This is a genomic window from Planococcus sp. APC 3900 (assembly GCF_030407735.1).
GTDB classification, from domain to species: Bacteria; Bacillota; Bacilli; order Bacillales_A; family Planococcaceae; genus Planococcus; species Planococcus notacanthi.
In genome coordinates this window covers 1-57,671 of the sequence record NZ_JASDCT010000011.1, presented here as the reverse complement: position 1 = coordinate 57,671, position 57,671 = coordinate 1, and the positions used below count along the sequence as shown (strand labels likewise).

The 57,671-nt window shown below is 45.4% G+C and carries 36 protein-coding genes; 29 read left to right on the top strand and 7 right to left on the bottom strand.

The window, feature by feature from the left end; all coding sequences use genetic code 11:
- Positions 1–46: 46 nt before the first annotated feature.
- Complete coding sequence (locus tag QMA04_RS17010) at positions 47–1,438, bottom strand: N-acetylmuramoyl-L-alanine amidase (protein WP_290187191.1); 1,392 nt, start codon at positions 1,436–1,438, stop codon at positions 47–49.
- Positions 1,439–1,866: 428 nt separating this feature from the next.
- On the opposite strand from QMA04_RS17010, the gene QMA04_RS17005 reads away from it, so the two are divergent.
- The 5 genes from QMA04_RS17005 to csaB all read left to right on the top strand — a co-directional run bounded on the left by QMA04_RS17005 (position 1,867) and on the right by csaB (position 9,283).
- The gene (locus tag QMA04_RS17005) at positions 1,867–3,840 is read left to right on the top strand and encodes an S-layer homology domain-containing protein (protein ID WP_290187190.1); all 1,974 of its coding nucleotides are present in this window, start codon (positions 1,867–1,869) and stop codon (positions 3,838–3,840) included.
- A 115-nt stretch (positions 3,841–3,955) separates the two neighbouring features.
- Positions 3,956–4,693 (top strand): WecB/TagA/CpsF family glycosyltransferase, encoded by a 738-nt coding sequence (locus tag QMA04_RS17000; RefSeq protein ID WP_290187189.1) that lies wholly within the window; start codon positions 3,956–3,958, stop codon positions 4,691–4,693.
- Positions 4,690–6,249: a putative polysaccharide biosynthesis protein gene (locus QMA04_RS16995; RefSeq protein ID WP_290187188.1), complete on the top strand. Its 1,560-nt coding sequence runs from the start codon at positions 4,690–4,692 to the stop codon at positions 6,247–6,249. The genes QMA04_RS17000 and QMA04_RS16995 overlap by 4 nt, the downstream gene beginning before the upstream one ends.
- 35 nt (positions 6,250–6,284) lie before the next feature.
- Positions 6,285–8,165, top strand: coding sequence for a DUF5693 family protein (locus QMA04_RS16990; protein ID WP_483313725.1), 1,881 nt, complete (start codon positions 6,285–6,287; stop codon positions 8,163–8,165).
- On the top strand, positions 8,162–9,283 hold the full coding sequence (csaB, locus tag QMA04_RS16985) for a polysaccharide pyruvyl transferase CsaB (protein ID WP_203339085.1): 1,122 nt from the start codon (positions 8,162–8,164) through the stop codon (positions 9,281–9,283). The genes QMA04_RS16990 and csaB overlap by 4 nt, the downstream gene beginning before the upstream one ends.
- Before the next feature lie 757 nt (positions 9,284–10,040).
- On the opposite strand, the gene QMA04_RS16980 is transcribed toward csaB, so the two are convergent.
- Positions 10,041–11,171: an acyltransferase gene (locus QMA04_RS16980; RefSeq protein ID WP_290187186.1), complete on the bottom strand. Its 1,131-nt coding sequence runs from the start codon at positions 11,169–11,171 to the stop codon at positions 10,041–10,043.
- A gap of 314 nt (positions 11,172–11,485) precedes the next feature.
- Here QMA04_RS16980 and QMA04_RS16975 point away from each other — a divergent pair, with 314 nt between their 5' ends.
- Positions 11,486–13,657, top strand: coding sequence for a 5'-nucleotidase C-terminal domain-containing protein (locus QMA04_RS16975; RefSeq protein WP_290187185.1), 2,172 nt, complete (start codon positions 11,486–11,488; stop codon positions 13,655–13,657).
- 105 nt (positions 13,658–13,762) lie between these two features.
- Here QMA04_RS16975 and QMA04_RS16970 read toward each other — a convergent pair whose 3' ends face one another.
- The gene (locus QMA04_RS16970; protein WP_290187184.1) at positions 13,763–15,643 is read right to left on the bottom strand and encodes an LTA synthase family protein; all 1,881 of its coding nucleotides are present in this window, start codon (positions 15,641–15,643) and stop codon (positions 13,763–13,765) included.
- Positions 15,644–16,195: 552 nt separating this feature from the next.
- On the opposite strand from QMA04_RS16970, the gene QMA04_RS16965 reads away from it, so the two are divergent.
- The 7 genes from QMA04_RS16965 to QMA04_RS16935 all read left to right on the top strand — a co-directional run bounded on the left by QMA04_RS16965 (position 16,196) and on the right by QMA04_RS16935 (position 34,970).
- On the top strand, positions 16,196–18,016 hold the full coding sequence (locus QMA04_RS16965; protein WP_290187183.1) for an FAD-dependent oxidoreductase: 1,821 nt from the start codon (positions 16,196–16,198) through the stop codon (positions 18,014–18,016).
- Between the two features lie 194 nt (positions 18,017–18,210).
- Positions 18,211–21,771 carry a DUF6359 domain-containing protein gene (locus QMA04_RS16960; RefSeq protein WP_483313724.1) on the top strand — a complete coding sequence of 1,187 codons (3,561 nt, stop codon included), beginning with the start codon at positions 18,211–18,213 and terminating at the stop codon, positions 21,769–21,771.
- 1,057 nt (positions 21,772–22,828) lie between these two features.
- Positions 22,829–27,106: a S8 family serine peptidase gene (locus QMA04_RS16955; protein ID WP_290187181.1), complete on the top strand. Its 4,278-nt coding sequence runs from the start codon at positions 22,829–22,831 to the stop codon at positions 27,104–27,106.
- An 875-nt stretch (positions 27,107–27,981) separates the two neighbouring features.
- The gene (locus QMA04_RS16950; protein WP_290187180.1) at positions 27,982–31,641 is read left to right on the top strand and encodes a S8 family serine peptidase; all 3,660 of its coding nucleotides are present in this window, start codon (positions 27,982–27,984) and stop codon (positions 31,639–31,641) included.
- Positions 31,642–31,881: 240 nt separating this feature from the next.
- Positions 31,882–32,487, top strand: a complete 606-nt coding sequence (locus QMA04_RS16945; RefSeq protein ID WP_290187179.1) for a transposase — start codon at positions 31,882–31,884, stop codon at positions 32,485–32,487.
- Positions 32,488–32,512: 25 nt separating this feature from the next.
- Complete coding sequence (locus QMA04_RS16940; RefSeq protein WP_290187178.1) at positions 32,513–33,580, top strand: hypothetical protein; 1,068 nt, start codon at positions 32,513–32,515, stop codon at positions 33,578–33,580.
- Positions 33,581–33,803: 223 nt separating this feature from the next.
- Complete coding sequence (locus tag QMA04_RS16935) at positions 33,804–34,970, top strand: trypsin-like peptidase domain-containing protein (RefSeq protein WP_290187177.1); 1,167 nt, start codon at positions 33,804–33,806, stop codon at positions 34,968–34,970.
- A 566-nt stretch (positions 34,971–35,536) separates the two neighbouring features.
- On the opposite strand, the gene QMA04_RS16930 is transcribed toward QMA04_RS16935, so the two are convergent.
- Complete coding sequence (locus tag QMA04_RS16930) at positions 35,537–36,283, bottom strand: C40 family peptidase (RefSeq protein WP_290187176.1); 747 nt, start codon at positions 36,281–36,283, stop codon at positions 35,537–35,539.
- A gap of 520 nt (positions 36,284–36,803) precedes the next feature.
- Between QMA04_RS16930 and QMA04_RS16925 the strand changes: the two genes are divergently transcribed.
- Both QMA04_RS16925 and QMA04_RS16920 read left to right on the top strand, forming a co-directional pair.
- Entirely contained in the window at positions 36,804–37,763 is a 960-nt protein-coding gene (locus tag QMA04_RS16925; RefSeq protein ID WP_290187175.1) for a patatin-like phospholipase family protein, read from the top strand.
- A gap of 145 nt (positions 37,764–37,908) precedes the next feature.
- A complete protein-coding gene (locus QMA04_RS16920; RefSeq protein ID WP_290187174.1) occupies positions 37,909–38,934 on the top strand; it encodes an acyltransferase in 1,026 nt (341 codons plus the stop codon).
- 77 nt (positions 38,935–39,011) lie between these two features.
- Here QMA04_RS16920 and QMA04_RS16915 read toward each other — a convergent pair whose 3' ends face one another.
- Entirely contained in the window at positions 39,012–39,173 is a 162-nt protein-coding gene (locus QMA04_RS16915; protein ID WP_290187173.1) for a hypothetical protein, read from the bottom strand.
- Positions 39,174–40,084: 911 nt separating this feature from the next.
- Here QMA04_RS16915 and QMA04_RS16910 point away from each other — a divergent pair.
- The 4 genes from QMA04_RS16910 to QMA04_RS16895 all read left to right on the top strand — a co-directional run bounded on the left by QMA04_RS16910 (position 40,085) and on the right by QMA04_RS16895 (position 45,759).
- On the top strand, positions 40,085–42,070 hold the full coding sequence (locus QMA04_RS16910; RefSeq protein ID WP_290187172.1) for a bifunctional 2',3'-cyclic-nucleotide 2'-phosphodiesterase/3'-nucleotidase: 1,986 nt from the start codon (positions 40,085–40,087) through the stop codon (positions 42,068–42,070).
- Positions 42,071–43,166: 1,096 nt separating this feature from the next.
- Positions 43,167–44,129, top strand: a complete 963-nt coding sequence (locus QMA04_RS16905; protein ID WP_290187171.1) for a GDP-mannose 4,6-dehydratase — start codon at positions 43,167–43,169, stop codon at positions 44,127–44,129.
- A gap of 28 nt (positions 44,130–44,157) precedes the next feature.
- Complete coding sequence (locus tag QMA04_RS16900) at positions 44,158–45,318, top strand: glycosyltransferase (RefSeq protein ID WP_290187170.1); 1,161 nt, start codon at positions 44,158–44,160, stop codon at positions 45,316–45,318.
- Between the two features lie 201 nt (positions 45,319–45,519).
- A complete protein-coding gene (locus tag QMA04_RS16895) occupies positions 45,520–45,759 on the top strand; it encodes a hypothetical protein (RefSeq protein WP_290187169.1) in 240 nt (79 codons plus the stop codon).
- Between the two features lie 951 nt (positions 45,760–46,710).
- Here QMA04_RS16895 and QMA04_RS16890 read toward each other — a convergent pair.
- Both QMA04_RS16890 and QMA04_RS16885 read right to left on the bottom strand, forming a co-directional pair.
- On the bottom strand, positions 46,711–47,634 hold the full coding sequence (locus QMA04_RS16890) for an LCP family glycopolymer transferase (RefSeq protein WP_290187168.1): 924 nt from the start codon (positions 47,632–47,634) through the stop codon (positions 46,711–46,713).
- Positions 47,635–47,649: 15 nt separating this feature from the next.
- Entirely contained in the window at positions 47,650–48,444 is a 795-nt protein-coding gene (locus QMA04_RS16885; protein ID WP_290187166.1) for an SGNH/GDSL hydrolase family protein, read from the bottom strand.
- Between the two features lie 180 nt (positions 48,445–48,624).
- Here QMA04_RS16885 and QMA04_RS16880 point away from each other — a divergent pair, with 180 nt between their 5' ends.
- The 10 genes from QMA04_RS16880 to QMA04_RS16835 all read left to right on the top strand — a co-directional run.
- Entirely contained in the window at positions 48,625–49,350 is a 726-nt protein-coding gene (locus QMA04_RS16880; protein WP_290187164.1) for a YveK family protein, read from the top strand.
- Positions 49,351–49,354: 4 nt separating this feature from the next.
- On the top strand, positions 49,355–50,056 hold the full coding sequence (locus tag QMA04_RS16875; RefSeq protein ID WP_290187162.1) for a CpsD/CapB family tyrosine-protein kinase: 702 nt from the start codon (positions 49,355–49,357) through the stop codon (positions 50,054–50,056).
- A 49-nt stretch (positions 50,057–50,105) separates the two neighbouring features.
- A complete protein-coding gene (locus tag QMA04_RS16870; protein WP_290187160.1) occupies positions 50,106–50,873 on the top strand; it encodes a tyrosine-protein phosphatase in 768 nt (255 codons plus the stop codon).
- A 126-nt stretch (positions 50,874–50,999) separates the two neighbouring features.
- Entirely contained in the window at positions 51,000–52,835 is a 1,836-nt protein-coding gene (locus QMA04_RS16865) for a polysaccharide biosynthesis protein (RefSeq protein WP_290187159.1), read from the top strand.
- A 41-nt stretch (positions 52,836–52,876) separates the two neighbouring features.
- A complete protein-coding gene (locus tag QMA04_RS16860) occupies positions 52,877–53,479 on the top strand; it encodes a sugar transferase (protein ID WP_290187158.1) in 603 nt (200 codons plus the stop codon).
- A gap of 19 nt (positions 53,480–53,498) precedes the next feature.
- A complete protein-coding gene (locus tag QMA04_RS16855; RefSeq protein WP_290187156.1) occupies positions 53,499–54,359 on the top strand; it encodes an NAD-dependent epimerase/dehydratase family protein in 861 nt (286 codons plus the stop codon).
- 18 nt (positions 54,360–54,377) lie between these two features.
- Entirely contained in the window at positions 54,378–55,442 is a 1,065-nt protein-coding gene (locus QMA04_RS16850) for a glycosyltransferase family 4 protein (protein ID WP_290187154.1), read from the top strand.
- A 57-nt stretch (positions 55,443–55,499) separates the two neighbouring features.
- The gene (locus tag QMA04_RS16845) at positions 55,500–56,603 is read left to right on the top strand and encodes a glycosyltransferase (protein WP_290187152.1); all 1,104 of its coding nucleotides are present in this window, start codon (positions 55,500–55,502) and stop codon (positions 56,601–56,603) included.
- Positions 56,604–56,635: 32 nt separating this feature from the next.
- Positions 56,636–57,268, top strand: coding sequence for a CatB-related O-acetyltransferase (locus tag QMA04_RS16840; protein WP_290187150.1), 633 nt, complete (start codon positions 56,636–56,638; stop codon positions 57,266–57,268).
- Between the two features lie 52 nt (positions 57,269–57,320).
- Positions 57,321–57,671, top strand: a 351-nt coding sequence (locus QMA04_RS16835) for a glycosyltransferase family 2 protein (protein WP_290187149.1), incomplete at its 3' end; no start/stop codon positions are given.

The window sequence follows — 57,671 nt, the reverse complement described above, 5'->3', positions numbered from 1 at the left end:
TGTAGTATACAACAAAAAAACGGACTAAAAAGTCCGTTTGGGAAAATTAATTTTTTGCTTTCCAATTGTAATAATCTTCGATTCCTAAAGCAATTGCCGTAGCGGCACGATCTTTGTAAGTAGCAGTAGCTAATTTAGAAGCGTCGGATTTGTTGGTGATAAATCCTAATTCCACTAAAGCAGCTGGCAGCGGGTTCGTGCGGATGACCTGGAAGCCGTAGTTTTTAACGCCGCGGTTCTGGTGGTCCATCGCTTTATACAAGCGGTTTTGAACAAATGTCGCTAATTGCTTGCTGTCGTTGCCGACTGAAGCAGAATAGAAAGTTTCAGATCCGCTTGCTGCTGGAGTGGCTGCATTGGTATGGATGCTGAGGAAAGCATTCGATCCGCTGACAACCCCTTTATCAACACGAGCACTCAATGAATGGAACACATCGGTAGTGCGGGTCATATAGACCTTGATGCCTTTTGCTTTCAATTTCGCTTCTATGCGTTTGGAAACATCCAAGTTGATATCGGATTCGCGTAAGCCGTTGCCAACTGCGCCCGGATCGTTGCCCCCATGGCCGGGATCAAGTGTGATAAAGCGGTTGTTCGCTGAGACTGGAACTGCTTTTCCGAGATAGGCGGTGCTGACGTAACCTGTCATGTTGCCGCTGATGCCGTATGCCCATGAACCGTTGTAGCCATAGACACGGAACGGTGCACCGGTATTCAATTTTCCGATGGATGCAAACCCGGTGCCAGCTCCTTTGCGGACGTTCAAGTTGTTGACAGTGACGTTCAAATCAGCGAACGCTACGTTTTTATATGTAACTCTAAAGCTTGAATTCAATGCACGAGCCAGGAAAATAGCGAACTCTTCACGGATCAATTTGCTGCTCGGTGAATAGGTGCCTTTTCCAGTACCATTCGAAACACCTGCCGTAGCGATTTTATTGACTGCCGTGTACAGGCTGCCACTATTGTTGTTAGTTTTAATATCGGTAAAGTAAACATGGCCGGTCTTTTGGTAATTAAAAGCTCGGCTAAGTAAGAAGGCCATTTCGCCACGGGTCATCGTATCCTGGGGACGGAATTTCCCGTCTGAACCGCCAGTAATAATACCTTTTTCGTAAGCTGTTTGAATATAACCTGAGCTATAACGATCTGAATTGACATCTGGAAAAAAAGTTTTCCGTTTGTCGGCATCCAAATTCAAGGCACGGCCAATCAATGTAGCAGCTTGCTCGCGTGTTACAGCTTGTTTTGGACCAAACATGGTATCAGAGATGCCTTTAATGGTACCTCTATTGTATAAATACAGTATTTCCTCGTCTGAAGACGACACATCTTTAAACGGATTGCCTGCAGCGGATGCAGTATTTATACCTAGACTGGAAATCACAAGAACGGCAGCAATAAGAAACAGGGTAACTTTCGATAAAACAGTTTTCATTTAATTTTCATTTCCTCCTATTAATTTCTTTCTCTATGTTAGATATATTAGCAGAAATTTATTCAAATTAATGGGTATTTTTGATAAATGAGAAAATAGTATGGTTTAAAAGTATTATTTCTGTTCGGTGATTTTCAACCTAATACTAAATACCTATAAAGTTGATAAAGATATGAGAAATTTTAGAATATTATTGCGCAATTAAAAAAATAATAAAAATATGTCTTTCGTGAAGAATAAAGTTGATGATACAATTGAACCTGTTCATTGAATATTTATCCATAAATAAATGGTTAAATATAGATAATTAGCATTATAGTTTACCCGGTCAAAATGCTTTAAGGTAAGAGCTGATTTATAAGGAGCACATGAGTTGCCTTATAAATAGTAAAATATTGCCGTAATTTACAAGAGGGGGATTTATCAAAATGAGAAAATTGCTGATGTGCTTCTTGGCTATGCTTATCGTACTTTCGGCTCTATCATCAGAGACTGCAAAAGCAGCAGGTGATTTGTCGGGACATGCATACGAAGCCGAAATGAAGGAATTAATGAAATTAGGGATTATCCAAGGCTATGACGACGGCTCGATTCGCCCTAATAAAGAAGTAACACGAGCAGAGTTCGCTAAAATGGTTGTGCAATCGTTCGAACTTGGCACACCCGTAAACAGCGCTTCTGCTGAAAATGGAGGGTTTTCGGCAGCGGCTGTTGCAGCCACTGTCAACTTCAAAGATGTATTGCCTGGAGAATGGTATTACAACTCGATCGCTGAAGCGGTGGAGGCTGGAATCATTAAAGGCCATTCAAATAATACGTTCAAACCGAATGATTTGATCACTCGGGAACAGATGGCTTCCATGGTGGCACGTGCCTTGAAAGCGAAAGGCATCAATATCAATGTTTCAGAGACCAAGGCGATGGATTTTACGGATGTTTCATCAATCAGAGATGATCATAAAGATGATGTCCGCATTCTTACCCATTTGGGAATCATCACAGGGAATGAAAACAAGACCTTCAAACCGAAAGACAGTTCAAAAAGATGGATGGTGGCTTTGGTTATGCTGAGAGGCAGAGATGAAGTGTTCCCGCCGAAAAATCTGGAGTTTCAGGCATCAACAGTCACAGCAGACAAAACGACGGTCGTGAAGCACTTTGAGACATTTGACCAAGCAAAAGACTATGCACAAAAGAATTCAAAAGTTCAGGCCGTTGAACGCAGCAATCAAATCGTCTGGATGAAGCAGGGGATTGCTGCAACGAACGCTTTTACCGAGATTTATCCAACGGAAAAGCTAAGTGCGGATACGAAAAGCACATTCCGCCCGTACGTACCGGCAAATACCGAATTGAAATTCCTGGACGCTACAGCGACGACCGTCAAAGTGGAACTGGCCGGAAAAACCGGTTACGTCAGTTCGAAAGTGGTCCGTTTGATTCCGCAGCCGATGTTGAAAGGGCAATCTTATTATGAAGTGGACAAAGGCAACTTGGTCCATAAACTTTTCAATCATTCGACTGGAAGCTACGTATCGACGGGAATCATCGGCAAAGCGCCGAAAGAATTCGTCAGCGGCATGAAGTATTACAGCTGGGACGGCGCAACATTCACAACGTCGGCTGGAGCGAAAGTTGTGGAAAGCCATCAGTATTTCAACAAGCTTCCGCTTCATTCAGCAAGCAGCTATACAGCAGAGGAGTTGGATAAATTCCTCAAAGATAAATTCCCTTACTACAATAAAACCCAGCAAGGCAAAGTCTGGACAAGCAGTCCGCTTGTCGGTTCAGGCAAGTTCTTTAAAGAAATGGAACAGAAACACAAAATCAATGCACTTTACCTGTTGTCCCACGCTATCCATGAAAGCGGCTGGGGAACCAGCAAAATTGCACAGGACAAACGGAATCTTTTCGGCTATGGAGCAGTAGATGGAGACGCTTATAACAAGGCGTATTCTTACGCCACATTCAGAGAGTCGATTGAAGATGCAGCCAAACGGATCAATTCAGGCTATTTGTCACCGACTGGCGGCTATTACAATGGACCCGTCCTCGGCCATAAAGGCATCGGCATGAACGTACGTTATGCATCTGACGCATTCTGGGGAGAGAAAATCGCGGGGCATATGTACCGGATCGATTCGTATCTTGGCAATAAAGATTTGAATCACTACGAGCTCGGCTATACGACAACAAGCCCGTTGAATTTCCGGAAAGATGCAAGCACAAACTTTGCTTCTATTTATACGTTGAAAACAACAGGAGTTCCTGTTATTCTCAATCAGCAAGTGAAGGCTGCCAATGGTGCAATGTGGCATGAAGTCGCTTCTGAAAACAATTCCTATGCGAAGGCTTACGTACACGGCGATTACATCAAATTGCTGCCGCTCGCTCAGAAATAAAATTTACACAATCTTAACGGAAGAACCCTGTATTCAAGCGGACATAGCTTGAACACAGGGTTCTTCTTTATGTTATACTAGCCTAAGATATTTTGCCTTGAAGAGGAGATTACCGATGACTTCGAAATTTGTTCATATACTGGGAGTGCCATTTATCAACACAACCCAGACAGCTTTTATCAACACTTTGCAAAGCCATATTGAAAGACAGGAAAAAACGTTTGTAGTGACAGCCAATCCGGAAATCGTCATGCATTCCCTGGAAGACAATCAATACAAACAAACTTTAGCGAAAGCCCAATACATAACAGCAGACGGCATCGGCATCGTCAAAGCTGCCGCAATCGTCGGCGAACCGCTGCCGGAACGCGTCAGCGGCTATGATTTAATGCTTGATTTGCTCGAGGCGGCAGACAAAAACCACTCCAGTATCTTTTTCCTGGGAGCTGCAGAAGAAGTGCTGCAGGCAACGGTCAAAAAAGCGAAAGAGAATTATCCGGGCATCCGGATCGCCGGCAGCCATAACGGCTTTTTTGATTGGAACGATCATGTTTTGCCGCAGCAGATCAAGAACGCGGCGCCGGACATCGTCTTTGTAGCGCTCGGTTTCCCGAGGCAGGAACAATGGATCGGTGCGCATATCGATGAATTCGACAAAGGTGTTTTCATTGGCATCGGCGGCAGTTTTGATGTCTTTTCCGGAACCGTCAAACGTGCGCCGGAACTATGGCAGAAAATGAACCTGGAATGGTTCTACCGGTTGGTCAAACAGCCTTCCCGTTGGAAACGCATGCTGGTGCTGCCGAAATTCGCAGCGACGGTGATCGGGCGAAAGGCTTTACGTAAAGAATGAAGAATACTTTGCTGAAAAGTACCTTAATCTTATCTATCGCAGCTTTGCTGTCTAAAATACTGGGCAGTTTATTTCGGATTCCGCTCCAGAACATCGCCGGAGATGAAGTGCTCGGAATTTTCACTTTGGTGTATCCGGTCTATATGGTCGCTTTGACCTTGTCGGTCGCCGGAATTCCCATCGCCATCTCCAAACTGATTGCGGAAGCCCGTGCAAAAGACGATCAACAGCAAATCAAGAACGTCTTTTTCACTTCCGGCATTCTGGCCTTGCTGTTCGGAGTTACCAGTTTCCTGATCCTCTACGGATTTTCCCATCAAATCGCTGGTGTCCTTGGAGGCGAAACGACGCGTCTTGCGCTGATCACCGTTTCCTGTACCTTGCTTGTGGCGCCTTATATGGCGGTTTACCGCGGTTATTTCCAGGGGCATCAGGACATGACGCCGACTGCGGTATCGCAGGTCATCGAACAATTCATCCGCGTCGGCCTGATTTTGCTGGTCGCCATTTATATGGTGGACCGTCTTTACAGCGACGAGCAGATTGCGGGCGGCATCATGATCGGCTCCATCATCGGAGCGATCGGTTCGTTCATTTATCTCCGTATTCTGTACAACCGTTCATCTGTCAGAGTTGTAAAAGGGCTGCCTTATAAACTGGCGAACTTCCAATCCACCGCCAAAACGATCCTGAAGATTTCCATTCCGATCTGCATCGGTGCCATTACGATGGCTTTATTGAACCTGGTGGACTCCATCACCATTCCGACCGCATTGAAAATGCACGGAGAAGCTGCAGAAGACATCAATTCGCTGTACGGAATATACGGCAGGGGGCTGGCATTGGTCCAAATCGTTACGGTTTTTGCCAGTTCCGTCATCCTGCCATTGATTCCATCCATTTCAACCAAATTGGCGCAGAACGACAAAATCGGCTCAGCTAAGCTGATCGACAACACGTTTTTCCTGACTTATTTATTATCCGTTCCAGCCGCTGTCGGTTTGGTCGTCCTGACATTGCCGATCAACTTAGGCTTGTTCACGGACCTGCAAGGCAGCACCGTACTCGCAATCGTTTCATTCAGTTCCTTGTTCACTTCGCTGACTGTCCTCGGTACAGGCGTATTGCAGGGAATCAATAAAGCGCGGCTCGGCGCTTGGATCATCATCATCGGTGTCCTCATCAAATTGGTGCTGAATCTGGTGCTGGTCAATCGTTACGGATTGGAAGGAGCTGCGGTTTCCACAGCAGCGATTTACTTGATTTTATTCGTTTTAAACGCTCTAGCCATCCGCAAATACACGGGTTTCAGCTTTTTCCCGAAAAAAACAGGCCTCATCGTCTTTGTCTCACTTGTCATGGGAGCAGCCATTTGGCTGCCAAGTTACCTATTGGATTTTGAACAGCTGACTCGACTTTCAGCTTTATTGTATGTAGGAGCGGCAGTAGCAGCCGGCGGCGTCATCTACTTTGTCTTGCTGCTGGTGACAAAAGCAGTGGACCAAAGCGTATTGCAGCGCATTCCTGTCATAAATAAATTCATCGCCAAGAAATAACGCCTGTTATCCGGGCCAACCAAGAAAAGTTAAGGGTGTGTACTTACGTGAAGAAAGTTTTAATCGGAATCCTCCTTGCGGCATTGCTATTGACCATTCCTTCAGCATTTCAGCGCATTCAAATAGAAGAATCAAATAAAAAAATCGAGACCATCGTTCCTTTCAAGCTGACCACTAACTGGCTGATCGATGATCCGTCATTGACGTTGGACGGTATCCTGTCCGACTTCAAAAATACGGGCATCCAAAGCGTCAGCCTTGAACCGGATACGATCAGCTCCTTGGAAAGAAAAGGGCTGATCACTGCTGTCAGCACGTCCCGTATGCGGGAACATTTGCTGTTGACTCAGCAGGATCCACTCGAAGCGCCTTTCGATAAAACGGGATTGTTTATCCATTCGAATGGCTCGTTTGATTTTGAAGAAACCACAGCTGGTTTTTTTGAAGAGAAATTTACGTTCACTGTAAATGATGAAGCGTACACCTATATCCCGGGCGCTGCTGATAAGATCCTTTCCGTACCGGTCGGCTATGACCCGGAAGTGATTGCTTCGATACAAGAAGCAGGGCTTATGGTTGTGCCGCGTCTGGGCGACTATTCAGATGAGGAACAGACTGAGCGGATGATCGAAGAACTTCTGTCGATTAAAGAACCCGGCGTTGAAAAAATCCTGTTCAGTGGGAATTACGCTCCAGCATATTCAAATCCTGAGCGCCTGAAGGAATTCGGCGAGCAGTTGAAAGAGGCTGGTTACGGCTTGATGAGCATTGAATTCGCCGGCCAAAAAGGCTTGAACCAGCTCGCTTATATCAATGACTTGAACCTCGTGCGTCTTCACAGTCTGGCTTTAGAAGATGGCAATGTCGCGGAAAGCGCGGATAAAATTGTCCGCGCAGCAAAAGAACGCAATATGCGCGCTTTTTTCATCAACATGACTCAGCCGGAATACAATCTGGCATTGACGGCATTGCAAGAGCTGCAGGCGGATGTCAATAACAACATGCCGGACAGCTTTGTGCGCGGTGAATCGCGTTCATTCGAAACGTATAGCGTACCGCTTTGGCAAACCGCCATGGCTCTGCTTGGTGCCATTGCGTTCCTGACACTGGCAGCTCAGTCTGTCTTTAAAAACAACCGACTGACTTTATTGGCATTGATCGGCTCTGCACTGGCTGCTGTTATTTACTTGGTGACCGGCCAAAGCATGGTCTTGAAGGCATTCGCTTTAGCGGTTGCCGTGACGGCGCCGATCTGGGCAGTGCTGTTGAAAAAAGAACCACAGAAAAAATGGTACCTAATCCGCTCTTACGCACAGGCGCTGGGCATTGCGGCCATCGGCATCTGGCTGATTGTCGTGTTGCTGAACGGCAATCAATACTTGCTGGGCATTGATTTGTTCAGAGGGGTGTCGTTGATTTACATTATTCCGATTGCCTTTATTGCCATCTATGCCGTGTGGGGGAATATCAGAAAGCTCCTGACAATGAATGTGATTTACTGGCATATGGCGATCATTGCCATTGTAGCGGGGGTTATTTTGTATTACATGAGCCGTACAGGCAATGCCGGACAAGTTTCTGCAATTGAACTGCAGGTTCGCCTGATGCTGGAGCAGCTTCTTTACGTCAGACCACGTACAAAAGAATTCCTTATTGGCTTCCCGTTGTTCATCCTGGCACTCCATATGGTGAAGAGTTACCCGAAAGCCTATTATTTCCTGCTTATTCCAGGAGTCATCGGTTTCCTGTCCTTAGTGAATACATTTACTCATCTTCATATCCCGTTATTGATTTCTTTGCTCAGAAGTGGTTATAGTATAGTTTTCGGGTTTATAATAGGACTTGTCCTGATCTGGCTATATGAAACTGTGTGGAAGAAAATGATCACTATGATAAGAATGAGGTGGCAGGCGTGAGAATAGTGTTATCTGGATACTATGGTTTTGACAATGTGGGAGACGAAGCTATTCTCTATGCCATTATCCATTCATTGAAAGAGTACTATCCAAGAATTGAAATTATCGTACTATCCAATAAGCCGGAAAAAACGGCTGAAACCTATCGCGTCAAGGCCGTCAATAGATGGAGCCTGAAAGATGTGCGCGCAGCGATCAAATCTTCCGACGGGTTGATCAGCGGAGGCGGGAGCCTGTTGCAGGACGAAACCGGCCGCAAAAGCATCCCGTATTACGCGGGTGTCATGAAAATCGCACAACAGCTGAAAAAACCGGTATTCGTCTATGCACAAGGCATGGGCCCAATCAGCAGCCGGCTCAACCAGATGATCGTCAAGCATGTGTTGAATTCAGTGAAGCTGCTGACGGTCCGCGACGAGCAGTCCCGACAGCTGCTGGAAAAAATAGGCGTCACTACGGAAATCCATCTGGTGCCCGATCCGGTTATGGGGCTCGAGGCAGACAACTTCGAAAGCATCTGGCTGCGCCAACAGAACTTCGAAAATAAAGTCATCAGCGTCTCGGTCCGCGACTGGAACAATGAAGCGTATGCTTTCGGTGAAATCGCAAAAGGGCTCGACGAGTTGGCGGCTAAAGGATACGAAGTTGTGTTTGTTCCGATGCACGGCAAACACGATTTCAAGACTTCCCAGCAAGTCCAAGACCTAATGAAAAACAAGGCGCATATCGCACCTCATGACAGCACGATTCAAGAGAAGATGGCCATCATTAAAGAGTCAGATGTGCTGTTCGGCATGCGCCTTCATGCCTTGATTTTCGCGGCTGTCAGCTATACGCCGTTTGTCGCTTTATCGTACGATCCGAAAATCGACTCATTCGCCAACATCGTCAGCCAGCCGGTCCTCGGCCACGTAGAAGCCAAGGACTGGAACCACGCTGACCTTGTCCAGGCAATCGAGCGCATTTTCACAAACTACCCGGACGAGCTGCAGAAAATCACCCAAGCAGCCGCACCGCTCCAAAAAAGTGCCAACCAAACCGCACGCACAGTCCTCGACGCCATCGAGGCACCAATCGCGAGCGCCGCACCATTGGCATACACTGAAAAACAAAAGTAAAGAACCGGTAAATAATAAGTAGGCTGTCCTCGAGGTTGTGACCTTGAGGATGGCTTTTTTTTGAAAGAGAAAAGGAACTTGGAATAAGGTGAAGAAATCGCTCCAGGCGGACGCTTTCCAGGGGGCTTGTGCCGAACTAACTCGGGCTAGGCGCCCGAGTGGATTTCGGCACTTCGCTAATCCCCAAGGAGTCGCCGCCTTCCGCTATTTCTTTAGGTTTCTTTTTATTAATATGAAGTTAGAGCCCGGTATGGCTGTGAATTGTTTGCGTGCCTGGCACGCAAACAATTCAAAGCGATATCTCATTCACTAAACACATAATTTCATGACTTTCATGTAGAAACCAAGAAACTTCATGTAGAGAAACAACTGGTTAAGGTAGCAGCATCATATAACTCCGGTAGAACCCTGAATAGCTCATGTAGAACCCCAGTTCATCCTCTACAACCCCAAAACCACATGTAACCTCCTCACCTCCAAGCGAAGTCGCGTGCACCACCGCTGCCGAGTGTTTTCAAAACCTCACACCCTCAATCTACCTCAACAAAACACAGAGATTTAGCTATCAGCTCCCACCCAGCTGAGCCGCGCCCACGGAGTGGGTGGAGCAATAAGACTGGCAGCGTCCTTCAGCTGACTGGCTTATTGTGGGAACCCACTCCAGAGCGGCTGAAGCGACTTGTAGAACCACACAAAATTTCACTCAACAACATCAAAAAAAGACACCCCCTAAAAAGAGAATGCCTCCTTACTCCATTTACACTTTCCGCGGTTTATTCAACACGCGGTTGCCTTGTCCGAAAAAGACCCAGCAATATGGGACGAAATCATAGAACAGGCGGACAATCAGCCAGCTGCTGAAGAATGTGATCAGCAGGGAAATCAGCTGCCAAGAATGGAAGACCAGCGGTTCGCCGCCGGAAATATACATACGCAGCATCATCAGGATAAATGGATGAATCAAGTACATGCCGAACGACACGGCACCGATTTCCATCATGAACTTTTTGACGCGGGGCACATTCCAGGTTTCCAGGAAATGCACAAAAATGAAAATCACAGCTGCCGCCAAGAACGCGTGTGTGCTCCAGCCGAACTCAAGCCACTTGTTGTTGCCCACCCACTGATCGGTTCGCAGGTCGTAATAGGCGCCGACATAGAAATAAATCATGTAGCAGTAACCGCCCACAATCAAAGCGATACCTGGCCACACCTTGCGCCAATTGGCGATCCAAGCGGCCACTTTTTCATAATAAACGCCGAGGAACGCACCGAAAAAGTAGAACATAAAATACGATAACGCGATCGATCCTTTAGCAGGAACCTGGAAATATGCTGAATTTAACAGGACCCAAGTCCATTGGATAAGGATGCCGATGGGAATAGCGTATCTTCGGACAAACGCGAACTTCTTGAACAAGTAGAGAAGAACCGGAAACATCAAGTAGAACTGGACACTGACAAAGACGAAATACAGATGGTAATGGGCCTTGCCGGTTGCCAAATCCACCAGGAACTCCTCCAGAAGCAAAGGGATGTCCGCGAAATTCTGATTCAAGTAAACCTTGAACCAAAAGTAGAAAGCGGAAAAGACCACATAGGGAACCAGAATATACAATAAGCGCTTCTTGTAGAATTTCTGGAACAGCTGCACCGTCAATTCGCGATGATAATAGGTATAGAAAAGAATAAAGCTGCTTAGGAAAATAAAGACAGGCGTACCGATTTTCCCAGCCATATTAAAGAAATTATAAATCATAAAGGAAGAAGACTCCGGATTGCTTCCGGCGATCCCGCTGGAAGACGCATGCACTGCAAAGACCCCGAACAAGGCTAGAACCCGTGCATATTGGACTTCATTCAGGTGCTTTCTCGCAATTGGTTTCATAGTTCACCGTTCTTTCTGCATAACAATAGCTATATTTAATAACTCACCATGACCATGTTAACATGGTTAACTATGCCATGTACCAAAGAACAACGGACATTATTTTTCTGTAAAGATTGTAACGGCAATGTGATGAAATTGATTTAGTTATAATCTTGCTATTGTTGAAAAAATTCCATCATGCTACACTGAAAATGAATAAACTCGCTCGGTAAATGGATGTATTCCTAAATTTTTCATTCCATTTGGCTTAGGTCAGAATATCCATACAATTTGGGAGCGAACGGTTCAAAAAAATTAAAGGATGGTGTCAAATGAAGGGGAAAATGTTTAAATCAGCAATTGCAGTAGCGTTGACGGCAAGTGTAGTTGGGGTTCAGTCACCTGGAACAGCACAAGCGGCAGAAGGGGATTTTGAACTGACGATCATGCACACGAACGATACGCACGCGAACTTGGATAAAGTGGCGAACCGTGTCACGCTGGTGAACCAGATTCGTGCAGAAAAACCGAATAATCTATTGCTGGATGCAGGGGACGTTTTTTCTGGAACATTGTACTTTAATACCTTTGAAGGGCAGGCAGATTTGCCGTTCATGAATTTGATGAAATACGACGCCATGACTTTCGGTAACCATGAATTCGATTTAGGCTCAGGCGAAGAAGGCCATAAATCGCTTGGTGAGTTTGTAGGCGGCGCTGATTTCCCATTTGTTGCAGCGAACGTAGACTTTTCAGGTGATGACATCATGGCTGGATACCAAAATAAAGTATATACAGCTGAAGCTGAAAACGGCCAGATTTACAACGGCATCATCAAAGAAATTGACGGCGAAGAAGTCGGGATTTTTGGTTTGACGACTGCTGAAACCGCGTCCATTTCCAGCCCGGGAGAAATTACATTCTCCGATTACATCGAAGCAGCTCAAGGAGCGGTTGATGCATTTGAAGCAGAAGGCGTCAATAAAATCGTTGCTTTGACACATATCGGCTTTGACGATTCTGCTGAATTCGATAACGATCAATTGTTATCTGAAGCAGTTGAAGGCATCGATGTCATCGTCGGCGGCCACACACATGTTAAGTTGGATGCGCCCTTCGTCTTCGAAGGAAACACAGACCCGACAGTCATCGTACAAGCAAATGAATACAATAAATTCCTAGGCCAATTGGATGTAACCTTCAATGAAGAAGGCGTGATTACAGATCATGCCGGCCAATTACATGACGTCAACGCTGAAGGCATCACTCCAGATGCAGAAGCAGTTAAACTTCTTGCACCATATGCAGAAGAAGTGGAAGCAGTGAAAAATGAGTCGACAGGTGCTACTGCTGAAGTCTTCCTTAATGGTGGACGCAATGAAGGCGGTGTCCGCGCTTCTGAAACAAATCTGGGCAACTTGATTACAGACGGCATGCTCGCTACAGCGAAGAAAATTGATCCGGATACGGTTATCGCACTTCAAAATGGCGGTGGTATCCGTGCATCCATCAACGTGGGCGATATCACAGTTGGAGAAGTATTAACGACAATGCCATTCGGCAATGCTTTGGCGATCATGAACTTAAAAGGTTCAGAATTGAAAACAGCGCTTGAGCACAGTGTCCGTTCATTCCCGGCTGAAAATGGCGGATTCTTGCATGTAGCAGGAATGGAATTCTCATTCGATCCGTCAAAAGCTGCAGGATCACGTGTAACGAACGTCAATATTGTAAACGGCAATGTCCGCACACCACTTGATGTCAACAAATCGTACAAAGTGGCAACCAACACGTTCACAGCTAAAGGCGGCGACGGCTTTGAATCATTCGATGCAGCTTATAAAGATGGCCGCGTCAGCGAGCCAGGAAACGTCGACTATGAAATGTTTATTGAGTATATCGCTGGTTTGAAAACGGTTGAACCAAAACTTGAAAACCGCATCAACCCGACTGTTCCCTTCAAAGATATGTCCATGAACCAATGGTCGTATCCATATGTGAAAGATGTTTTCTACAGAAAATTGATCAATGGTACAGAATTGGATACATTCTCACCAAAACGTGAATTGACACGCTGGGAAGCGGCGACCATCATCTCTCGTATGATGAAGCTGGATCCTGCAAAAGCGCCAAAATCACCATTCACAGACATCACGGATCTGCCGAAAGAGCGTCAAGCTGAAATTAATGCTGTATTTGCTGAAGGTTATGTAACCGGAAAAACAGCAACGAAGTTCAACCCGAGAGATAAAATCTCTCGTGCGCATTTCGCTTTGATGCTGAACCGCGTCTATGAGAAAGTGAACGGCGACCAGAAGATCGACAAGTATGCTCCGTATTCCGATTACGGACAGCATACAGCTGAAACCAAAGAAGCAATCACGCTATTGGACAATTTAGGGATTGTTGAAGGCTACAACGGCAAATTCAATCCATCTAAATTCACATCACGTGAAGAAACAGCGAAAATGATTTCATTGGTTGCACCGCATTCAGTTAAATAAGTAGATGGACACTTCCTTCTCTAGCAGATTATTGCTGAGAGAAGGGGGTGTTTTATTGTGAAAACCAAAAAGAAGCGGGGCGCATAGGCGCTCCGCTTCTTCCTTTTACTGCTCAGGCAGGTTTTCAATGTAATCATCCGACAGTTTTTCAAGCTGCAGGACACGGTTGTAATCTTCACGGTATGCTTCGTAATCATCGACGATTTGGTCGGTTTCCAGATCATACGCCGTGCCGTCGTCAAAGTCTTTTTCAGGCATGAACAGGATGTCGTTGTTCCAGAACGAGCCGATTGGCAAGTAATAGCGCGCACCCAGCAAGTTGTCGTCGTTGTTCAACAGGTCCTGGCCGAAAACGATATGTTCGTCCAACGAGACGCCGAGCAAGTTAGCAAGTGTCGGCATCATATCCAGCTGTCCGCTGGTTTTCTCGAATGTCTGTCCGTCATCTGAAATGCCCGGTGCATGGACGATGAACGGAACGTTCAAGCGATCAAGCGTCCCATATTCGCGCCCCAGCAACTCACTGACCAAATCGACATCGTTTTCACTGATGGCGCTTTGCTGTAGGCCGAAATGGTCGCCGTAGATGGCAATGACTGAGTTTTCGTAGATGCCCTCTTCTTTCAGTTCTTCAATAAATTCATGGATGGCCGTGTCCATATAATTCATGGACACCAGGTAATTTCCGGTCAATGAATCATTAAAACGTTCAGGAAGCGTCAACTTTCGGTCCGCTTCCGGCAATGTGAATGGGTGGTGACTGGTTAATCCAATCAGCTGCGCGTAAAACGGTTTGTCTTTCATATGCTGTTCGCGCAGGATCGGCAACGCTTTTTCGAACATGACACGGTCGGAAGGGCCGATGCCGATGACGTCTTCTTCACCGAAAAACTCACCATAATAATACTGGTCGATTCCAAGCGCCGGATACAATTCATCACGGTTCCAAAAACTGATATCGTCCGCATGGAACGTCATGGTCCGGTAATTTTGGCCGGACAATAAACGCGGCAAACTCGGAAATTTTTTATTGCCATAAGTTTGTGAAGTTGGATTGAACGCTGTCGGGTAAAGGGATGTGTTCAAGATGAATTCGGCATCGGAAGTATTTCCTGGGCCGGTTTGCTGAGCTGTATTCGGGAAATAAAAGCTTTCCTCCAATAACTCGTTCAAATTCGGTGTAACTTCCGCACCATCCACTTCCAAACGGAGCGGGAAATTCTGCATTGATTCAACTTGAATGACGATCAAATTACGGCCTTCCGCTGCGCCGAAATACGCACGTTGTTCTTCCGGAATCGTCTCCAATCCTTTGACGCGATTGATTTCTTCTTTTAACTCAGTCAAATTCTCAACAGACACGCTGGCTTCGACGGCCATCAAGCTGCTGTCAGGACCATAATAAATTTCCAGCGCTTCGTAGTTCAGAATGCCTTTTTCCTGCGCGGCAATGACGTTGTTGGAAATTGCTTCGTCTTTATGCAAATTGAAATTCAGAGCGGATACGCCCAAGCCGAACAACAGCAACACAGCCACAAGGAATTTCTTATTGAGCTGAACTGTCGAAATCGGATATTTTTTAATGACTAAAAGGACAAGCAAGATCACCAGGTCTGCGAAAAACAGTCCGTAGATCGGCTGCAGCAAAGCAGTGACGCTCTCATTGATCGTGCCGACCTGGCCCAGCTGGAAAAGCGCAAAATACGTAACAATCCGGCCGAAGAATGAATAATAGAGAATAACGGCCAAAAACAGGTTTGAAAAAACCAGGTTCAAGATGAAATAAAGAACCGGTGTCCATTTGGATTTAACCAATCCAAGCAAGGAAGTGAAAATCAAAATATAGCTCAATTCCAGAATGAGGGTTCTTGAAAAATCGATTTCCTCAAACAGTAAATAACGTAAAAACAGCACCTTAATAAAGATGATGCCGGTAACAATAAAGAAATGACTTCTCAAAAAGTCCAATAAAAATGTATTTTTCATAAGAACCACCTAATAATTGTGTATTTGCTCGGGATTTCTTCATATAGAAGAGGAAATATATGAGTTGAACTAGTAATCATTCATAGTCGATGTTCCGCAAAACAGCTGCGCTTGCCATGGGTAGCAAGTTCTCTTCACTCCTTTTTAGTCCCGCTATTTCGAGTCTTTGCTGAAAATCGGATAGTACTAAAAGAGCAGTGAAATTTTCTATGCTGTTTAGATTCGCATCACTAAAGAATATAGACTTGCTTTGAATCCAATAAATTCTTAGCGCCGGCGCGTCCAAGGGCTAGGCGTAGTAAGAAGACAGGCGTTTGTGTGCCTGGCTTCTTGCGTGAGCCATGCCCAAAGCGACCGAAGCGATGTGGGAAAGCTAGATTCTTTAATTCAACCCGCATACAATGAAGCCGTATTTTTCATGAGCTATTACATATTCTTAGGGAAAATTTACAAGAAGTCAACAATCGTTGAAAAATTCATTGTATAGCAGTCAAGGGTTTGATAAAATAATGGGAATCTATGTAAAAAAAGAAAAGCGTGAGAGGGGAAAACATGAAGAAGTTATTTATTCCAATTGCCATCCTATTGATTGTCGGATTAGTGGCAGTTGTAGCCGTTATGGCATTTACAGGTGATCAAGATGAAACACAGAATGACTACGATGTCGCTGTCTTCAGCGGAGAGCCGGAAGGGATCGCGGCGGCGGTTTCTTCAGCGCGAAACGGCATGCGCACAGTATTGATTGTCGGCGAAGAAGACATCGGCGGGCTGATGACAACCGGGATGCTGAATTTCCTGGATGTCAGCAATGACCAGAAAGGCAATCCGGCCAACACGGGGATTTTCCTGGAATGGCATAAGCAAGTCGGCGGCCAAATCGGTTTTGATATCAATGAAGCCCGTGAAGTATTCTTGAAGATGATCAACGATGAAGAGAATTTAACCCTGCTTGAAGGGGCCGATCTGGTGGATGTGGTCAAAGACGGAAAAGCATTGACGGCGATTAACATCACCGATGCAGAAGGCGATAAGCGGACGATCAAAGCGGAGCGCTTTATCGACAGTTCGAAAGACGCCGACCTGGCTGTTGCAGCAGGCGCGCCTTACGATATCGGCGGGCGTGACATCGGCTTGGAAGATAAAAAGATGGCCGTCACGTTAATGTTTCATTTCAATAACGTGGATTGGGACAAAATCGTCCAGGCTGCGAAAGGTGGTGTGTTCGGAGGCGGAAGCGTCAACGGCAACACTGCCTGGGGCTTTAGTGAATTGCACGATGCTTATAAACCCCATTATCCTGAATTGACGCGCTTACGAGGGTTGAATATCGTGCGTGAAAACGACGGCAGCGTCATCATCAACGCGCTCCAGATTTTCGGGATCGACGGGCTGGATGACAAACAAAAACAAAAAGCCATTGAAATCGGCAAAACCGAAACGGAATATGTGCTGGCATACTTGAAAGAAAACTTCCCGGGCTTTGAAGAAGCGGAAATTGAACGCTTCCCAGACCAGTTATATGTCCGGGAAACCATTCATGTCCGGGCGGAATACCAATTGCCGTTAAGCGATGTGTGGGAAAACAAAGACCATTGGGATCGCATCGGATTCGGTGCTTATCCGGTGGATGTCCAGGCGACTTCAACCAATGACTACGGCTATGTCTACGGAAAACCGGTTCAGTACGCAATTCCGTTCCGTTCATTGGTGCCGTTGGAAGTCGATAATCTGCTGGTTGCCAGCAAAGCCTCTGGCTACACTTCACTTGCTGCAGCGAGTGCACGTGTCTTGCCGGTCGGAATGACAGCAGGGCAGGCAGCGGGTGTGGCTACATCAATTTCCATCAATGAAGAAACAAGCTACCGCGACATGACCACAAACGAAGAACTGATTCATCAAGTACAGGCAAAACTGAAGGCTCAAGGAGCGAATCTTTATGCTTTTGAAGCAGACTTCCCTTACCAAGGGGAATGGTTTTATCCGGGAATCCCGACTTTGCTGAACTATGGCTTGATTGTCGGCGGTTATGAAAACCTGTTGCCGGTTGAAAAGCCGATGAAGGAAATTTCATTCGCCAATATCCTCAGCAATGGTGTACAGCGCATCACCAGTCCAAAAGCTGATGAACTGGAAGCCAATATTGAAGTATTCCGTTCAATCATCAAGGAAGAACAGGAACTGACAAGAGACAAAGCGGCACAAATGGTTCTTGCCTTGCATGGCGTGGAAGAAGCCGAAGCGAGTTCGTGGGAACGTTTGGTGGCTGATGGATTGGCTGACGACGTCATAAGCGAAAGACTGGATGACAACCGCGTCTTAAACGGAGCGGAAGCCTATTACCTTTCAGGGAAACTCTTGGAAGGCTTGCAATAATAACCGACACCTATTTCTCGGATACTCGAGAAATGGGTGTTTTTCTATGAATTTTTCGGCCTTTATTAAAATCACATCTTTGAATCCAATAAAATACAGAAATTAATAGAAAATTTACAAAAAATATATAAAGCGCTTCCAAATATGGCGTATAATAAAACCGTATCAAAAATTAGGAATTGGGAGTGAAGAACTTGTCCAAGCATGCAGTCAGTAAGATTTTTCTAAGCCTTATTTTGGCTTTATCGGCAATGCTGCCCTATATGGCGGTTACAGCAGACGCGGCAGAGCCGATTACGGTTGCTGAAGCCATCGCAACAAATACAGGAACAGCCACAGTAAAAGGCTTTATCGTGGGAACGGCTACCAGTGGTACAAACTATGACCAGGAAGCACCGTTTACATCCGCTACTAATGTAGGTCTTGCAGATTCTCCGGATGAAACCGATCCGGCAAAAATCCTTCCGGTTCAATTGCCGACAGGAGCAGTCCGTGCAGGATTGAACTTGGTTGATAATCCGTCTAATTTTAAAGCTGAAATCACCATCACCGGAAAACTAGAGATGTATTTCCAAGTACCCGGCCTTAAATCTCCAACCGCTTTCACCATTCTCTCTGAAGGTGAAGCACCACCTGAAGCGGCTGTCGTCGGTTCATTGGCAGAAGCACGCACGATGCCAGGCGAATTGATCCAAGTTGAAGCAACTGTGACAACGGGGACAGGATTCTGGGGCGGCAATGCCTTTTACGTTCAAGATGCTACAGCTGGACTGTATGTCTACACATCAAGTGCAACCGTTGCACCGGGCGACACGGTCCGTTTGACGGGCACAGTTTCTGAATACAGCGGCGAGCTTCAATTGCAGCCGAACACAGTGGAAGTTCTTTCTTCGGGCAACGAATTGCCTGCAGTTCAAACCGTTACGCCAGCCGGTGTCAATGAAGAGACACAAGGCGAGCGCATCGAACTGCAGAACGTTACGATTACAGGCCTTAAATCAGTGAATGATTTCGGTACGTTTGAGTTTTCGGCTATTGCTGAAAACGGCGAAGCGGTCACGATCCGCAACGACAACCGCAATGGATTCACTTTCGAGCAATTTACGAAACAATTTAAAGAAGGCGATTTGATTCATGTAAACGGAATCGCTGCGAAATTCAACGACTCTTACCAAGTGAAAACGCTTGGCTTTGAAAGTTTTGAACTTGTCAATAAACCGGCTGTTTACGCCGATACATTCCCAGGTGTCGTTTCAGAAGGCACGAAAATCACATTAGCATCCGGATGGGAAGATGCAACAATCTATTACACGCTTGACGGCTCAACACCAACTGCTGCAAGCACTGAATACACAGCACCAATCGAACTGACTAAAGATACAGCAATCAAAGCAATCGCAATTGCTGACGAAACGTCAGAGATTTTCACGTTCGAATACACCGTCCTGAAAACAGGGGACTTGAAAATCCGTGATATCCAAGGCGAAGGCCATTACTCGAATTACCAAGGAGTCGCTGTCAATGAAATCGTTGGCGTCGTGACGCATCTCTACAACTCTGCAAACTTCGTCATCCAAGACACCAACCCGGATGAAGATTTGACGACTTCAGAAGCCATCATGGTCAACAAAGCTTCAAACGGCCTGAATGTCGGTGACGTGGTCACAATCAGCGGAACCGTGGAAGAACATTTCCAGGAAGGCTATTCCGACATGAAAGACAACGACCTGCCGATCACGCGCATCCGTGCAACGGACGCAGTAAAAACAGGAACTGCACCACTTCCTGAACCGATTCTTATCGGTAAAGACGTATTCCCGCCAACTAAGATTATCGACAATGACGGATTGACAGAATTCAATCCAGAAGAAGACGGCATTGATTTCTGGGAATCGCTTGAACTTATGCACGTTGGCGTAGCTGATGCACAAATCGTCGGACCGCAGAGCTACGGCGAAGTGATTGTCGTTTCCAAAAACGCGACCAACAACGACTTCCATAAACAAGGCGGCGTGTTGATTGCAGAAGACGATTACAACCCGGAACGCATTGCTTTCGACATCGATAATGAAAACTATATCGCGAAGTCCGGTGATTCATTTGCCGGAACTCCTGTAGGCGTCCTTGGTTTCGGCTTCGGCAACTACAAAATTTGGGCTGAAGAAAGCGATCTTACAGAACTTGTAGACGGCGGGACGAAGCCGGAACAAACATGGATCGTGAAAGAAGAAGACGAACTGACAGTAGCGGCTTATAACGTCGAGAACTTCTCTGCAGATCCAAGCCATACGTCAGACGCTAAAGCACAGCGCATCGCAGAGTCGTTCGTTAAAGACTTGAATTCACCGGACATCATCGTCATGGTGGAAGTACAGGATGGCGATGGCCCGACTGCCTCAGGAAACAGTGACGCAACGGCAAGCTACGAGCGTCTGATCAACGGCATCAAAGCTGCCGGCGGCCCGACATATGCTTGGACGGACATTGCGCCTGAATACGATAAAGATGGCGGACAGCCAGGCGGAAATATCCGAGTAGGCTATTTGTACAACCCTGAACGCGTAACTCTTTCAGAAGGAACAAAAGGCACGGCAACACAAGACAACTCATGGATCGACGGCGAATTATCCTTGAATCCGGGACGCGTTCAGCCGATCGCTATGCCGAACACACGCAAACCGATCGCTGCACAATTCGAATTCCAAGGTGAACAAGTTGTCGTGATCGGCGCCCACTTGAACTCAAAAGGTGGAGACCAACCGTTATTCGGCAAGAACCAACCGCCATTCCTGGGCTCGGTCGATGAGCGCATCGAATTGGCAACAGCCATCAACGGCTTTATTGAAGAAGGACTTGCACAAGATCCAGACTTGAACGTCATCGTTGCAGGCGACATGAACGATTTCGAATTCACACCGGCACTTGCGGCATTGAAAGGCGATATTCTAACGAATAAAGTCGAAGATGTGCCACTGGAAGACCGTTATTCGTATTACTACCAAGGGAATTCACAAGTGCTTGACCACCTCTTGGTAACAAACAATATGGCAGACCGCACGGAACTGGACATGGTCCACATCAACTCCATGTTCATGGAACAGCACGGCCGCGCATCGGATCACGATCCATTGCTTGCGCAAATTGCATTTGAAAAAGAAGAAGTTCCTGAAGAACCGGAAGTTCCAGAAATTCCGGAAAAAGATTTCCCATTCAAAGATGTCAGTGACAAAGCCTGGTCATATCCTTACATTAAAGACCTGTTTAACAGAGACTTGATCAAAGGGAAATCCGACACCATCTATGCACCGAAAGACAACTTGACGCGCCTGCAGGCAGTAACCATCCTGACGCGCATCATGGAACTGGAGATCAAAGGAAACGAGAAGTCGCCATTCAAAGACATCTCGGATATCCCGGCAGTCCACCGCAAAGAAATCAATGCAGCTTATCAAGCAGGCATCATCAACGGTGTGACAACGACTCAATTCAAACCGAGAGATTACATCACCCGTGCCCAGTTCGCTTTGATGCTGAATCGCGTATACGAGTTGAAGAATGACGAGTACAAAGTCAGCAAGTACGCACCATTCAAAGACTACGGCCGCTACAATAAGGAAACAAAAGAAGCCATCACGGTTCTATATGAACTCAAAATCGTAGAAGGCTATAACGGCAAATACATGCCAGCCAAGTTCACGACACGCGAAGAAACAGCGAAGATGTTCTCGCTGTTCCGCCCATTCGTGGCCAAGTAAATATCCACCAAACTCGACCAGGTTATTCTGGTCGAGTTTTTTTTTGGAGTGTTTGAATTGTGTGTGTGCCTGGCACACACACAATTCAATAAGTCAGGTAGTTCGGAGGAGTAGTAAGAGTTTGGTGAGGTTCTATAAGTCGCTTCGGCCGCTCTGGAGGGGACTCCCGCCATAAGCCGGACAGCTCCGCTTGCCAGTCTTATCGCTCCGTCCCCTCCCAGGGCGCGGCTCAGCTTGGTGTGGGTAAGATGCATATTTCTATTTTTGTTTGGAATAGATAGGGGATGTGGGGTTCTCGAAATGCTCGGCAGCGATAGTGCACGCGCCTTCGCTTGGAGTTAAAGAGGTTACATGTGGGTTTTGTGGTTGTACTGGACGAATTGGTGGTCCTATATGAGCTATTTGGGGTTCTACCGTACTAAGATGATGCCTTTACCTTAACTAGGTGCTTCTCTACATGATGTTTCTACTTTTCTACATGAATTCCGTAGAAATGAGATGTGACATGCTAAATGTGTAAGAAATCCATCGCTGTGTGTGAGTTATGCTTTTAAAAAAATGACATTCCTTATACGGGCTGTTCGTCGCGCGAACAGCTTCCATTCATTCACTTGAACTTTTTTGAAACAAGTGGCGCATGGGTAAAGATGCGAATTGTGCAGGTAAAGGAGCAATGAGATCATGTAGGGAGATGACATATTCAAGTAGCCGCTCCGAAAGTGAAGGTAGAAACACAATTTGTTTATATAGAAGAAATCCATCACTCATTACAAACCATAAACAACGATCGCTCCACTGAATTGTGTGCGTGCCAGGCACGCACACAATTCACCAGGCACGCAAACAATTCAAATTCCATCTCAAAAAAATATTTTTTTAATTCGAGAAACTAAATAATATCAAGCTATATCTAGCAAATTCCTCTTAAATCAGTCTCTTTAACATGAAATAAACCCCATTTAATATTTGCAACATTGAAAAATTATGGTAAATTTAAGTTGTTGTGCAATTGTAAAGATTCTCTACAATTGCGAATCAGAACAAAGGGGGAAACACATTGACGAAGCTCAAACCGTTTTTATTGCTGGCGATGGTCTTTATGATGACATTCAGCTCAGCTGTCTTTGGCCTGACCGGGGTCTCAGCTGCTGCGAATTCATCGAACGTACCTAGTACAGAGTCGAAAAAAGGGGAATTGAACATCCCTGAAAAATTCGTGAATCCGGAAGACCCGGATAAAAAAGTACGTGTGATCATCGAGCTTGATAAAGCACCGGCGATTGAAAGCGCTACTGAAAAGGGCGTTTTATACAAAAATCTTCCTGACAAACAAAAAGAGACATTGGAAGCAGCAGTTGTGACGGGCCAGGAATCCGTGCAAGTATCGATTGCTTCCGTATCTCCGCGCATTACATATCTTGAAAACTTCACTACGGTATTCAACGGATTCTCCGCAGAAGTTGAAGCGGGCGAAGTTGGAGACATCGCGAACTTGAGCGGCGTCAAATCAGTCTACGAAGCGACTGAATACCAGCGCCCTGAAGTTCAACCGGAAATGAAATACTCGAAAGAATTGGTCCAGGCTCAACAAGCATGGACAGATTATGGCTATAAAGGCGAAGGCCTGGTTGTGGGTGTCATTGACACAGGAATCGACCCAAGCCACAAAGACATGGTGTTGACGGACAACAAAACAGGCGACATCACAAAATCCGATGTAGCAGCGTTATTGGCTGACAAATCCATCGACAAAGGTAAATTTTTCACAGCTAAAGTGCCTTTTGGCTACAACTACATGGATGGCAACAACGAAATCCTTGACCTAGGACCGGAAGCTTCTATGCACGGCATGCACGTTGCCGGAACAGTAGGGGCAAACGGCAATGAAGAAAATGGCGGCATCAAAGGCGTTGCTCCGGAAGCGCAATTATTGGCGCTGAAAGTATTCGGCAACGACCCGCTTTACCCGTCGACTTATGGCGATATCTACATCAAAGCGATCGATGATTCGATCAAACTGGGTGCAGACGTCATCAATATGTCCCTTGGATCCACTGCAGGATTTGTGGATTCCTCAAACCCGGAACAAAAAGCAGTTGAAAGAGCGACAAACAATGGCATCCTGGTTTCCATTTCAGCAGGAAACTCCGATATGTTTGGTTCGGGCTATGCTGCCCCGCGCGCCGATAACCAGGATTACGGTTTGACGGGATCACCAAGCACGTCAATCGATTCATTTGGTGTGGCATCTTTCGAAAATGACAAAATCACTGCGAAAAGCTTTAATTACCAAGTAGACGGGACGCAAACCGGCCAAGCCATCTATACGCTAGCCAATGACGCTGACCCGGAAAACTTGCCGAATCCCAATTACGAAGTGGTGGATGTAGGACTTGGAAAACCAGCTGAATATGCAGGCAAGAACGTTGCCGGTAAGTTTGCATTGGTTTCACGCGGCGAAATCGGTTTTGTTGAAAAGGGCTTGGCTGCACAGGCAGCTGGCGCGATCGGCGTCATCGTCTATAACAACGCAACCGGCACCATCAGCATGGCATCAGATCCAGCTATCAAAATTCCGTACATGTCCGCTTTACAGGCAGACGGTCTGGCAATGAAAGCACAATTGGATGCAGGCAAAAAAGTGACTGTATCTTTTGAGGGCGACTATCTTGATATTCAAAACCCGAGTGCGGGTGAAATGAGTGACTTCACTTCTTGGGGCCCGACACCGAACCTTGATTTCAAACCTGAAATCACAGCTCCGGGCGGCAACATCTTCTCGACTTTGAACAACGATGAATACGGCTTGATGAGCGGAACGTCTATGGCGGCTCCTCACGTTTCAGGCGGTACAGCATTGATGTTCCAGCGCATTGAAGAGCTTGGCCTAAAAGGGCGTGAGCGCGTTCAATTCGCGAAAAACCTGATGATGAACACAGCAGATCCGGTTGAATTCGCAAAAGGCGAATTTGTCTCTCCACGCCGCCAAGGTGCTGGCTTGATGCAGTTGCATGACGCGCTTTCAACAGACGTGATGCTGACGAATAAAGCGACAGGCGACGCAAAAGTGGCGCTGAAAGAAATCGTCGGCGATAAATTCACCTTCACATTGCAAGCTGAAAACTTCTCTAAAGAAGCAGCGAACTACAACGTGGATGTAAACGTCCAAACGGATAAATCAGAAAAAGAAGTAGTAGCAGGAAAAGCAACAGACACGGATATCACCAATCCGAACGTCCGTGGTTCAGCGGTCGTAACAGACAAAGTGGCCATCACGGCTCCTGAAACAATCACGGTTCCGGCAAACGGAACAAAAGAAATCAAAGTAACAGTCGATGTTTCTGCACTTAAAGGAACACCTGAATACGCAGCGTTCAAAAACGGTTTCTTCGTGGACGGGTTTGTCACGTTGACCGACACCAATGAAGCTGTAACTGGCAACACGGAATTGGTCGTTCCTTACTATGGCTTTAACGGCGGATGGGACGATGCCAGCATCTTCGACGAATTTGCATGGGATGCCGATTCTTACTACGGCATTACACTATTGGCGGATGACGAAGGAAATGATATCACAGGCGGCACACATGCCGGCAAATACGTTCCTGAACGTTTCGCGTTTTCACCGAATGACGACGGTTTGCAGGACATGGCAGTACCCGTCTACTCATTGATCCGCAACGCCAAAGAATTTGAAGTAAACGTTCTGGATGCAGCGGGCAAGAAATTGCGCACGATCCGTACCGCTTCAAGTTTGACTAAGCATTACTCAGCAACGGAGCCTTACACATTCAACCCGCTTAACGGCTGGGACGGAATGATCGACGGCAAACCGGCGAAAGACGGAAAGTACCAGATCCAGCTTCGCGCAGTCATTGATTACCCGAATGCACAATGGCAGTCGATCAGTTTCCCGATTATCGTGGATACGGTAGCTCCGGAAGCGGCAGCCAAGTATGACGCACAAACGAAAACAGTGTCCGTGACGAAATTTGCGGATAACGCATCAGGCGCTGGCGCAGACCGTTGGGAAGTATTCGTCAACGGCAAAGAAGTCACGGAAAACGCGGCTACGCCAGCCAACGAATCATTAGCGCCAACAACCACTTCATACAAAGTGGAAGCACCTGTTAAAACAGGCGACAAAGTAACAGCGGTTTTCTATGACATCGCTGGCAATAAAAAAGAAGTGAACCTGACAGCAGGTTCAAAAAATGAAACAACAGCACCGGTCATCTTCTTTACTTCACCGGAAACACTGGAAACATACGATACGAAAGAAGTGGTTGTCGCTGGCCATGTAGAGGACGATTCGAAAATCGTTTCCTTGACAGTCAATGGCGTCAAAGCGAAAGAATTTGACGGCACCAACTTCAAACACACGGTTTCATTGAAAGACGGCTCTCAGTACGTAACGGTCAAAGCAGTGGATGAGTTCGGCAATGAAATGGAGCTTCGCCGCCAGATCCTGGTGGATACAACTCCGGCTGCCATTTCAATCGTCAACGCACCGAAAATGGTAGGTGCCAATGTAACTGAAGCGGAAGTAACCTTGAGAATCAAAGACAATATGGATGAAATCTACGCTTACGTAAACGGCAGCGAAGTCTTCAAAAAAGACATGTCCGAGCCATACGGCAAAGCAAGTTTCAACAAAGACATCAAAGTCAAAGTGCCGGTCAAGAAAATCGGTGCCAACCAATACGAAGTGACAGTTACAGATGCAGGTGGACACGTTACTGAAAAGACATTCACGATCACGAAAGCATCGAAAGTGACATTCACAGACATCAAATCGCATTGGGCGAAAACCCAAATCGAAGCACTCGCTTCACAAGGCATCATCAAAGGCAAGACCGATACCTTGTTTGCACCAAAAGCGGAACTGACACGTGCAGAATTCGCAGCGCTATTGGCACGTACACTTGAATTGCCGCTGAAAGACTACGAAGGCAAATTCAAAGACGCGGGCCCAGGCAAAACATGGGCATCCAAAGAAATCGAAGCCGCAGCTCGCGCGGGCATCGTTCAAGGATTGCCAGGCAACAAGTTCGACCCGAAAGCACCGATTTCCCGCCAGGACACAGCCGTCATGATCATGCGCGCTGTGAAATACCAGGAAGCCTCCCTGCTTGAAGGCTTGAACACGAAACACAAATTCGCAGACAACGCGAAAATCTCTAAATACGCAGCTGAAGCTGTATCACAAGCATATGCACTAGAACTTATCACAGGTCGCCAAGGCAACGTCTTCGATCCACAAGCAAAAATCACACGAGCAGAAACAGCAGTAGTCCTCTACCGCTCACTCGAAAAGATGGAGCTTCTGGATTAACAGAATCGCAACAAAAACAGGCAAGCAATCAGCGTTTTGATTGCTTGTTTTTTTGTATGCCGAATTGTTTGTGTTTTGTGTGCGTGCCTGGCACGCACACAAAACACAAACAATTCCTACATGAACAAGTTGTTCTCTTACCTGCATAACTCACTTCTTTACCTGCACTCCATCTGTACCTTAAAAGGTCAAACCCATGAATGGAAGCTGTTCGCATGGCGAACAGCCGGGCATAAAGAACAATGCATCCTATTGAAGCGTAGCTCACACCCAGCGATCGATCTTTCAACCACTATGAATGCTATTTTGTCTCTTATTTTTCCGGTATTCGTGTAGAAACGCAGAAACTGCATGTAGAGAAGCAACTAGTTAAGGTAGAAGCATCGCCTAACTCCGGTAGAAACCCAAATAGATCATGTACAACCACCAATTCATCCTGTACAACCACATAAACTACATTTAGCCTCGTACACGCTAAGGGAAGGCGCGTGCACCACCGCTGCCGAGCGTTTCCAGAACCCCACGCCACCTCTCTACTTCAACAAAACACAGTATTTATATATTCCCGAACCCCAAGCTGAGCCGCGTCCACGGAGGGGACGGAGCGATAAGACTGGCAAGCGGAGCGCTGCCCGGCTTATGGCGGGAGTCCCCTCCAGAGCGGCCGAAGCGACTTATAGAACCCTACAATAAATCCACTAATAAAAGGAAAAAAACAGAGCCTCCTAAAACCCAAACTACCTAAAAAAATCGAAGGGAATTAACAAATAAGATAGCTTTGGAACCATGGACTTTTGTTTGATTAACTGGAAAAATAAAGTTGACTTAATTATTTGATAATTTAGATAAGAAATCCAGTTAAAGGAGGAATAAATATGAAGAAAGTATTAATCAGACTGGCAATTTTGTTATTAATGGTCAGCAGCCTGGGCGGATTCAATAATGCGCAAGTTGCGGCAGCGCCGGAACCAGATCCGGAAGTCAAGCTTGCCCAGACGCTGCTGAAGCCGGAATCGCCGAAAGAAACAGTGAGGGTCATCATCGAACTGCAGGAAGAGCCGACCATTGAAACGGCAACTGCAAAAGGCGTGCTCTATAAGGAGCTGCCCGAAGACCAGAAACAGCAGATCGAAGCGGCAGCGATAGCCAAGCAGGAGACGGCGCAGGCGGCGATCACGGATGTGGCACCGAAAATTGATTTTCTCCAAACCTTCACAGCTGTCTTCAACGGTTTTTCTGCGGAAGTCGAGGCAGGGCAGGTAGCGAAAATCGCGGAACTGCCGAACGTCAAAGCTGTATACGAAGCGACCGAGTACAAGCGGCCGGAAATCAAACCGACCATGAAATATTCCAAAGAGCTCGTTCAGGCGCAGCAGGCTTGGCGTGATTACGGCTTTAAAGGAGAAGGCATGGTCGTCGGCGTCATCGATACGGGAATCGACCCAACGCATCAGGACATGGTGCTGACCAATAACACCACGGCTGCGTTGACGCAGGCGGAAGTGGAATCATTTGTCTCGAGCAGTGAAATCGAAGAAGGCAAATTCTTTACGCCGAAAGTGCCGTTCGGCTACAACTACATGGACGCCAACACGGAAATTCGCGACATCGCACCGAACGCATCGATGCACGGCATGCACGTAGCAGGTACGATCGGCGCCAATGGCAATGAAACGAACGGCGGGCTGAAAGGCGTCGCGCCGGAAACGCAATTGCTGGCTTTGAAAGTCTTCGGCAATGACGCCAATTCAGCTTCGACGTTCGGCGACATCTACATCAAAGCGATCGACGACTCCATCAAACTGGGAGCGGACGTCATCAATATGTCACTCGGGGCAACGGCTGGATTTGTCGACACGTCAAGTCCTGAGCAGCAGGCGGTGGAACGCGCCACCAATAACGGCATCCTGGTCGCCATTTCTGCAGGAAATGAAGACCTGCGGGGATCGGGATTCCTGGCACCGTTCGCGGAAAATCAGGATTACGGCCTGGTCGGAAATCCGGGCATTTCCATTGATTCATTGGGCGTGGCTTCATTTGAAAACAGCGTCATCACCACCGACAGCTTTGTTTACCAAGTAGACGGTGCCGAAGCAGGGCGTGCACTTTACTTGCTGGCGAACGGAGCCGAGCCGGAAAAACTGCCGGCCAAATCACATGAAGTGGTCTATGCCGGCATTGGCCAGCCCGCGGATTTTGAAGGAAAAGACGTCGAAGGCAAATTCGTCTTGATTGCCCGCGGCACCATTTCGTTTGCGGAAAAAGGGCTTGCGGCACAAGACGCGGGTGCGGCAGGCGTCATCATCTACAACAACACCACGGGACCGGTCAATATGGAAGCCGATCCGTTTATCACCATTCCGTTCATGTCGACGCTTCAGGCGGATGGACTGGCAATGAAAGCGGCATTGGATGCTAAGAAAAAAGTAACCGTCGTCTTTGACGGAAAAAACTTGGAAATGGCGAATCCGAATGCCGGCAAGATGAGTGACTTCACATCTTGGGGGCCGACGCCGAACCTGGATTTCAAACCGGAGATCACGGCTCCAGGCGGCAACATCTTCTCGACGTTCAATGACAATGAATACGGCCTGATGAGCGGGACGTCGATGGCAGCACCGCATGTGGCAGGGGGATCGGCGCTGATGTTCCAGCGCATCGAAGAACTTGATTTAGAGGGCAGGGACCGCGTGGAATTTGCAAAAAACCTGCTGATGAACACGGCCAATCCGGTGGAACAGGTGGCCGGCCAATTTGTGTCGCCGCGCCGCCAAGGAGCAGGGCTGATGCAATTGCATGACGCGCTGTCCACAGACGTCATGCTGACAGACCAGCGTACAGGCGAAGCCAAAGTCGCGTTGAAGGAAATCCAAAATAATCGGATGACCTTTACACTGGAGGCTATGAACTTCTCGGATACAGCGGCGACTTACGCAGTAAACGTCAATGCCCAAACCGATTACGTCACGAAGCATCCGGAGCGGAAAATCGACATCACCGACCCGAACCGCTCCGGCTCGAACGTCATCACGAACCTGGTCAATATCACTGCACCCGAAACCGTGACAGTGCCGGCGGACGGTGTAGCGGAAATCGAAGTGACGATCGATGCCACGGCTTTGCAGGGACGCCCTGAATTTGCGGCGTTCACCAACGGATTTTTCATTGACGGCTTTATTACTTTAACGGATGGCAATGAAGAAGCGAGCGGCAATACGCCACTTGTTGTGCCGTACTTCGGCTTTAACGGAGGATGGGACGATGCGCCGATTTTCGATGATGTGGCATGGGATGCCGGAACGTTTTACGGAACGACCTTCCTGACCGATGAATTCGGCATGATCATCAACGGAGGCAGCCACCAACAAGGCTTCGTGCCGGAACGCTTCGCCTTTTCACCGAATGGCGACGGCAGCAAGGAATCCGTCATCCCGGTATTCTCCTTGCTGCGGAACGCCAAACAACTGGAAGTGAACGTGCTGGATGAAAGCGGCAAGAAATTGCGGACTTTGCAGACCGGCAAAAACTTGATCAAGAATTTCTCGGAGGTCTTCCCGTATTACTATGACCCGCTCAATGAATGGAACGGGGAAGTGCTCGGCGAACCGGTGGCAGACGGCAAGTACCAGATCGAGATGCGCGCCGTCATTGATTATCCGGAAGCGGAATGGCAAACATTGACCATCCCGATCCTGGTCGACACCGTGTCCCCGGCAGCAGTCGCAGCACTCAATAAAGAAACCAAAACGGTGACGGTATCGAGCTTTGCGGATAACGCAGCAGGCAGTGGACCTGACCGTTGGGAAGTGTTCCATAACGGCGTCGAGCTGACCGAAAACCAGGAAACCTTTGAAGACGAATCACTGTCGCCAAGCACCACCAGCTATGTCGTGCCGGTCGACATCAAGGAAGGCGACGTCCTGAAAGTCGTTTTCCATGATACGGCTGGCAATAGAACGGAAGTTCCATTGACCGGTGCAGTAGCCGATACCGATAAACCGGCCATCAGCCTCATCTATCCGGGGTTGTTTGAAGTATCGAACACCCGGCAGGTCGGCGTCTTCGGCATTATTGAAGACAGTTCACGCATCGTTTCGGTAACAGTCAACGGCGAAAAAGCCGATCGCTTTGACGGCTTCTTCTTCGATCATACCTTGACGCTCGACGATGGCCGCCACGACATTTTCGTCCAAGCCATCGACGAATCCGGCAACAACCTTGAAATACGCAGCCAAGTACTGGTCGACACGCAGCCGGCTGCCATCGAACTGCTCGATGTGCCGGAGACCACAGCGGGCGAAGACAGCGCTGAAGTGACGTTCAACGTGACAGACAATATGGACGCCATCAGGGTCTACTTGACCGACAGCGAAGTCTACAGCCACGACATGACAGAGCCTTACGGCGAAGCCGCATTCAACGAAGACATCACCATCACCGTCCCTGTCAGCAAACCCGGCGAAAACGACTTCACCTTGAAAGTAGTGGATGCGGCGGGACATATCACGGAAGAGAGCTTCACCATCACAAAGTAAGGCATGGACAAAAGCCGGGGGAAATCCTCCCGGCTTTTTGTTTGCGTGCCTGGCACGCAAACAATTCAAAAAAATTTTTGAAGCCAGGATCCGGCAATTTTCACGGTTTTTAATGGCGAAAACCCATTTTTGACCTCTTTATCCATCCTCAAATATAAGTTATTCCCTTTTTGCAATAATTGACGGGGATTGATGTTCTTTCTATTATAGAAAAAAGGTTCAAAGGAGGAGTGTGATAAAGTGGGAAGAAACCGGCGCATTTGGAATCCGGATGCATATGAACACGTCGTCATGAGAGGCAATAACAGGCAGGCAATTTTTCAAGAAGAAGCAGACAAAGCCGCTTTCTTCAGAATATTGACCTATGTCCATACTAAACATCCTTTTACGATTCTGGCGTATTGCCTGATGACCAACCATTATCATATGTTGCTGCGCTCGCCCGAAGTGCCGTTGGGAAAAGTGATGGCCCTTATTAACAAACGGTACAGTGATTATTACAAGAAGAAATACAATTATAGCGGTTACTTTTACGAAAGCCGCTACTACTCCGGCAAAGCCATCACGCATAAAAGCATTCTTGCCATCAGCCGCTACATCCACAGGAACCCCCTCAATACCACTGAGCCGATGGTGAAAGATATGAGGGAATATCGGTACAGCTCCTATCGGTACTATGCAGATTCTCTCTTTTCCCCATATGAATTCCTCGATTTAACGTACCTGCCCATAATTTTACCTCCACCTTATTCCAGTTGCCTCGCAGATTATTTGTTGTACTGCGAACAGGCGGATCTTGAATTGAGCGAGAATTGTTTGGGTGCCTGGCACCCAAACAATATATAATAGAAGAAAAAAGGGGGGAAACCCTATGCAAAAGAAACTCCCTGGAATTTTGAGCGGTTGCCTGATAATCATAGGCGTTTGCGTATTGCTGGTAATCGGGATGATCGCTTGGATCTATCTCAATTATGCTAAAGATTCTCAAGCTGAATCAAAGGCCGAAGACCAGGAAATGAAGGCATTTATCGAAGAGAAATATGGCATGGAAGCCAAAATCATCGATGAAACCGAAGCGAATTTTGTAGACGGACACAGCTACCGATTGGCGTTTGAAGGCCAGGAAGATTTGGTGTTCACCATCACCGAACACGTGGACAATTATGCCACCATTTACCGCGACGACTATCAAGTTGTCCTCGCCACCCATGAAACGCAGCAGCAAATTGAAGACCTGATGCCGCAGCTGGAAGAACTCGGATTCACCACCCCTTCAAAAGGGAAAATGGTCGAACATCTCTTGAAGGAAATCACAACAGGGGACAAGGTCCGCTTTCTCACACTGGACAGCGAACATAGTTACGAAACACACGAAACGGCTGAAATTGAAGCATTGACAGAACTTCTCGGACTCGTGAGAGAAAACAATTTGGACATTCAAGTGATCCGGATATCGAGCCGGCAAGACGATTCCGCTACAGGAATGGACTTGCGTGAAATGGATGGCATTGAAAACGCCGAACAAGTGGAAGCATATCTCGTCAAGAGACTCCTCAGTGATTTGGGTCCCGCGAGTAAACGGATGCAAACCAAGTGGCAGGACGCAGCTGCTCAAGCAGAAACCGGGCGTTTCCGCTTCTATGACCAGTGGCAAGAACAATGGATCAGCTGCCAGGAAGTGAATGATACCGGAGACTGCACCAATCTATTGGCAAATGTCACCTTCGAACCGGGCAAGCTTAGCCAAAAGAACCTTCAACTCGAAGAGGACCTGGACGCCATCTTCGGTTTCTTCGACAGCATCACGCCTAAACTGACTACCGTCGACCTGCTGCTGGTCGATCCGGAGCGGGAAGGCGACCCGGTGCGCTTCTTTTTGGCGGAACGCGCAAACTACGACTCCACTGAACAATTGATCCAGGATCTGGTGAAAGACTGAAAAGCCGGGAGAAACTCTCCCGGCTTTTTCTCGTGGAATTGTTTGGGTGCCAGGCACCCAAACAATTCGCCAGATGGTTATAATAGAAGGAAAAGAGGGTAAAGCCGTTGAAAAGGTCTGTAACAAATTCCATTTTAAATCAACAAAACGCTATTTGAATGAAACTATCAGTCAATCTGTCCGTCTATACTAAAACCACAACGAAAAAAGTGAGTTGATTGCAATGACCCGACAACCATCACAGAAGATGAAAAACACCAATCGAATCATCGCCGTTTTGTCGATCGTCTTGCTGCTGGTGATCGGCCTCGGTGCTTATTTGCTGTTGGGCTCAGAAGATCCCGTTCCTGAAACCGCAAACCAGCCGGCCGGTCCCATAGAAACGAGCCAACAGACCCCCGAAGCGGAAATTGAGCTCGCCTCCATGATCGCCAACGCCAAAACACATGTCTACACGCTCTACACGGATCTTGAGCAAGGCTCCGGCTTTCTGATCAACAACCAAGGCGACATTCTGACCAATGCCCATGTAGTGCTAGATGCGTCCTACGTGACCGTCAAAAACAGCGACGGCCAGGAATTCAACGGCAACATCATCGGCATATCCGAAACCCAGGATCTCGCTCTAGTCCGCGTCAACGAACTGGCGGGCAAAGAACCTCTGGAAATTGAAATGGAACCCGTCGACATCGGCACACCCGTCGTTGCAATCGGCAGCCCGGGTGACCAAAGCAATACAGCCACAACCGGCGAAATCACCGCAACCGATCTCGACTTCATGGACCAATTCGAATACACAGGCCTCTATGAAATGAGTGCAGAAATATCCCAGGGCTCCAGCGGCGGGCCACTCATTGCCGCCGACACCGGCAAGATCCTTGGCATCAACTCGATCATCCTTGAGGAAAAACCGGGCTCCGGCTACACCATCCCAATCTACACCGTCTGGGACCAGCTGACCGAGTGGGTTGAAAACCCGACGCTTCCAGAAGGAGAGGAAGTCGTCCTGCAGGATGTCAAAGATGCCTATTTTGCGGAAGACCTGCTGGAGAACTTCATTGCCGCCTATTACGAAATCATTCCCTATACGCTGAACGACGCGGAATCCACCTACTACCTGTCGTTTGTTTTGCCAGGCAGTGAAGCACAAGAAGAATCCGCCGAGCTGATCGAAGAAAAAGCAAACCTGGACCGCATCTACGACACCGTCGAGCCAACCATCACCGCCATCGAAATCAATGAAGACAGCGCAACCGTCGAGGCCGAAGCCGATTTCACTTACCACGACAAAACGAGCGGCGAATCCTCCACTGTGTCGCACGAAGGCATCTACACGGTGGTGATTGATGAATACGGAGATTATCAAATTGAGGATATTGTAAATGAATAAAAAAACAGGTCCACTTTGTGGGTCTGTTTTTTTATGCTGCATGACGAATTTGTAATTCTACATGATTTATTTTTACTTCTACATGCGTAAGGGGATACTGCTACCTGAACTAATCGCTTCTCTAGATGAAGTTTCTTGGTTTCTACACGAATTACGCAAATATGAGAGGGGAGAGTGAATTGTGTGCGTGCCAGGCACGCACACAATTCCTTATACCAGCTGTTCGCGTGCGAACAGCTTCCATTCGGTCGGTTGAACTTTTATGTAAGAGCTCTAATTCAGGTAAGAAAGGGGGAAATGCAGGTAAAGGAGCAACCAGTTCAAGTAGGAGGATGACTTATCCTTATAACGGCTCCAATAGTTCATGTAGAAACCATTCCTATGAAGATAGAAGTTGTGTGCGTGCCAGGCACGCGCGCAACTATAGCCCGAGTTAGTTCGACGCAAGCCCCCTGGAAAGCGTCTACCTGTAGCGATTTCTTCACCCCAACACCAAAATAAAAAGGGGACCTGCGAACACCTGCTATTAGCAGACACTCGGGTCACCCTTTGAGATACCTATTTGATTAGAAACGCTTGTAGCTGTGGAATTTCTTGCCCCAGTATGGATCGTTCATGCTTTTGACTTCTGCTTTCGCTCCGCCTGCGTGTACGAACTGGTTGTTACCGATGTAAATCCCTACGTGAGAGATCCCAGCGCGGTACGTGTTAGCAAAGAATACCAAGTCGCCTGGTTGTGGGTTGCTGACTTTGTAAGTTTCAGCGTACTGTGAAGTCGTTGTGCGCGATACGTTTTTGCCTGCTTTTTTGAATGCGTATTGAACGAATCCACTGCAGTCAAATCCTGAAGTTGTCGTGCCGCCGAATTTGTATGGAATGCCTTTAAGTGCAAGTGCTGCTGAAACGACTGAAGAGGAAGAAGCTGTTTTCACAGAAGCTTTCTTAACAGTTGTTTTGGTAAGCAATGTGCTTAGCACCCATCCTGATTTACCGTTGACTTTCACTTTGTACCAAGTCGCTTTGCCGACTTTCTTTTGGTGAGTCGCTGTTGCGATTGATCCTTTTTTAGCCATTGTCACAACTTTGTATTTTGTTCCTGCATCCGCACGAACGTTTGAGTTGTATTTCATTTTGAATGTGCCTGATTTGGCAGTTGCTTTGCTTGCGGCAACTTGCTCCACAGTAGCAGTTTCAGAAGTTTCATATGATGAAGTTACATTGTTTTGTGTAGTTTGTGCTGCTTGTACGTCCGTGGTTGAGTTAGCAAATAGCAATGATCCGGCTGCAAGTAAAGTAAAGACTAGTTTTTTCATTGTTGTTGGTTCCTCCAGTTTTTATTATCCAAGTATATGAATTAATAATATTTTGCTCTGCCATTTACTATATAGACAGAACGGTTTAAAAACAACGTCAATTCAATTGCAGTTATATTACAGTTGTATAACAAAAAGAATTCAGCCTCCAAAACCCTTATATATCAAGGTTTTGAGCAGGCGAAAAAAATGAAAAAAAGGTTTATTTCTATGAAAATTGGGTTTTTATTTGAAAAAGCAGGCTCTTTGTTACGTTAAATCTCCTAATAAATCCAAATTTTAAAATCCTGCCAGCTTTATTTTACCTATGCAAAGCGAAAAAACTACAAAGCTATTTTAGACAAAGCTGGCAATAAAAGTACAAGGTAATACTTGCGCAATTTTTTATTAAAAAAATAATTTACTATCTAAATTATAAGAAAACTTAGGTTACAATAATTTCTATTCAGTCAATTTTGACAGAAACCAGTAAACTTCTTACAATTAAAATAATTAGAAAATTTCGAAAGTGGGTGTGGGAATGAGGAAAATTCTTGCCATTGATGGTGGGGGAGTCCGGGGCATCATCCCGGCGATGGTGCTGGCAGAAATCGAAGAACAGACTGGCAAGCCGATTGCCGAACTGTTTGATCTGGTCGTCGGAACATCCACTGGCGGAATCCTGGCGCTTGGATTGGTCGCACCGGATAGAAAAATAGAAACACAACCACGTTATTCCGCAACACAGCTTCTGCAATTTTATTTAGAGGAATCTCACGAAATCTTCGATAAATCACTGTTCTTCAAAATCACCCGCGGCATTTTCACGCGGCGCTACCACGCACGGGCACTTGAAAAAGCGTTGAAAAAATACTTTGGGCATACGATGCTTTCCGAGGCGCTGGTGAACGTGGTGGTTCCGAGCTATGAAATCCATGGGCGCTATACTGCTTTTTTCAAAAGTGGGGATATCCGGACGAAGAAAATTGAAAGAGACGTGCTCATGCGGGACGTTGCCCGCGCCGGAAGCGCCGCGCCGACTTATTTTGTGCCGAAGAAAATCAAAGAATACCCCGATGCGACGTTTATCGACGGCGCCGTGTTCGCCAACAATCCGGCGATGTGCGCCTACGCCGAAGCCAAAGAACTGTTTCCTGACGAAGATCTGCTGGTGGTATCGCTCGGAACCGGAAATCCCCAGCTGAGCATCGATTTCGAACGCTTCAGAACCTGGGGGCTGCTCGGCTGGGCGCGTCCGCTCTGGTATATCCTCATGGACGGCAGCTCAGACGTCGTCGATTACCAGCTGGATTTCGTCCTGCCCGAGCGGGACAAGGCAAAGCGCTATTACCGCTTCCAGATCGAGCTTCTGCAGCCGGGCACCGAACAACTCGATGACGGTTCCGAACAAAACCTCAACGCCCTCGTCGGACTCGGCCAACAGCTGCTGGACGAACGCCGTCAAGAAATCGATATCCTGTGCCGTCAGTTGATGGAATAAAACTTGTCATACACTTGTAATCAATTCGTATTGGATTGCAGCCTCAAAACACGCTAAACTGATGGAGGAAATTAAGAATTGAATTGTGTGGGTGCCTGGCACCCACACAATAACATACCCATATACATAAAAAGGAGTTGCCCACATGGCCAGAAGATACGACTATATGGATTGGCTGCGGGCCTTGTCGATTTTTGTGGTCGTCGGCATCCATGTAGTATCAAAAATCATCAACAATACCACCACCGACGACTGGATCTGGCATTTCGCCAATATGTTCGATGCCGGTTTGCGTTGGTGCGTGCCGGTATTCTTCATGCTCAGCGGCGCATTGCTGCTGACGCGTGACAAAGAAGAAAGCGTCAGCGAATTCCTCAAAAAGCGCTTGTCGAAAGTCGTCATTCCGCTCATCTTCTGGAGTTTCATCTATACGCTTTACAACATCTACGAGCTGGGAGAATCCTATACCGCCTACGAAATCCTCGTCCAGTTCCTGACCGATGATATCTATTACCACTTGTGGTTCCTGTACACCATCACCGGTTTGTACATCATGGCGCCATTCCTGAAACTGCTCGTCGTCCACATGGACAAGAAAACCTTCCAGGCTTTTCTGTTGTTCTGGATCATCTTTTCATGCTTCCTGCCGTTTTTGCCGAAGTTCTTCGAATTTGAACTCGCCCTGACGCCCGGTTTATTCGAACCCTACATCGGCTACTTCCTGCTCGGCGCGTACCTGGTGCTCTACCCGGTGCCCAAAAAGTACTTGCTGCCGCTCGGCATACTTGCCATCGCCAGCTACTTTATAACGCTGTGGGGGACCTATTACCTGAACGCCGGACTGCCCGCAGACGAATTCGACGACTTCTTCTACGAGCATTACCGCCCGAACGCCTTGTTCATCACGCTGTTCATCTTCATCGGTTTCCAGCACATGAGCAAAAAAATCAAACCGAACGCCCTGATCACCCGAATCAGCACTGCCACATTCGGCATTTACGTCATTCACCCGCTCATCCAGATTTACCTGAATAAATTCTTCGGGCTCAATGAAATGACCTTCAATCCCATCATCAGCGTACCGCTCATCTGGCTGTTGATTTTCATCATCTCGTTCGGCATCATCCTGGCCATGCAAAAACTACCGGTAGTCAACCGGCTCGTGCCATAGAAAAAACAAACCCGCCTTCTCGAGAGAAGGCGGGTTTTGTGCTGGAATTGTGTGCGTGCCTGGCACGCACACAATAATTAGAAAGGAGTTTGCATAAAATAGAAGTAGATAAAGACATAGAACAGCAAGATCGCCACCAATAAAACCGTCGATCCCACAATCCATTTCTCATTCTTGTGCCGGGTCCCATAGACGATGCCGGCGATTGCTGCGAATAAAAGAAGAATACTCAGGAACATGCCATCCCTCCTCGTCAGCCAACTAGCTTTGGCTCCAGTATAGCACGCAGGGAGTCTTGCATTCCTACCTGAAGAATTGGCCGTTCTACCTCAACAACTCGAGTTTCTTCTATAGAAAGGAGATGCTCTTACCTGACATACTTGCTTTCTTACATGAAGTCTTCACGTTTCTACACGAATCCAGCAAAACCCCGCTAAAAAGGCTGTTCGCCACGCGAACAGCTTCCATTCACGCTCTTGAACTTTTATAGAACAGCTCGAATGCAGGTAAGGAAGGAAAATGTAGAGGTAAAGGAGCAACTAGTTCATGTATAGAATCGAATAGTCAGCGTAGAAAGATGACATGTTCAGGTAGCCGCCCCAAAAGTTGTGGTAGAAACACGATTTGTTCATATAGAAGCGTTCCGCCCATGACTCACGATCACTCACCAAAACAAAACCAGGAGTGATCCGCTGCGCTCCTCCGAAATGCCCGCTTTTTGCAGACGAAAAGCAATAAGTTCAAAATCACCACTATATAAGATGTCCTTCTATACACTTCTGTCATTTCACCATTTCATCATAAAATTGCCACAATGATAACATTTTACCTCTCACTTTCTACTATATGAAGTACCCTAAAGAAAGAGCAGAAGGCGGCGACTCCAGCGGGATAGCGAAGTGCCGAAATCCACTCGGGCCCCGAGCCCGAGTTAGTTCGGCGCAAGCCCGCAGGAAAGCGTCCGCCTGAAGCGATTTCTCCACCCCCATACCACTTAAAGACAACCATTTCAGAACCCAATCACCCTACATAAATTTACATCCCCCACACCAAACTTTAACAATAATTAGGTCTCCTCACACATTCCATTTCGGCAACCGAAAGGTATACTGGAATTGACCCGCAATTCTAACTACGAGGAGATGGACAGATGACAATCCAGAAAAAGCTTACAGCCGTAACCGCAGCATCCGTTTTAGCCATGAGCAGCTTATTGGCTGCAGTACCTGCACTCGCAGCATCAGATGCACCCGCTAAAGGACAAGGAAATGACAACGGCTGGGGCAAAGGCGGCAATCCCAAGAACGCGCAGGAAGTTTCGCTGCAGATTCTTGGCACCTCCGACCTTCATACCAATTTCGTCAACTATGACTATTACCAGGACAAAATCTCCAATGCGCTCGGCCTCGCCAAAACCGGCGTCTTGATCGAGCAAGCCCGCGAAGAAAACAGCAACACACTCCTATTCGACAATGGCGACCTGATCCAAGGCACGCCATTCGGCGGCTACAAAGTCACACAAGATCCGCTCGGTGAAGACGAACTGCACCCAGCGTACGCCGCACTCGAATCACTCGATTTCGATGCCTCGACGCTCGGCAATCATGAATTCAACTTTGGCCTCGATTACCTGGACAATGCACTCGAAGAAGCGCCGTTCCCGGTCCTCAACGCCAACGTCTATGATGCCGAAACCGGCGAAAACCGCTACAACCCTTACACCATCATCGACAAAAAAGTCGTTGACAGCAAAGGCCGCAAACACACCATCCAAGTCGGCGTCATCGGCGTCGTGGCTCCGCACATCATGAAATGGGACCGCGCCAACCTGGACGGCAAAGTCGTCGCTGAAGACGCCGTCGAATCCGTCGAGAAATTCCTGCCGGAAGTCGAAAAAGCAGGCGCTGACGTGGTCGTCGTCCTGTCGCACTCAGGGATGGGTGACGAAACACACGAAGTGGGGGAAGAAGACATTACCTATCAGCTGACGGAAGTGGAAGGCGTTGACGCCATCATCACCGGCCACAACCATGACCTGTTCCCAGGCTCGTATTCAGAATTAGCCAACGTCGACCAGGAAAACGGCCTGATTAACGGCACACCTGTGGTGATGCCTGGTAAATTCGGCAGCCATTTGGGCGTCATTGACCTGACACTCGTGAAAAAAGGCAACACATGGGACATCTCTAACGAAAAAGCAGAGCTACGCGCCATTGATTCCACCACAGACGAAGTGGCAGAACAAGTCGTTGAAGCCGTCAAAGAAACACATGAAGGGACAATTGAATACGTCCGCAGTCCGGTTGGTGAAACAACCGCGCCGATCAACAGCTATTTCTCACTCGTAAAAGACGATCCATCGATCCAAATCGTCAACAACGCTCAAAGCTGGTATGTCGACCAAAAGAGAAAAGATACAGCCAATGCGGACTTGCCACTGTTGTCAGCAGCCGCACCATTTAAAGCAGGCGGACGCAACGGCGGCGATTATTACACCAACATCGCAACCGGCCAAATCGCCATCAAAAACGTCGCAGACCTGTATGTTTTCGACAACACAGTGTTCGCGTTGAAACTGACTGGAGCGGACCTGAAAGAATGGCTGGAGATGTCAGCAGGCCAATTCCTGCAAATCGATCCAGCAGCAACCGGCGAGCAGCAACTCATCAACCCGGATTTCCGCACCTACAACTTTGACGTCATCGATGGCGTAACCTACGAAATCGACATCACACAACCAGCCAAATACGATGCAGACGGCAATACTGTCAATGAAACTGCAAGCCGCATCAAGAACCTTTCTTACCAGGGCACAGTCGTAGCGGCGGATCAGGAATTCCTGGTCGTAACAAACAACTACCGTGCAAGCGGCAACTTCCCAGGCGTCCGGAACGCAACGGAAACCATCGACTATGCCTACGAAAACCGCCAAGTGATCCAGGAATACATGGTCGAAGTCGGCACCATCGATCCATCAGCAGACAACAACTGGGCATTCACACCGATCACAGGCGACCCGAACCTTGTCTTCGAAACCTCAGCAGCAGCCCAGAGCCTGATTCCCGCAGACAGCGGCATCAGCTACCTCGAAGCAGCGGCCAACGGTTTTGCCAAATACGGATTGGCTATCAAATAGTTTGAGAATTGTGTGGGTGCCTGGCACCCACACAATTTTTTATTTCTGCCGAATTTTTTAAACGCTCTGTCCTCTCCGTTGCCGCGGCTCAGCTTGGAGTGTAGAAGATAGTAGACCACACATTGTTTGTGGAGTAGGTAAAGTGTGTGAAGTTCTGGCCACGCTCGCCAGCGGTGGTGCACGCGTCGTCGCTTGGTGTGATGTGGTGACATATAGTTTTTAGGGTTCTACATGGTTTTATGCCGCTTTTACCGGAGTAAGGGGATGCTTCTACCTCAACAAGTTGCTTCTCTACATGAAGTTTCTGCATATCTACAAGAATTTCGTGAAAATAGGAGAATAAGTAGCGAACTTAAAGTGGAAAGGCCAATCCCTGTGTGTGAGAGACATTCTGTAAGAACATGTTGATTCTTATACCAGGCTGTTCGCCAGGCGAACAGCTTCCATTCAAGACCTTGAACTTTTAGAGAACAGCTCGAATTTAGGTAAGGAAGGAGATTGTGCAGGTAAGGGGATAGATAGTTCATGTATAAACTAGAAATAGTCAGGTAACCACATCAAATTTTCACGTAAGACCCCCAAAAAGGAACTTAGAACTACGAATTCTACATATAAAAGCATCCAACTCCTCACTCACTTAACCGCCACAACCCAAAAACTAAGAGCGATCCGCTGCGCTCCTCTAACATGCCAGCTTTTCGCCAGCGAAAAGCATAAGAGCCAATCATTTCCTCTTCACCCCAAGATCGTTGCCACTCATCACTCCTAAACCATAAGAACTAAAATCCTCTACAACACCATAAATTTATCCTTCGAACAAGTTAATTAACATTTAATATTTTCCATTTATATAAATAGTCATGACTATTTTTTAGAAATCTATATCGAAAGACTGGTAATTTTTATAAATAGTACTGCAATTTATCCATTTACGGGGTATAATAATTAAATATTTAGAAAACAGAATCTTTTAACCTGGTTTTAACATTACCCTCCTAGGATTAAGAGTATTCCTGGTACAAAAGGAGTGGAGGACTAGTCTATAGTGCTCAATAACTCCGTTTAACAAACATTCCAGCAAGGGAGGTGAAAGGCTATGAGCGCCAAGACCATACTTGTCACTGGGGGCCATGGATTTATCGGGTCGAACATGATCCGTTATTATTTGAACAAATACCCCGACTACCAATTGATCAACATCGACTACAACACCGTCGCTGCCCATCCGGAGAACATTGATTGCCCGGAACAGTCAGCACGCTACGCCTTTCATCGCGTAGATATCCGGAATGCCTATGCCATCAACCACATATTCGAGCAATACGACATAACCGACGTCCTCCATTTCGCAGCAGAAACGCGCGATGCCAACCGTGTCGGCGAAATCCGTCTCTATGAACAAACCAATGTGCTCGGACTGGAGAACCTGTTGCAGGCAGCGCAAAACGCCTGGATGGAAAACGGCCATCAGCCGAAAGCGAAATACGCGGCATCCCGTTTCCACCATATTTCACTGGCGCACAACGAAAACAACAACCTCTACAGCATCAGCAAAGCCAATGCGGATGAACTGATAGAAAGATTCCACGAGAAGACCGGTCTCAACATCGTCACCACCGCCAGCCCGGAAGCATTCGGGCCGATGCAGCAGGAAGATGAAATGATTCCAAGAATGATCCTTAACGCGCTTAACAATGAATCGCTGCTCTCCACTAAAGCCAGCGACAAGACACGCGACTGGCTGTTCATCGCAGACTTATGCGAAGCGATTGATACCGTCTTCCACCTGGGAGACGCTGGGCAATTTTATGAAACCGGTTTTAATATCCGTGTCACAGACAATGCGCTTGCCGACCAGATCCAAGCCATGTTTGAAGACAATTTCCCGGGAAATAAAACATCTCTCAGAGATAAATTGCTCCACTCTAAAGCGGCTTTCATCTCACAGCCACAAGTTCTGGGTTTCGCACCATTCACGTTATTCGAAAACGGTCTGCGCACAACGCTCGACTGGTATTTTAAAAAATACAATCAAGCAGAATTCCTGAAGAACAGCTAGATCCAATTCCATCAGATGAGGTGACCGCATGATTAACTTTAGCAATAATCATTTCTTTCAATTAACCAAACAGACCCGTTCAATCAAATCGATTGCGTTGATACATAAGAACATGAAGCCCGGTGGGGTGGAGATGCTGGTGGTCCGGATGGCCAAATGGCTTAGCGACCACGATTACAACGTCACCTTGTTCTTGTACAGCAGTGGCGGTCCTTTGCTGCGCCAGTTGGAAACGCTCGAAAACGTCACCATTGTAGTGGATGAAGATCCGAGTGATCCTTCCGTTAACATGTGGCTGGCGACGAAGATGCTGAGCAAACGTTTTGACGAAACATTCGATTTGGTTTATTCATTCGGTCCGATGTCGTTCTTGCTGTCTTATCTCATACCTGCGAAAAAACGCATGTCCGGCGTCTACCATCCGGAAAGCTACAAACAGGAAAGCGTGAGCAGCGTCGTCAAATTCCTCAAGCTGATCGATCCGAAATACTACAAAAAGCTGATGTTCATGAATCCTTCCATCAAACAGTTGACTGAAGAAGCAATCGGGGAGCGTGTAAACGATACCATTTTTCCGATGCCGCTGGACTTCTGCTCGGAAGCGAAAACCTTGGGCAACTTTAATTCGCGCCGCATCGTCTCTATTGGTCAGCTGTCCCATTTCCGTACCTATAACTATTATATGGTCGACATCATGGAAAGGCTGATCCAAATCGATCCGGAATTCACTTACCATATTTACGGTACAGGACAAGGAGAAGACGATCTGCGCAATAAAATCGCCAACTCTCCGGCACGTGATCACATCTTTATGCACGGCGCCTTTACGTATGAGGACAAAAAACGTGCCTTGCAGAATACATTCTGTTTTGTCGGCATGGGGGTTTCCCTCATTGAAGCGGCAGGCTGTGGCATTCCAGCCATCACCACCAAAATTAACGACCCTAACGGATTGAGCAAAGGCTTTCTCCATCAATTGCCGCCATATGAAAGCGGAGATACATTGAATGAAGACAAAGAACTTATATTTGTAGAAGCGCAAATTGAAAAACTGCTGTCGAGCCAAAAGGAATATAAAAAAATCTCCAGATGCGACCGCGTGAAAGCGAGGGAATTTGAAAGCAATCAAGTGATGGAGAAGTTCATCAGGGAAGCAGAAACCAAACCCTATATGATCCGGCTGCACTAAGCCAAATAGGGGAATACACCCTCAACAATAGACAGAAATTTTTAACAACGAACTTTTTTATTGGGAATATCATAAATTTATAGGAAAAAACATGCCAAATAGACTAGTAATGTAGGTAGATAGAAGTTATAATAAAAATACAAGTAAGGGGAAGTTACGCAAGACCTACTACAATCCATTGGGAAGTGAGATGAAGGGCTTATGATGGAATTTGACGCTTATAGAGAAAAAGTAGAGCGACAGCATAACAAAGCCTTAGTAGAAGTCATGAAAGACCTCTACATCAAGGAAGATTTAGGGCCATCGGTGAGTGCTAAGAGATTAGGAATGACACGCCAAGCCTTTATGCATTTTGTTCATGAATACGATCTGAAAAAATTAAAGTTCGGCGAATATAAAAAAAAAGTGATGATTTTCTCAGCGAGCCAGATGGTCCGCTAAGTTAAATCACTAATTAAAGCCCGCTTCCTGATCGACAGGAGCGGGTTTTTGTGTGGGGAGAATTGAGCGGGTGCCAGGCACCCGCGCAATTCCCATACAATTTACAGAACCCCTCGAACATACTCCGAAATCTCTTTATTGATGGCTATTTGTAGGATCTCAGCTTGGGAGCACGTCCCTGTGTCGGCCACAAATTGAGGGGCATTTGAGTCCGACACAGGGATGGCAACGGGTGAGCCACAAATTGAGGAACATTTGTGTCTCACCTCGGCAACCCGCAAATCCAGGCCGATTCTTCTCTAAGCGAAGGCGTGTGCACCATCACGCCGAGCGATTTGAGAGCCACACCCACTTTACTCCCACACAAATCACAAGGTTGCTGCGTATTCCTTGAAAACCAAGCGGCAGGTGCGTCCAGGAATGGACGGAGCGATAAGACTGGCAAGCGAAGCGTGGCCCGGCTTATCGCGGGAGTTCATTCCAGAGCACCAGAGCGATTTATAGAACCGTACAAAACCACTTTTCCAACTCTATATTCTTTTCAATTAATAATATTGCAGCGAGGGAGCACGTCCCTGTGTCGGCCACAAATTGAAGGGCATTTGAGTCCGACACAGGGACGATAACGGGTGAGCCACAAATTGAGGAACATTTGTGTCTAACCCCAGCAACCATAAAACCTTCTCAAACGGTCATCCCTCCAAGCGCCGGCGCGTGCACCATTGCTGCCAAGCGATTCCAGAACCACTCTCTCACTTCTCCTACACATAGAAAGTTTGCTGAGCATTCCACAACCACCAAGCTGAGGCGCGTAACCGGGCTGGGCGGAGCTGTGAGACGAGTGTTCTTCTCGGCTCATGGCGTGAGCCATGCCCTAAGCGACCGAAGCGACTTACAGAAACGGACAAAACAAAAGAGCACAGCCCCGGAACGGGGTTGCGCTCTTAATACTTACATCTCCAAATGCTCTTTCAACGTCGACTGGATCTCTGCCAACTCGGCATCGTCCATCATGTAATACCAGATGCCATTAATCGTTTCACCATAACCATCTTCCACAATCATTTGGTCGACTGTGCCGATCGCATCGCGGTAATTCGATTGGACATCCATCATCTCGTCGAACGTCATGTTCGTGCGGACATTGTCACCAAGTGCAGTAAAGATATCCTTATAGTTCAACAAGCTGTTAACCGAAGCGCCTTCTTTCATAATCGCCTGGATCACTTGCTTCTGGCGGTTCTGGCGGCCGAAGTCGCCTTCCGGATCCTGCTTACGCATTCTCACGTAACCTAATGCTTCATCGCCATTCAATTGAATCGTGCCTGCAGGGTAATCGTCAAAAGCCATCGTGTTGTTGACTTCAACTCCACCGACTGCATCAACAATATCCTTAAAGCCTTCCATGTTCACCTGCATCACGTAGTCAATCGGAATATCCAATAAATTCTCTACCGTCGCCAATGACATTTCAATGCCACCGAAAGCATAAGCGTGGTTAATCTTATCCGTTGTGCCGCGGCCGACAATTTCCGTATACGTGTCACGTGGGATGGAGACCATCTTCGTCGATTTCTCTGCCGGATTGATCGTCATCACAACCACTGTATCCGAACGTCCGCGATCGTCTTCACGTTCATCCACACCCAGCAGCAAGACAGAAAACGGATCTTGTTCAGTTAACGAAAGTTCCTGGTCCGTCGCGCGTTTTTCTGAAGCTTCGCGATCGATCGGTTCGTGCATTTCATCAAGTGTATTGGTGAAACTGTTATATACCGTAAACAAGTAAATGCCAAGACCGATAACAATCAATCCAAGAATCCCGACAACCCACGGCCATTTTTTCTTCTTGTTTCTTTTCTCTCTTCTGCCCATCAAAAATTGCCCCTTTTATTCAGCGATAAAATACGCTTCAAGTTCTTCTGCCCATAATTCTGCGCCTTTGTCGTTCGGAAGTCCATCTTCAGTCAAAAAGTCTTTCAACTCTTCGTTGTCTGTATCCGGCCATGCGGACCAGTGATCAATATAAGCATAGTCGTAGATTGCTGCAAATTCTTCCAACGCAGAAACCTGTGCTAAATAATAGCCAGCCCCATAAATTGGCTGCGGAGGATGAAGCACTACGATAGCATCTTCCACTTCAGCAGTAACTGCTGTATTGAACTCACCGATGTGTTCACGCTCTTGCTCGATCGCGATGCGGTCGTTGTTCATCAACGTCATCGGCTCAAGCAAAATGATGTCATAGCCAGCAGACAAATCGATCTTGCCGCCGATCAATGCTTCAGATGTTCCGGTTAATGGTAGAATGTCCACTTCAATGAAATCTTCGTAACTCGTTTCCAGCGATCTCTTCAAGCGTTCTGCATAGCCAGGAGTACCTGAATCCAATGCGGCTGAACCGGCTATCAAGAGCTGCACAGTTTCGCCTTCATCACTGCGCTCTATCAGCAAGTCCTGTACTTCTTTATCGGCATTTGCCGACAATTCCTTAACGTTCACAGAAATGTCACTAACTGGTTTCTCTTTTTGGGTTGTTTCTTTTTTCTCACTCGTCTGCGCTACAGCTTCTTCTGGTTGTTCCAATACATTTTCCAGTTTATTTTGCCAAGTTAAGTAGCTAAATACTAGTGCAATTACACAAATAATGACAGCCAGTACAGCTCCAATTTTATACAATTTCATGGAATGCTCCTTTCAAAAAACACCTATTCATACAAATAAAGATAGCATAAATCATTCTAATAGCCTATAAAACATTTTAAAATTGGAAGTTCTTTCGACTCTTTCCTATGCTATACTATTTTATGTTGTTTATGAATCATTAATGATAAGAATATGAAAATAAAAGGAGATACTTACCACATGGAAGAAACCATCAGTTTACAAGACCTGTTCAAAACCCTAAAAAAACGGGCCGGATTGATTGCACTTATGACCATTTTGGCTATTACGATTGCAGGGGTTGTGTCATTTTTAGTCCTGACACCGATGTATCAGACTTCTACGCAAATCCTGGTTAACCAGGAAGCTTCAGAAGCTGCCCAATTGACGAACCAGAACATCCAAACCGATCTGCAATTGATCAATACATATTCAGTCATCATCAAAAGCCCGGCGATATTAGATGAAGTATCAAGTCAATTAGATCTTGATATGTCAGTCGAGCAGCTTAACAGTAAAATTACGGTTGCGACTGCTGAAAACTCACAAGTCGTTAATGTAACCGTACAAGACGAAGATCCAGCACTTGCAGTCGATATTGCTAACACAACAGCGAAAGTATTTGAAAGTGAAATCTCTGATTTGATGAGCGTCGATAACGTCTCGATCTTGTCTCCAGCTGTATTGAAAGAAAATCCATCACCGGTTGCACCAAATCCAATGCTGAACATGGCAATTGCCGCAGTCATCGGTCTAATGCTTGGAGTGGGGATTGCCTTCCTATTGGAATACTTGGATACATCCATTAAGAACGAACAAGACATTGAAGACATCCTTGGCGTACCTTTGCTTGGTGTCATTTCTCCTATTAAAGAAGAAGCGAAGTTAGACGAACCAACTACCTCATCCAGAAGAAAGGCGGTGTAACGCAATGGCTAGAAAGAAAAAAGTCTTGCAGGAAACTGCGCGTAAACTCATCGCATTCACAACACCTCGCTCATTCGTAGCGGAGCAATTCCGTACATTGCGTACCAATATCAACTTTTCATCACCGGATTCAGAAATTCGTACGCTAGTTGTTACATCTGCAGCACCTTCAGAAGGGAAGTCAACAACTTCGGCAAACCTGGCTGTGGTTTTCGCACAAGAAGGTAAGAAAGTCTTGTTAGTGGACGGTGATATGCGCAAACCAACAACTCATTACACATTCCGTATGGGGAACACAATCGGTTTATCAAATGTATTGACGCGCCAAAACTCGATTGAGGAAGTTATCCGCCCCACAGCGGTTGAGCGCCTGGACTTGATGACATGCGGACCGATTCCTCCGAACCCGGCAGAATTGTTAGCTTCCAAGTCGATGTCCACGTTGATTGAAGATTTGAAAGAAAAGTATGACTTGATCATCTTTGACGCACCGCCAGTTCTTTCGGTAACGGACGGACAAATCTTAGCGAATAAATGCGAAGGCACAATCCTTGTGGTCAGCTCAGGAAATACGGAGAAAGATATGGCATTGAAAGCGAAAGAAGCCATTGAATCTTCCAATAGCCGTTTAATTGGTGCAGTACTGAATAACTTCGCTTTGCCGAAAGATAATAATTATTATCAATATTACGGAACTACAGAGTAAAAAGGGTTTCCTTTTTACTTTTTTTAAAGCGTCAAAGGAGGACTCAACCATGATCGACACACATGCCCATATACTGCCCGGACTTGATGACGGCGCAGAAACAATGGAACAGACAAAACGATTGCTTGAAAAAGCAGTCGAAGAACAATTGACTGGCATTATCGCCACCCCCCACGCCTTTCACCCGAATTTCCAAACAAACTTAGCTGCGTTAAATAAGCAACTGGAATTGGTCAACAGCTATATAGCACAAGAGCAATTACCCGTAAAAATATACAGCGGCCAGGAATGTAGATTATCTGATAAATTGCCTGAACGGTTATTGGCTGGAGAAGCCTTGACGATGGCAGGTTCCCGATATGTCCTGCTTGAATTGCCTTCATCTGGAATTCCGGCATATACGGTTCCCGTCATCCAGCAATTGATCACCAGCAACTACGTACCAATCATCGCACATGCAGAACGTAACCAGGGCATCATTGAAAAACCGGAACGACTGAAGAAGCTTTTGCTTCACGGAGCGATGGCGCAAGTAACAGCAGGATCAGTTGCCGGCAGCTTCGGCAAAGCCATCCAACGCACGGCCATGAGCCTGATTGATGCTAATCTGATTCATGTTTATGGATCGGATGTACATAGCCTGGACAAGCGTCCGTTCCTGTTCAATGAAGGACTAGATTACCTGGAGAAAAAGAACCAGCATGACATGGTCGACATCTTCCTGGAAAACAACGAACGCATTTTGTTGGGTGAACATTTACATGTTTTAGAGCCCGAAGACATCCGTAAAGGGAAATGGTGGAATATATTTGCTTAATAAATAATAAAAAAGTATTATTTTGTTTATAAAATCCTATCATTTCCAATAAATAGTATGTTAGAATAAATAAGGTTTTAACGTATATATGTAGAAAGTAATGGATATTGAAAGGATTGACCCCTATTGTCTTTGAAAAACCGCGTTTCTTTATTATTGATAGTTGACTCATTTATTGTCTTTTTCTCCATTTTTATCGGTTATTATGTTCTTTATCCTTATAACGATGTATTACAAAACAAATTCCTGTTGGCTAGTGCGCTGACGATTTTCGTTGCGCATCACGTCTTGGCCATGTATTACGGCTTGTACCGGAAAGTCTGGGAATATGCTTCTATCGGGGAATTGACTTCTATTTTTAAAGCAGTCAGTTGGTCAATCGTCGCAATCGGAGTTGTACAATACCTTTATAGAGGAGATGTGCTCTTCAGAGCATTAGCGATTACCTGGATGCTGCACCTCATTTTAATCGGCGGGTCGCGTTTATCATGGCGCTTGTTCCGTGACAAAGCAATCAACCATAAAGGCTCAGAGATGAAGCGCACTCTAATCGTAGGAGCTGGTAAAGCAGGAAGCCTTGTAGCACGTCAGTTACTTGCGAATCCTGAAAATGGCTTATTACCAGTATTGTATGTCGATGACGATAAAAACAAACAAGGCCTTGATATTTATGGTGTGCGTGTAGTCCACGGTGGTACCCAAAACGTTGCAGATATCGCCAAAGATAATCGAATCGATACAATTATCATTGCGATTCCTTCACTTGGTAAGCAAGAAACAGCTGAACTGATTAAAACCTGCATGGACTCCGGTATTCGTACACAGACAATCCCGATGATTGAAGACATCATGACGGGTAAAGTATCTGTAACGGATATTCAGGATGTTAAAATTGAAGACCTGTTGGGACGCGATGAAGTTAAGCTGGATATGGACAAAATTGCTGATCAATTGACCAGCAAAACGATTCTTGTGACCGGTGCAGGCGGTTCAATCGGATCTGAAATTTCACGGCAAATTGCACGCTTCGGACCGAAAAAACTATTGCTTCTAGGCCACGGTGAAAACTCAATCTATCTGATAGACATGGAGCTTCGCCAAACAATAGCACCTGATACAGAAATCATTCCAATCATCGCTGATGTCCAGGATAGAGAACGCATTATGGATATCATGAATACCTACAAACCGGATGTTGTCTACCATGCAGCGGCGCATAAGCATGTGCCTTTAATGGAAGGAAATCCGATGGAAGCGGTAAAGAACAATGTTTACGGAACAAAGAATGTAGCGGAAGCAGCGCATTTAAGTGGAGTAGGTAATTTTGTAATGGTCTCTACTGACAAAGCCGTGAATCCACCGAACGTCATGGGCGCAACAAAACGTTTTGCAGAAATGATTGTCCAAAACCTAGCGAAACGCAGCGAAACGAAATTTGCCGCTGTGCGTTTTGGTAATGTACTCGGATCTCGTGGATCGGTTATCCCTTTGTTTAAAAAACAAATCGCAGCTGGAGGTCCGATTACTGTAACAGACCCACGTATGACTCGTTATTTCATGACCATTCCTGAAGCTTCTCGTCTAGTTATTCAAGCGGGAACATTAGCTGAAGGTGGGGAAGTGTTTGTATTGGATATGGGAGAGCCTGTGAAGATTGTTGATCTGGCTCAGAACTTGATTCGCTTATCTGGCTATTCTGAAGGCGAGATCGGCATTAATTTTTCTGGGATTCGTCCAGGAGAGAAATTGTTTGAAGAGCTGCTTAATGAAAATGAAATTCAAACCGAACAGGTATTTCCGAAGATTTATATTGGAAAAGCGAATCCGATTAGTGAGGGTGAGTTGACGTATCTTTTGGAGAAGTTGCCTGAAATGCGGAATGATGAGGTTAAGGATGTTTTGGTTGGGTTGGCTAATCGGAAGAATGTAGCAACTCCGAAAGTAGAAGTAGGTTCTGCTTAATAAAAGTAAATAGAAAAAATGCAGATAGAAAGGAGAACAATATGTTCTCATTTACGAAAAGAATTTTAGATTTTTCATTATCTCTATTAATTATTATCTGTTTATCTCCTGTTCTTCTGCTTCTATGTATTTTCATAAAGATAGATTCACCAGGACCTATTCTTTTTAAACAGAAAAGAATAGGGAAGGACAAGAAGAATTTCAATATCTTGAAGTTTCGGACTATGAAAATCGATACACCTAATGATATGCCTACCCATATGTTGGAAAGACCTGACTTTTTCATTACGAAAACAGGTAAGTTTTTACGTAAGACCAGTTTAGATGAATTGCCTCAGTTGTTTAATATCTTAAAAGGTGAAATGAGTATGATTGGTCCGCGCCCTGCATTATGGAATCAGTATGATCTAATTGCGGAGCGGGATAAGTATAAGGCGAATGATATTTTGCCTGGGCTGACCGGGCTTGCGCAGATTAGCGGTAGGGATGAATTGGCAATTGAGGTTAAGGCGAAGATTGATGGAGAGTATGTTGAGAAGATGAGTCCAGTATTGGACTTTAAGATATTCTTTGGGACTGTTTTTAGTGTTTTGAAGAGTGATGGAGTTAAAGAGGGCACAGATTTAACTAATAAAAATTCTTAATACAAAAGGTGTATGAGACATGAGTAAAAAAAGAATCTTAATAACTGGCAATGGTAGCTATGTCGGTACCAATTTAATAGAGTGGTTAAGCCAATGGCCTAATCAATATGAAATTGAAGAAATTTCAGTACGTGGAGAAGAGTGGAAGAGGAGCGATTTCTCGAAGTTTGATTCTGTTCTCCATGTTGCAGGAATAGCTCATATCTCGACAGATCCTAAAATGGAAGAGAAATACTATAAAGTGAACCGGGACCTTACGATTGAAGTTGCTGAATTTGCTAAGAGCTGGGGTGTTAAACAGTTCATCTTTATGAGCAGCATCATTGTTTACGGAGACAGTAGCAGTGACAAAAGGGTTATTGATCGAAGTACGATGCCAAAGCCTAGTAATTTCTACGGAAATAGTAAGCTCCAGGCAGAAGAGGGAATAAAACTCCTTGAAAGTGAAAATTTTAAGGTTGCAGTTATTCGACCACCTATGATTTATGGAAAGAATTCTAAAGGGAATTATCCGAAATTGGTTAAGCTCGCTCAGGTACTTCCCGTATTTCCTGACTTCGATAATGAACGCAGTATGCTTCACATAGATAATTTAAGTGAGTTTTTGAGATTGATTATCGAGAATGAAGAACATGGTTTGTTTTTTCCACAGAACAAGAAATATATAAAGACCAGTGAAATGGTTAGAGTTATTGCCAAAGCTAGCGGGAAGAAGATTTTGCTTATAAAAATATTTAACCCATTTCTAAAACTTATGGTTGGTAAAATAAACGTTGTGAACAAGGTTTTTGGGAACTTAATTTATGATATGAGTATTAGTGAATATAAGGAAGTTTATCAGATTAGAAATTTAAAAGAGTCTGTAGAAAAAAGTATTTAATAGGTGGCTAAACGTATTATGAAAAAAAAAGTTCTATTATTAGGTAATCATGGTTTTGTAATCTATAACTTTCGTAAAGAATTAATTCAAAGATTATTAAACGAGGGCTATGAGGTATATATTTCACTTCCATACGATGAAAAAGTTGACATAATGATTAGTTGGGGCTGCAAATTTGTTGAAACAAATGTAGATAGAAGAGGAACAAATCCAGCAACAGATTTGAAGTTAGTCGGTCATTACGTAAAAATACTAAAAGACATAAAACCGGATGTAGTACTTACGTATACTATAAAGCCAAATTTATACGGTGGAATAGCTTGCAGAATTCTAAACATCCCCTGTATTAACAATATCACAGGATTAGGAAGTGGTTTTAGCGGAAACCCTGCATTAAAATTTTTACTGACTAATTTATACAAAGTAGGATTAAAGAAGTCAAAATGTGTATTTTTCCAAAACACTGAGGATATGAATACTTTAGTTAAGAACAATATCGTAAAAGGTCCTTACAAATTAATTCCGGGTTCAGGAGTGAATTTAAATGAGTATAAGTTTGTAAAATACCCACCGGATGGAAGAGTAAAATTTGTTTTTATTGGTAGAATTATGCGGGATAAAGGTATAGATCAGTATTTAGAAGCAGCTAAAGTGATTAAGAAAAAATATCCCGAAGTAAATTTTGATATTATTGGTTTTATTGAAAAGTCACAGTCCCACTATAATAATTTAATTAATCAATATGAAAGCGAAGGATTTGTGAATTATTTAGGATATCAATCTAATGTTAAACCGTTCATTGAAGAAGTAAACTGTCTTATCCAGCCATCTCATGGTGGTGAAGGTTTATCTAACGTATTATTAGAAACAGCAGCTACTGGCAGAAGTTTAATAGCTTCAAACATACCTGGCTGCAGAGAAACAATTGATGAAGGCCGAAATGGGTATACTTTCGAAAAGAAAAATACTCAGAGCTTAATAGAAAAGATAGAAAAATTTATCAATTTAACTTACTCTGAAAAAAAGAAATGGGTAAAACATCCAGATCCAAAATTGAAAAAGAATTCGATAGAAATATTGTAATTCAATCTTATTTTAATATAATTAAAAATATATAAAGTGTAGGAGTAAGAAATAACTATGATAAGAATTCTCCATGTGTTAGGGGCTCTAGACCGTGGCGGTGCGGAAACCATGATAATGAATTTATATAGAAATATTGACCGCAATCTTATTCAGTTTGATTTTGTAGTTCATACGTTAGAAAAAGGAGATTATGAAGAAGAAATAAATTCACTAGGTGGAATCGTATACAGAATAGCTAAATATACTGGGAAAAACCATATTCTTTATAAAAAATTATGGAAAGATTTTTTTGTTCAACATCCTGAGTATAAAATTATTCATGGTCATATGAGAAGTACAGCTTCAATATATTTAAAGATAGCAAAAAAACTCAGTAGAATTACAATTTCTCACAGTCACAGCACATCTTCGGGAACAGGATTTAGTTCATTTGTAAAAGATGTCTTGCAGTTTCCAATAAGGTATACCGCAGATTACTTTCTAGCCTGTTCCCAAACAGCAGGAGAATGGCTATATGGAAAGGAAATTACAAAAAGAAATAACTTTTTCATAGTTAAGAATGGAATAGATACTGATAATTTTTTATTTGATAATGATAAACGTTTGCGTAAAAGAAAAGAATTAGAAATAACAAATAAATTAGTGATTGGTCATATAGGGCGGTTTGTTCATGCGAAAAATCATAGTTTTTTAATTGAGATATTTAATGAATTACACTATATGGAAAAAGAAAGTGTATTGCTCCTGGTTGGAGATGGTGAAGATAAACAGTATATTAAAAAGAAAGTTAAAAATATGAATTTACAAAATAAAGTGTTATTTATTGATCCTCAATCCGACATTTCTGACTACTTATTTGCGATGGATACGTTTGTATTTCCGTCGATATACGAAGGGTTAGGTATAGCCGTTATTGAAGCACAAGCTTCGAACCTTCCTTGTGTTATTTCTGATAATATTCCTCTTGAAGCATGTCTATCAAATGATATATTAAGGCTTTCTTTAGAATTGTCAGCAAAAGAATGGGCTCGATATATTTTGAAATCAAACACAGAAATATCAAACAAAGTATCTAGTAATAGATTAGTGAAGGAGAAATACGATATCAAAGAAAGTACACTGTTCATGAGTGACTTTTATTGCAATATAATTAAATAAGATTTGAATCAAATGATATCAGGAGGTAGCTAATGAATTTTTTTCTAAGGTATTTTAAGCTGTTTGTTTTTAAAAAAAAATGGAGAGCCGATAATTTAAATAACTCAACTACACCTCAAAACTTATTTCCTAGAAACTTAGTTAACGTTGGTAAATATAGCTATGGACCTTTAAATGTGTTTACATGGGGTGATGCAAATGAAAAATTAGAAATAGGCAGTTTTGTTTCTATTTCTTCAGGTGTCAAGTTTTTATTGGGAGGTAATCATGAAATAAACAACTTTTCTACTTTTCCATTTAAAGTTATGATTTTAAAAGAAAAACAAGAAGCTTGGACAAAGGGAGCAATTGTAGTTGAGGATGATGTGTGGATAGGAATGGATGCAATGATTCTCTCGGGAGTTAAGATTGGAAAAGGAGCAATTATTGCAGCTAATAGTGTAGTGACTAAAGACATATTGCCGTACTCAGTTGTCGCTGGAAACCCTGCTAAACACTTGAAATTTAGGTTTAACAAAGACATTTTAGAAGAGCTTGAAAATATAGATATTAGTTTATTAGATGAAAAATTTGTAGAAGAAAATATTGAACTTTTATATCGAAAATGTGATTTAGAGGTTATTCAAGAAATAAAAAGTGCATTAAAAAAGAATGATAATATTTAGAGTTTTATAATATGTCATATTTAGTTTAGTTTTTAATAGCGGAGGTGGCATCGTGAGAAAGTTATCATTTATTATAGTAAACTATAATACAAAAATCGTGACTGAAGAATGTATAGATTCAATATTCGGTAATAGATCGTTAAAAAAATTAAATTATGAAGTAATTGTAGTTGACAACGATTCTTATGATGATTCAGTCTGCTACTTGGAAAAAAAGTTTTCTGACAAGGTTAACTTCAAAATAATAGCAAGTACAGAAAATTTAGGTTTTGGAAAAGCAAATAATAGCGGGGCATATACAAGTACGGGTGACATTTTAGTTTTTCTTAATAGTGACACAATTGTTAAAGATACTAATTTTGAAAAGCTAACAAGTTTGTTAGCTGATAATATTGGTTTTCTA

Coding starts and splice junctions, on each gene's coding strand:
- QMA04_RS17010 (WP_290187191.1), bottom strand. CDS start 1,438: ATGAAAACTGTTTTATCGAAAGTTACCCTGTTTCTTATTGCTGCCGTT.
- QMA04_RS17005 (WP_290187190.1), top strand. CDS start 1,867: ATGAGAAAATTGCTGATGTGCTTCTTGGCTATGCTTATCGTACTTTCG.
- QMA04_RS17000 (WP_290187189.1), top strand. CDS start 3,956: ATGACTTCGAAATTTGTTCATATACTGGGAGTGCCATTTATCAACACA.
- QMA04_RS16995 (WP_290187188.1), top strand. CDS start 4,690: ATGAAGAATACTTTGCTGAAAAGTACCTTAATCTTATCTATCGCAGCT.
- QMA04_RS16980 (WP_290187186.1), bottom strand. CDS start 11,171: ATGAAACCAATTGCGAGAAAGCACCTGAATGAAGTCCAATATGCACGG.
- QMA04_RS16975 (WP_290187185.1), top strand. CDS start 11,486: ATGAAGGGGAAAATGTTTAAATCAGCAATTGCAGTAGCGTTGACGGCA.
- QMA04_RS16970 (WP_290187184.1), bottom strand. CDS start 15,643: ATGAAAAATACATTTTTATTGGACTTTTTGAGAAGTCATTTCTTTATT.
- QMA04_RS16965 (WP_290187183.1), top strand. CDS start 16,196: ATGAAGAAGTTATTTATTCCAATTGCCATCCTATTGATTGTCGGATTA.
- QMA04_RS16950 (WP_290187180.1), top strand. CDS start 27,982: ATGAAGAAAGTATTAATCAGACTGGCAATTTTGTTATTAATGGTCAGC.
- QMA04_RS16940 (WP_290187178.1), top strand. CDS start 32,513: ATGCAAAAGAAACTCCCTGGAATTTTGAGCGGTTGCCTGATAATCATA.
- QMA04_RS16935 (WP_290187177.1), top strand. CDS start 33,804: ATGACCCGACAACCATCACAGAAGATGAAAAACACCAATCGAATCATC.
- QMA04_RS16930 (WP_290187176.1), bottom strand. CDS start 36,283: ATGAAAAAACTAGTCTTTACTTTACTTGCAGCCGGATCATTGCTATTT.
- QMA04_RS16925 (WP_290187175.1), top strand. CDS start 36,804: ATGAGGAAAATTCTTGCCATTGATGGTGGGGGAGTCCGGGGCATCATC.
- QMA04_RS16920 (WP_290187174.1), top strand. CDS start 37,909: ATGGCCAGAAGATACGACTATATGGATTGGCTGCGGGCCTTGTCGATT.
- QMA04_RS16915 (WP_290187173.1), bottom strand. CDS start 39,173: ATGTTCCTGAGTATTCTTCTTTTATTCGCAGCAATCGCCGGCATCGTC.
- QMA04_RS16910 (WP_290187172.1), top strand. CDS start 40,085: ATGACAATCCAGAAAAAGCTTACAGCCGTAACCGCAGCATCCGTTTTA.
- QMA04_RS16905 (WP_290187171.1), top strand. CDS start 43,167: ATGAGCGCCAAGACCATACTTGTCACTGGGGGCCATGGATTTATCGGG.
- QMA04_RS16900 (WP_290187170.1), top strand. CDS start 44,158: ATGATTAACTTTAGCAATAATCATTTCTTTCAATTAACCAAACAGACC.
- QMA04_RS16895 (WP_290187169.1), top strand. CDS start 45,520: ATGATGGAATTTGACGCTTATAGAGAAAAAGTAGAGCGACAGCATAAC.
- QMA04_RS16890 (WP_290187168.1), bottom strand. CDS start 47,634: ATGGGCAGAAGAGAGAAAAGAAACAAGAAGAAAAAATGGCCGTGGGTT.
- QMA04_RS16885 (WP_290187166.1), bottom strand. CDS start 48,444: ATGAAATTGTATAAAATTGGAGCTGTACTGGCTGTCATTATTTGTGTA.
- QMA04_RS16880 (WP_290187164.1), top strand. CDS start 48,625: ATGGAAGAAACCATCAGTTTACAAGACCTGTTCAAAACCCTAAAAAAA.
- QMA04_RS16875 (WP_290187162.1), top strand. CDS start 49,355: ATGGCTAGAAAGAAAAAAGTCTTGCAGGAAACTGCGCGTAAACTCATC.
- QMA04_RS16870 (WP_290187160.1), top strand. CDS start 50,106: ATGATCGACACACATGCCCATATACTGCCCGGACTTGATGACGGCGCA.
- QMA04_RS16860 (WP_290187158.1), top strand. CDS start 52,877: ATGTTCTCATTTACGAAAAGAATTTTAGATTTTTCATTATCTCTATTA.
- QMA04_RS16855 (WP_290187156.1), top strand. CDS start 53,499: ATGAGTAAAAAAAGAATCTTAATAACTGGCAATGGTAGCTATGTCGGT.
- QMA04_RS16850 (WP_290187154.1), top strand. CDS start 54,378: ATGAAAAAAAAAGTTCTATTATTAGGTAATCATGGTTTTGTAATCTAT.
- QMA04_RS16845 (WP_290187152.1), top strand. CDS start 55,500: ATGATAAGAATTCTCCATGTGTTAGGGGCTCTAGACCGTGGCGGTGCG.
- QMA04_RS16840 (WP_290187150.1), top strand. CDS start 56,636: ATGAATTTTTTTCTAAGGTATTTTAAGCTGTTTGTTTTTAAAAAAAAA.